We start from the raw sequence: 50,709 nt of genomic DNA on the forward strand, positions 1-50,709 counted from the left end.
TCTCGCTCCCATTCCACCTGAAACGGAAGTGGGCGCCTTGAGTTGCCTTCTCGACCAACACCTCGGATGTAAAGACGCAGACGAAGTCATGACCGGGGAGCTCGGTCATGTGGTGGACGATACCCTGCGCACCATTCTCGAATAACTCCTTCCCGAGCAGACGTCGGGCCTTTTGTGAGGTATCCGCCGGCAGGCCGCGCAGATCTACGAACTCGCCTTTGATGCGATGCGAGAGCATTCGCATATCGACACCGCATGCAAGCTCGTCCGTTTGCGAAAGAAATTGCTCGCGCCGCAGAACGGCGCGAGCGAGTGCCGCCCTTTCATCGACGGCGAGTTCCATGACCGAGTAGGGGGCCGGAAGAAAGTAGCTTCCTTCCGGCATCGGGTAAGAGAAGGGAGCATGGTTCCAATTCTGCAAGCGCGTTGATCCCGAGTCTGACGAAATGTCGCCACCTGTGATGCGCGACTTCGCCGTCAGTCTAGGATTTGTCACTGCCTCGAGTTCGGCCGCGAATGCTTGCATCTCGCGACCTCCGAACCGTTCGTAGATATCGATGGTAGGATATTTCGACGGGATCAATCGCCGATACAGTCCTTCAATCGGGATCTTGGGATGCACTGGAAGTTATCCTCCGCGCTGAGCGTCGACATATTGTCGGACTCTAATGATTTCACTCAATTTTCCGGTCATCATAACTTCAAGAACTGACGCCCCTTCGAAATGTCTATTGGGTTTTCTGATCCATCCTACAGCCTGCTCTTCCGAGTCTAAGAGTATCCGCAGTGCCTTATAGATAGATCCGAGATGGGAAATTCTTTCCTCAGTGTCTGCGGAAACATCGCCTCCATCCTTCCGCCAGCGGAAGTACGTAGATCGAGCGGGAGAGCCAAGAAGTTTCATTTGCTGTTCTGTTGTCAGGTTCCAGATTTCGGCCAGGATGAAGAAGAAGCTTAGCGGGGTGGGTGTCTGAGAGTTGGGTGCGGGAGCGTTGTCGGGTTTGGATTTTGCATGGGTTTCCATCGTCTCCTCAAAGTGTCAAATCGGACTTGATTTGTCAGATCGGTCCGATTAGGGTCAGTCTCAGAACGGACTGAGTCGTAAGTATCCGTCTCTAATGGGATGACGTCAAGTCTTGAGGCGCTGATTGGCGCACTCGGAAAGGAAACCTTATGGCTACCTCAGTGGAAGGCGGGTCGGTGCGGCAGGACAGCGACCTCTTTGAAATCGAAATCGGAGATCACGATTTTGAGTTTACGTCAGTGCAATTCGGGGACGCGGCTGTAACGGGGGCTCAGGTCTCCATGGCGGTGGGAAAGCACCCGGTCGAGGACTTCGTAGTCCTGCGGCATCTCAAGTCTGGCGAGCTTGAAACGTCGCGTCCCACGGAAACTTCCGCTCTCAGCAAGAACGGCTTCAACCGGTTCTTCGTCGTTCGCGGCGGTCAGACTAACCGCTTCTTCGTCGAAAGCCTGTCAATGGAATGGCCGCGCAACAAGCTTCTGGCGTGGCAGGTCAAGTTCCTGGCGGGTGCAGGTGAGGAAGAGTCTTTGGTGATGGAACGCGACGGCGCCGATCATGTATTCGACGACTCCGATGAGGTGGATGTCGGCGGGAGGGATGTGGAGCGATTTAAGCTCCGCAGGCGCAAAAAGACCGTCACCGTCATCTACGGCACCGACAGGGAATTCGAGCTCGAACGGCGCATCTACACCACCGAGGAGTTGATGGGGGTGTTCGGCGTGCCCGAGGGTTACCGGCTCGACCTTATCGGCTCGGACGGTACGTTCCACGAGATGGCTCCAGGTGAGCGCCTGAAGATTCGCGAGGGCATGGAGTTTGGTTCGCACCCGCCGGTCGGACAGTCGTCATGACACGGCAGTCGGGTATAGCCGCGCTTCGGCGGGTCAACCGGTTCGCGGAGCTCTGGGACGACGTTGGCGGCCCCCTGGTCTTTCTTCCGGCGATGAAAGTCGTCCACGGTGGCGAGGTGGCTACCGTGGACTGCCTGTTGGCTCCTCGGGCGCACACCAGCTACACCACAAGGCTTTTCCTGTCCCAGCCTTTCCCTGATCGCGGGCAAAACTGGACTGTCCATCAAATCATGGGACGCGCATGGCATACGATGTCGTATCAAAACGTGCCGGCGTCGCTGCCTTGGACCGAAATCCTTGCCAACCATCTGGCGGTGCTGCGATGAAAATCCTCGTAAAGATCTCCGGCGGTCTGCTGGATCGCGTTCGGGAGGACCTCCAAAGGCCCCACCATTTCGCGCATGAGCGTGTAGGCTTTTTGACGGCAGGTGTGGCCGCCTGTCGAGACGGCCTGCTGTTGCTGATCCGAGGCTATTTGCCGGTCGATGATGGGGACTACGAGCCTTCCCGGGCTGTCGGTGCACGTATAGGGTCAAACGCGATGCGGAAGGCCGTCCAGGCCGCGTATCGCCCTCAGTCGAGCCTCCTCCACGTGCACACCCACGGCGGGCGTGGCGTACCACGTTTCAGCGGCGTCGATCTAGAGAGTGCCAAGGACTTCGTTCCAGCCTTTTTCCAAACGGTGGCGAAAATGCCCCACGGGTTGCTCGTCTTGAGCGACGACGCCGCAGCCGGAAATCTGTGGCTGGATCACTCAAAATCCGTCCCGATCAACAGGTTTTTTCGTGTCGGGCGATCGCTCACTGATCAATGGAGGTCGGACTATGAGCTGGCTTGACCGTCAGTCGTTTCTCGGCGCCCAAAGCGAACGTCGGCTGGGCGAAACCACCATCGGTTTGGCGGGTTGCGGCGGTGGAAACTCGCACGTTGCTCAACAATTGGCTCACGCAGGTGTCGGCCGGTTCGTATTAGTCGATGACGATCTGATCACGCTGAGCAACCTGAACCGTTTGATCGGTGGCACCTGGATCGACATCCAGAGAGGCACGGCGAAGGTCGAGGTCATGAGGCGCATGATCCTGGCGATTAATCCTCGGGCCCGTGTTAAAGTCTACCGGTCGAAGTGGCAGTTGGCCGGCGAGGCGCTGAGCACCTGTGACGTTATTGTCGGCGGGCTCGACAGCGTCAGGTCGAAGGATGAGCTCGACGCTTTCTGTAGGCGACTGGTCATTCCGTACATTGACCAAGGGATGGATGTGCATCACCTCGGCGACACGGGTGGCTATCTGGTTGCGGGACAGGTCGTCCTGTCACAACCCGGAAGCCCCTGCCTTCGCTGTCTTGGGATCGTAACCGAGGGCGCATTGGCTGAGGAAGCTCGGAACTACGGTGCTGCCGGTGGGCGTCCGCAGGTCGTTTGGCCAAATGGTGTGCTCGCATCCCTGGCCGTAGGCTTGGCCGTTCAACTCGTTGCCCCTTGGCAGAGGCGGCAGCGGCTCGGAGCATATCTCTCACACGACGGGAATACCGGGAAGGTTGTCGAGGCGCCGCGGTTCATGCGCCAGTCAGAACTCGTATGCTCACATTATCCGCCGTCCGCCGTCGGCGACATGACTTTCGACATTCGAAAGTTCAGGGTAGCAGCGGCGGACGGGAAGCTGCGGGCTAAACACTGGGCGTCGAGGCTGTTCGGGTTGTTGAGATCCAGGCTGCTGCGTCGCAGGCAGCTGAGCGTTCGTCACAGACGCGCATCTGACAGGCGGTAGGCGCAACCTCGCTGGCAGCTTTGCGCCCAAACTTGCCGTTCCGAGAGTCTTACGCTTCTCCACGCGCACTCGGTGGCGTCTCCATCGAGGCTGTCGCACAGCAACTCCCACGGGCAGGCACCTGCCGCGCGACGAAATCGTCTCTTACCGCGACGATACGTGTCCCTCGCCGAGCGGCGCCGTTCAGCGTTCGTTGTTGTCATCCTCATATCCGGAATAGTCATCTTCCGGCGCATAATATTCGGAAGCGTCGTAGACTTGCGTTTTCTTGTAGCGATCGCTCAAGCCAACCACCGCGAGACGCGACAGGCCGTTTATCTTGAGCCCGCACGCAACGCATTCGAACCGGCCAGGCAGAAATTCCTGGGTTTCGGTGATCTCGCCGTCGCTCAGCCGTTGCTGAGGCTCGGAGACCGGTTCGCCCCAAACGAGTGCCTGGGAGGTGCAGGCGGGACAATCGACGCGATGGCCGGCATGGCGCGTGGCCCAGACCGCTGCCTGTGTGACCAGTGTGTCGCGCTCTTCGCTGGGCTTGGCGAGCCAGACCTTTTTGTGGGCATCGACTTCGCCCTTCACCGCCTTCGCGCTTTCGTCGACTGCGGCGGCGATCAATTTCGTCGCGACATTCGCCTCATTCTTCCCGAGGAAATCCTCAAGCGTCGCACCCATCGAGGCGAGGAGAATCTCACAGGTTTGGTAGAAGCGCGGCTGCCAGGACGATCCCTTTACGCCGTCGAAGGCAAGCTCGCCGGAATGAAGCTCGGCGTTACGGCGACCCGTGTGCTGGACGCCGAAGCTTTCATGCTCTTTGGCGAAGTCCCGGAGGATGGCAGTGAGCCGCTTGAAGACCTCGCTGACGGCGATCGATTTTGGCGCGAACCGCTCCTCCGTGGGCGTGAAACCCAGCGCGTGATACAAGCTTGACCAGCTCTTGTCGGTGTCCGCGATCAGGGCGGGACTGACATTGGCGAGCGCGGCGCGGGCGAGAAATTCCAGCGCAAGGCTGGACCACAGGGCATATTCCCAGTCGTCGCTGTCGAATCCGCTCATATGCTGGATGTAGCGCTCTGCCTTGAGATAGAGCGCGTCCGGATCGCATGAGGCCGGCGTCGCGCCGGGTGAAATCGACTTCTTCAATGCAGCGCCTCCAAATACACGCGCTCGATCGCCCGGCTTTCGCGTCCTGGAAGGATCGGGGAGCGGGCATGCAGCATCCGCCAATTGTCGATTAGGAGCGTGTCGTGAGTTTGGGCCAGCGACAGCGCGGTCGGTATGCGTGTCGAAAGCCACTCGCGAACACGGAGGTCGGCGACTTCGCCAATCCTGCTCGCCGGTTTCAGGAAGACCTCGTCCCAGCGAATCCGAACGACATCTTCGACAGGCTCGCAGAGGCGGAGGAGCGAAACGCTCCCGTTGCGCGGTCGGCGCGGTTTGAAGATGGCACGAGCCAGAATGTCGAGGGTGACGGCGTCGATGAGATCGTGCCCGTCGATCATGAGCGTCGGCACATCGGCATAGCCGGTGATGCAACGCAAAAGGAGGTAGCGCGGCGGCGTGCGCCAGTGGGCGAGATCCGAATGGAACGGGAAATGATCGAGGCCGTAAATGCCACTATAGCTGTTGGGCGCAGCCTCGGTCCGCGGCACGAGCGTCTGGACGAGTCCATTTTCCCACGGGACCAGAGGCTTGCCGAAATGCTCTGCGATCTCGACGATGCTGTGCTTCGCCCGGTAATTGGCAAAAAACTTGTAGCCAGTCTTGCTGATTTCATCATTTATTTTTTGTGGCATGCTTGGCTCGTGTCTGGCGCAACGCAACATCTTTAAGTCATCTGTACTCCCCATTCCCCGCTTCGATGGTGTAGGGGTCGGGGGATCAGACTTGCAATTTGCAGCACTTTTAATGCAGGTCGGTGCTTCACCTTCACCATAAGATTCATCATCCCCGCCAATCAACTGGTATCGGGACGAGTTCATGCCGTAGGGCTAAGGATGGGACTAAGTTGCATGCATGTGGCAATCGACGACACATACGGTCCAGAGGCGATCACCCCAACGAAATACGTCACAGGTGCCAGACGAACCTACGTCGCCGTCGAATTTCCCGACGCTCAAGTTGCTTACATACGGCAAAATATCCGGGATTGTGTAACGTGGCTGGAGGCAAAACTGGGCACCTCTCTCTTAGAGTTCCATTTTAGCGAAATCTATAATCGGCGTGGCGCTTGGAAATCGTGCCTGAACGGCGAGAATCTGCGTGTCGTCAGCTTTTTCGCGGAGCTATATCAGCTCCATCGATGGCGAGTGCATATCCAGACCGTAGATGAGCGCACATTTTCGGATCATAACGTCGATCCTGCAGGCATCGCCGACGGAATTGACCTGTGTGAACGAGACGGTCAAGCTTTGTTTCTTCTGCTTTTGAAGGTAAGAGACGTGTTACCGCCGCCCCCTGAGCGCATCGTGATGCGGATCGATGCTGGTAGATCCAAACCGGGTTCCTTGCTTGCACCGAGGATTTTCCGCCGCTGGGCAGGCCTGTACGATGGCAGATATGAATTCTCGCATGCCGACCCGCTGATACAGGTAGCAGACTTCCTTGCCTTCTCCATCAATCGCAGCACGCACTTAGCCACTAAGCCAACCATCACCAAAATTGACCAAGAGTTTCTGGATATGGTCGGTAATATGGGAATCCGATCCAGCGATATCATTCGGGTAGGGTCCACGATTGCCTCGATTAGGCAAGACCTCGACATGGCGCATTCTGAAGACCGGATCGCCAAAGGACTCGAGAATCCCGAGTAGGGGCGTTGCTGCGTTTCGAGTGGGGAGCGGACAGGCCGCTTTAGTTATATCGACATCAGCTTCGCGTCAGAAGCGGGCTAATCCCAGGATCATGTTGTCCCCTTGCACTGCTTCCACCACGACGAGTATCACCATGTCGGGCGGCACCAACGGCAAGTTAGTTTAGGGGTGAAGCGTGGACGAGCGATTTCGGCAAATGGCGGAAAGCCTTCACCCATCATTTGAACGTCTGATGGCGATGGGGCCGCTTCGGGGCTCAGCGCCCAGCCGGGCGACTACTCCCAAAAGCGGCATCTATCTTTTCAGCGAGGGTAGCAAGCATCTCTACGTAGGACGCTCAAACCGGATTGCCGAGCGGTACCGACTCCATTGTGGGCCATCGGCCAAAGAAAATCAGGCTTCCTTCGCGTGGAAGCTCACCGCTGAAGTTATGGAACACAAGGCCACTTATCGGAAGGGCGAAGGGCGCAAGGACAAAATCCTCATCCCGGAATTTGCGGATGCATTCCGGCTCGCCAAGGAGCGCATACGTGCAATGGAATACAGGTTTGTCGAGGAAGCCGACCAGACCAGACAAGCCTTGCTTGAAGCCTATGTCTGCATCGCACTGGGGACGCCGTATAATGACTTCGACACCCACTAGTGACGTGTCAATGGTTCGGTTGTACCGATTCCTCAATGCTGAATTTGGCCTCCGATCGCTCGTTGACAAGCGCCTGCGCGTCGGTCGGATCGAGGAGCTGAACGACGATTTCGAGTTCATCGGCGTGGCCACCGACGTTCGGCAGGAGCGAATAGCCCTGCGCCACACGCGAAGGCAATTGAGCGCGGGCAACGGCGTCCTATGCATGAGCAAAGGGTGGGAAAGTCCCCTGATGTGGGCGCACTATGGCGACAGTCACAAAGGGATGGCGTTGGGTTTCGACGTGCCCGCCAAGCTTTATCCGGCTGTGGAATACGTCGAGAAGCGTCCTTCCCGCGAGGAGATGGGCCTCGATGGTGTAGACAACATGTCTGAAGCCACCATGGAACGACTCATCAAGATGAAGGCCAAGGGCTGGGAATACGAGCAGGAACACCGCGCATTCGTGGGCCTGTCCGACGGTATCCTCCTGCACGGAACCGAGCACTTCTTTGTGGACTTTGGGCCTCAGCTCGTCCTGAAAGAAGTCATCGTGGGCTCCCGTTTCAAGACGCAGCGCTCCGAGGTGATGCGCCTGGTCGATCCCAGGGTAGACGTGTTCATGGCACGCGGGGATTTCGAAGACTTCAAGGTCGTGCGCCAGCAAATGGAGAGCATGTGGCCCTAAGGCCTCTGCTCTTAGCTTCGTCCAGCTCGGGCGTGAATGGCCGAGTGACCGCTCTGGGCCAGAAACGGCCATCGAGAGAGGGGAGCGCCAATGTCCGCAATGAGATCGGAACCGGACCCGGTCATAGAGCGCTGCCCGGCGGCTTACCGACCTCAATCCCGGAAACCGGACAGTCCATTCCGGGCCCCTTTAAACCATTCCGATGCTGTGACGTTGGCAGCGGCACGGTTGAAATTTCGGCCCAGGTTAGCCGGTCGATCGCTATCGATTGGTCTTGGCCAGGCATCGAAGAGTTTCTGACATGGCTCGGGTCGGTGAGACAACCTCGACGAAAAGCATAAGGATTGTGAAGTGGCCTTTCTGTCCCACTCCTAAGGTGGGCCCCTGAAATGGTTCAATTCTTACACCCCGGCTAGGGGCACCATCCTTCACTCTTCGAGCTTCGGGTGGGACAATTAGCCTGTGTTTGTTTTGGGATCCGCTTGTGCGCGGCAGCGCCGGCGTTGCGTTCCCGGTTGGCCTTTTCGTGTATCGTGGTCTGCTGTTTCCCATGCTAACGCTTGCCGGCCCTTGTTCGCCCGCAAGTGCCCCTTCAGGCTGATCGGCGCTTTTCGCTCAACAAAACTTGCAGATGCGGTAACGCCGCATGCGCCACCGCCTTGGGTGGTTGCGTGAACATGCAAGGCGGTTCCGCAGCGCCTAGAAGGCAGGTCTTTTGCCAATCCAATGTAAGCGACCAACAACCGCCGCAGACACGCGGGGCAATATTGATATTGTTCGGGTAGGCGTAATAGCCGATCGGCGTTGGACCGAAAACGACACAACACGGCGTCCCTACACAGCTTGCGATATGAACAAGCCCTCCCTCCATGTCGAAATGCATGGACGAGTTCGCAAGAACGGAGGTGATTTGCGGCTGTGTTGTCTTGGAAGAAAGGTTGTAGTCGGCCGAACTGAGGGTGCCTCCTACCACGCCGACTTGGACAACCGGAAGATCCGGCAACTGCGCCTTCACCTCTTTCACGACATCATCCAAGAACGGATAATCTCGCGTAGCTCGAGGGCGACCCGACTCCTCGCTGAAGGAATTATGGACGGTAATGTAGGGTTTATAGTCCAGTCCCAAGCTTTGAACCAAGGACGCATCCTCAGGTAACGGATATTGATGGCCGCCAAAGGGCACACCGCTGACATGGTTCAGAAAGGTGTCTCGCCTCACGTTCTGAAATTGGGCTACAAGTGCTGGATGGAAGTCCAAATGAGGATGCGCATCGGTCGCATGCGAAAACATCTTCCGATACGGTGCGATGCTTTGCAGCATTGCTGAAAGCGCCGGCCACCGTTCGGCAGCGGCAGAACTCATGTGCACAAGATCTACGGTGTGTGTGAGCTGCAGGGCAAGAAGATATCGATGCGTGACCCACGTAAATACGCGTTTCGGAGCTTCAATGAAAGTTACATCCGGTAGAGGCTCGTAAAGCCAGTCCACTCCGCCCGTTACGGAATAGACGTCGATTTTTGCGCGGCCAAAGTGGCTCAGCAGATCGCGAATAAACCGGACGGCCACGATATGGTCGCCCATGCCGCCTGTTACACGAATGGCAATGCTGTCTCGTCGTTCTACGTTGATCGCTAGATGAAGTGCTAACGCCGCATTCTTGAAGCCGTTGCGCGTCCTGCGTGAGAAGCGCGTAAGGCCTCGATCTTGCCTACTCATGGCGATTCCTAAGCTTTGACGTTGAACATTCTTCCAAACGGTATCTACGCCGCCGCCGCTCCAGATGCTATCCAAGGGCATGGAGCGCTCGGCGATGCAATGATCGAGCCGGGACTGATGGCGAGGAGACCTGCGGCAGCCATTTCATTTTTCATGGCTCGGAATCCTCGCTCTGGCAGGGATCAAGACGCTTGCTGAGGGCATCCACAGACACGACAACCGTTGGAATGCACTCGACGTTTCGACGGCCTCGAGTTCGGTGTGCCAGAAGGGCGGCGGCGTCATGCCGATCACCAACACGTCCGTCGGCTCGACGTGGCCACCTGCGTACCGATATGCCTCAGCAGGCGGTCAAGACGCTTTGCGCGTCCCGCCGGTGGGGCCGCCGTCATTGGCCGCGCCGATCTCGCCAGCCGCCAGCAATTCGTCGAATGTCCGCTCGAGATCGGCATTGTCATCGGCTGCCGGTCCGCTGGGGGGATCCTGGCGTGTCAGCGTTTCCAGCCTTTGGTGAAGCTGGCGGTTCTCATCGCGGCAACGGGCATGCGCGAGTTCGTCGGTCATGCCGCGCAAGCGGAGATCGGCGAGTTGAACCTTCACCGCGCCATAGTCTCGGCGCGCCGCGTCGCGCTCCTGGCGCAACGTCGCAATCTCGGTTTCCGAGGTTTGGCGCCGATGCTCGGCCACGTCCTCGGCGCGCTGCCCGACGCCCGGCGTTGCGCGGACCACGCTTTGATCGGCGGCGCCGCGCTGGAGCGAGCGCAACCTCTTTTCAAGTTCGACGGCCCGCTCCTGCGCGGCGGCGGCGCAATCGCCGAGAACGCCGCGCTGATGCTCGAGCGTGGACAGCCGCACCTGCAGGTCCTGCCGCACCAGCATCTGCGCAGACAGTTTGCCGGTCAGTCTTTCGTTGTGGAGCTGGTAATCCGCGACCTTGGAACGAAGCAGCATGGCGGCCTGTTGCAAGCTGGCGAGCCGCGATGCAACGTCCTCACGCGCCTGCTCTGCGGCTTGCCTGGCGATGATCTCGTCGCGAAATTGCCCCGACACGCGCGCCAGGTTCCGGCCCAGACGCTCGACCTCGACATTCGCTTCGAGGAACCGCGTTGCGCGCTGGCCGGCATGCCTGTCCGCTTGCGCAATGGTCTGCCGTGCCCTGTTGAGTTGGACCTCCAGGTCGGCGATGGTCTTGCTCGCGATCGATAGCTCGCGCGATTTTCGCCCAAGCTCTTTCGAGGTGCGATCCTGCAAGCGCTGCAGCTTCGCCACCTCTTCCTGCAATTCCCATTTGTCGGTATCGGGAGCGTCGGCATCGTGCGTTTGCGCATCAAGCCTGCCCACATCGTGGTCAACCAACGACCACGCCGAGTCGTCACCGGCACGTGGATCAAGCCTGTCGTCGGACAAGGGCGAGGAGCCGCGCATGGCGCGGGCCTGGATCGAGCCCGTCCGGGCCGAAGTCGAGCCGAGGGAGGCGGCCAGCGTGTCTGACTGGGCCAATCCGGGCTCCTCTTCGAAGTGAGGCAAAGCTTGATAGGTTGCGGCTCGAATGCTTCGAATCAGTTCGTCGAAGTCTTCGTCGGCCCTTCGGACAACGGCGCTATCCTCCGCACTGATGTGCCGGGCGCCGTTGGCCTCATGATTCAGCGACATTTCTCTCTCATCGCTACCGAATCACTAGATTATCGTGAATTAAGAACAAGAATGCGAGTAGGTTTTATCGGCCTTCACTGGAAATTTCTGCGAGAAATCTCGTTTTTTTAAAAGCAGAGATCAATATTCGCGTTTGCCTGCTGGCAACCGAAGTAAACTCCCGGTCACCCACCCGTCAAATATTGCAGCGAAGATGTGCCATTCTCCAGAACCGCACCCTGCCTTTTCTCAGCGCCGCCCCAACAGGCTCTTCATGCGGTTGCGCAGCAGGCGGGCCATGTTGCGGGTCTCGCGGTAGAGGTGCAGTTGCGAGGCGGCCTGGCGGGTGAGGCGGTCGGCGTCCGGCGCCAGGCCGATCACCAGCGTGCCCATCGGCTTGCGCTCCGCCCATAGCCGGCTCATCACCGGATGGTCGGGCACCGCGCAGGAATCGGTCATCATGATGTTGGGATCGTCGAGATGCTGCCTGGTCACCTCGATCATCAGCAGCGTGCCGGGCGAATAGCTGGCCAGCGTCTCGTCATAGGCGGTCTTCCAGGTATAGGCGATGCCGGCTTCGACGAAGACGATCAGGCAGGCGATGGTGCGGCCGTCGAGCGTCAGCGAATGGATGCGGCACATGTCCTGTTCGGCCAGCCGGTGCACGGCTTCGCGGGCGAAGGCGGCGCGGAAGCGGTCGATCGCCATGGCGGTGCGTTCGCGGCCTTTCCAGCCGGCGGCCTCCAGCGACAGGAAGCCTTCGATGGCATGGCGGATGTCTTCAGGGCCGCGCGCCACGACATGCTCAAGCTTGCCAAGGTCGCCAAGGCGCCGCTTCAGGCGGCGGAACTCGCGATAATGGTGCGCGCGCAGCGAGGCCTTCAGATAATCGTCTCCATCGAGCTCGCTCTCCAGCGCCGGGCGCTGGATCTGGCCGGTGGTGACCAGCGTCAGGCCGCGCGCCTCGGCCACGGTGGCAAGCAGGCTCGCCACCGGGCCATCGAGCCGGACATCGGCCAGGACGAAGACTTTCGGCAGCTTGAGGTGCGGGCGCGACAGCATCGAGAAGAAGTCCTCGACGACGCCGACCGGATCGTCGCGGTCGACCAGCGGCGTGCCGAGCGGACCGAACGGGCTCGACCATGTGCGCATGACCGGCACGCCGAGCGGCACCACCGGCCGTTCCACCGAGAACGGCACCAGAAGGCGCAGCCGGTTGCGGTATTCGTCGCCGTCGCGGATGACCGCCAGCCGCACCTCGCGGTCCTCCAGCCGCGGCATGGCGGGCGCCAGGAAACGCGGGTTGAAGAACACGTTGGGCTCGACCGTGCGGGCGCAGAGATAATCCAGCTCCTCGACCAGGTCGAAGCCGGCCGATGCCGGATAGATGGCAAGCTTGCGCTCGGGCCGGTTGTTGGCGAGGATTTCAATGTGAGCGGGGTCGGCGTCGCGGGTCAGTCCGGCAAGGCCAGACACCATCGCGCCGGCAGTGCCGCCGCTGGTTTCCTCAAGCAACGGGATGGCAGCCATCACGCGGCTCCTTTCGCAGGGACGAAGATGAGCATGGCGATGCCGAGCTTGCGCCACACCGTGAAGGAGAGCGCGCCGGCTTCGAAGATCATGGCAAAGGCGGTGGCCATTGCCGCGCCCCACAGGCCGAACATCGGGATCAGCACCACGTTGAGGGCGATGTTGAAGGCCAGCGTCATGGCATAGACGGCAGCACATATGTTCTGGTTGCCGCTCATCGTCAGCAGGCTTTCGCAGGGGCCGACGGCGGCGCGGGCCACGACGCCGAAGACGAGCAGGAACAACAAGGGATAGCCCGATGTGAATTCCGGGCCGAACAGCACCAGCATCGGCTCGCCGAGCGCCAGCACCAGCAGCGCCATCAAGAGCGAGGGCCAGAACGTCCACGACACCGTCTCGCGGGCGAAGGCGGCGAGCCTTTGCGGGTCGCCATGGGTGAACTGCGCGTAGCGCTGGGCTACGCCGGCCTTGACGGCGAAATAGACGAAATGCACCAGCGCCAGCGTCTTCACCGTGGCGAAATAGATTGCAACGTCGTTGGGGTCCATATAGGCGCCGACCATCAGCACGTCGGCATTGGTCAGCAGGAAGAAGAAGCTCTCGACCAGGAAGATCGGCAGCGAGACGATGAACCATTGCGCGAAATGGACCTTCATCGGCCCCGCCGGGATCTGCCGTTCCATGCGCTGGGTGACGCCGACGAGTTGTCCCAGCGTGGTGACGTAGGTGGCGGCGATCGAGGCGAAGATGGCGGTCCTGGCATCGGGTGCGTAGCCCGCAAACAGCATCAGCGCCATGAACAGCAGGATCAGCACGGGCCGCACCAGATAGGTCGGCGACAGGGCAAACAGCGCCCAGCTGTTGGCGCGTGCCAGGCCCGACAGAAGGTCGGACATGGCAATCATCGGCAGGCAGATGACGCCGAGGATGAACGGGATCACATAATAGTTCTCGATCCAGGGTGCCGCCAGCCAGACGCCGAGCGCGCCGAGCCCGGCAATCAGCGTCGAGGCGATCAGCACAAACAGACGGCTGGCCAGCACGATGCCGCGCAGTTCATCCATCAAGCCGCGCTCTCGGTATTCGGGAATGTAGCGGATGACCGAGGTGTGGAAGCCCAGGCAGGCGAGATTGCCGACGATGACCATCGTCACCCAGACGAGGACGAAGATGCCATATTCGAACGAGCCCATCCAGCGTGCCATCAGCACCTGGCTGACGAAGGCGATGACGGCGCTAACGATGCGGACCGAGAAGGCGATGACCGACATGCGGCTCGCCTCGCCGCGCTCGTCGGCGGTGAACAGCACGGCATCGATGCGGCCAAGCAACGGCCCCATGCGCAGCGCCCAACGCTGCGGCAAGAACCGCCCGGCAGTCGTGGCCGCGGAAAAGCGCACCCCGATTTCTCTCCGTTTTCCGCTTCTTTTTCAGGGTTCTGTGTAGCGGAGACACATTAAGAAAACGTGGGTGGGGAGCCCCCTTCGCCCCGTCACTATACGGGGAGAAGGTGCCGGCAGGCGGATGAGGGGCGGCGCTGGCGGTGGGAGGGTTTGCGCTGTGCGCGACAAGACGCGCTATGCGCGACTTCGCGCGGGCAAATGGTGGGTCGAGCCGACAAGGGCGTGTTTGCGGTCGCCGGCGAAGCGGCCTTCGCCGGATTTTAGCGGCCCGCAAACGCCGGCGCCGCCCCTCATCCGGCCCTGCGGGCCACCTTCTCCCCGTGAACGGGGAGAAGGGAAGGAAGAAGCGCCCTTACGCGAACGCCCCGTGGCAGTGCTTGTACTTCTTCCCCGAACCGCAGGGGCAGGCTTCGTTGCGGCCGACTTTGCCCCAGGTGGCCTGGTTGTTGGGGTCGCGGTCCTCGGGAGCGACGACGGCGGTTGTCTCCGGGCGGACCAGGAGGGCGGTCTCGCCGCCTTCGAAGTCGTTTTCGCCGGTGGTGCCGTCGATATGGGTGCCGAACATGTCGGGGGCTTCCGGAGGCGGCGCTTCGGCGGCCTGGCGGACCAGTTCGACGCGCATCAGCTGCGCGGTGACGGCCTGGCGCAGATTGCCCAGCATGGCCTGGAACAGCTCGAACGCCTCGCCCTTGTACTCCTGCAGCGGATCGCGCTGGGCGTAGCCGCGGAAGCCGACGACCGAACGCAGATGGTCGAGATTGACGATGTGCTCGCGCCACAGATGGTCGAGCGTCTGCAGCACAACCGAGCGCTCGACATAGTTCATCACCTCGGGGCCAAAACGCTCGGCGCGCTCCTTGGCGGCGGCTTCGGCGGCCTGCCCGATGCGCTCGCGGATGTCGTCCTCGGCGATGCCCTCTTCCTTGGCCCAGTCCTCGACCGGCAGGTCGAGGTTCAGGAACTCGGCGATCTCGGCCTTCAGCCCGGCAACGTTCCACTGCTCGGCATAGGCGTTTTCGGGAATGGCCTTGGCGACGATCTCGTCGATGACGCCTTCGCGCATCTCGGCGATCGTTTCGGACAGGCCTTCGCCGTCCATCAGCTCGATGCGCTGCTCGAACACCACCTTGCGCTGGTCGTTGGAGACGTCGTCATATTTCAAAAGGTTCTTGCGGATGTCGAAGTTGCGCGCCTCGACCTTCTTCTGCGCCTTTTCCAGTGCCTTGTTGATCCACGGATGGATGATCGCCTCATCTTCCTTGAGGCCGAGCTTCTGCAGCATGCCGTCCATGCGCTCGGAGCCGAAGATGCGCATCAGGTCATCCTGCAGCGACAGGAAAAATTTCGAGCGGCCGGGGTCGCCCTGACGGCCGGAACGGCCGCGCAACTGGTTGTCGATGCGGCGCGATTCGTGGCGTTCGGTGGCCAGCACATAGAGGCCGCCGGCGGCCAGCGCCTTTTCCTTCAGCCGCTCGATGTCGGCAATAATTTCCTTTTCCCGCGCCTCGCGCTCGGGTCCGGCCGGCATGTCGCCGAGTTCTTCCTCGATCCGCATCTCGGCATTGCCGCCGAGCTTGATGTCGGTGCCGCGGCCGGCCATGTTGGTGGCGATGGTGATGGCGCCGGGCTTGCCGGCCTGGGCGACGATCGCCGCCTCGCGCTCGTGATGGCGGGCGTTCAGCACTTCGAAATCGGTAAAACCTTCCTTGCGCAGGCGCTCGGCCAGCTGCTCGGACTTTTCGATGGACGTGGTGCCGACCAGCGTCGGCTGGCCCTTGGCGCTGGCTTCGCGGATCTCTCTCACGATCGCCTTGTATTTCTCCTCGACCGTCCGGTAGACCTCGTCGTCCTCGTCGATGCGCACGACGGGCAGATTGGTCGGGATCTCGGTGACTTCGAGACCGTAGATGTTGCCGAATTCCTCAGCCTCGGTCAGCGCCGTGCCGGTCATGCCGGAGAGCTTCTTGTAGAGGCGGAAATAATTCTGGAAGGTGACGGAGGCCAGCGTCTGGTTCTCCGGCTGGATCGCCACATGCTCCTTGGCTTCGAGCGCCTGGTGCAGGCCTTCCGAATAGCGGCGGCCCGGCATCATGCGGCCGGTGAACTCGTCGATGATGACGATCTCGCCGTTGCGGACGATGTAGTCCTTGTCCTTCTGGAACAGCCGGTGCGCCTTCAGCGCGTTGTTGACGTGATGGACGATGGCGACGTTCTCGACGTCGTAGAGCGACTCGCCCTTGAGCAGGCCGGCATCGCGCAAAAGGTTCTCGAGCTTCTCGGTGCCTTCCTCGGTGAAGATCGAGGTCTTCTGCTTCTCGTCGATCTCATAATCCTGCGGCTGCAGCTGGATGATGAAGGTGTCGATGGTGTTGTACATTTCCGAACGGTCCTCGAGCGGACCGGAAATGATCAGCGGCGTGCGCGCCTCGTCGACCAGGATAGAATCGACTTCGTCGACGATCGCGTAATTGTGACCGCGCTGCACCATCTGGGCGCGCTCGTATTTCATGTTGTCGCGCAGATAGTCGAAGCCGAGCTCGTTGTTGGTGGCGTAGGTGACATCGGCGGCGTAGGCGGCGCTGCGCTCCTCGTCAGACAGGCCATGGACGATGACGCCGACCGAGAGGCCGAGGAACTTGTAGACGCGGCCCATCCATTCGGAGTCGCGGGTGGCCAGGTAATCGTTGACGGTGACGACGTGGACGCCTTTGCCGGCGAGCGCATTGAGGTAGACCGGCAGCGTCGCGACCAGGGTCTTGCCCTCGCCGGTGCGCATCTCGGCAATACCGCCATTGTGCAGCACCATGCCGCCGATCAGCTGGACATCGAAGGGGCGCATGCCGAGCACGCGGCGCGCTGCCTCGCGGGCGGTGGCGAAGGCCGGCACCAACAGGTCGTCGAGTGTGGCGCCATTGGCGATGTCCTGGCGGAATTTCGCGGTGCGGCCGACCAACTCCTCGTCGGAGAGCGCCCGCATCTCGTTTTCCATGGCGTTGATCGCCTCGACACGGGGCCGGGTCGATTTGACCCGACGGTCGTTGGAGGAACCGAAAACCTTACGGGCGAGACCGCCGAGACTGACCATCCAATGGTCCTTTCGATAGAATTCTCAATCTTGAGATGAGCGCCGGCCGGCCCCATCAATTCCACGTGAACACTGGCGAACACATTAGTGAACACTGGCAAACACAAAAAGCGCCCGGAAAACGGTTCTGGACGCAAAGTCGTTGGACAGATAAGAGGGGGCTCAACTGATGTCAACGCCGCGCTGGCCCTGCTGGCTGCGCCAAATTCCGCCACAATCTGGCCGATCTGGAAGCACCCTCTTAACAATCCCCACCGGAGTCCACCCTATGTCCCTGTTGTTCCGCCGCGCGTCGCTCGCCAGCCTTGGCTTGGCCGTCGGCCTGTCGGCCCTTTCGCTCTCGCCGCTGATGGCGCAGCAAACCGCTCCCGCCCCGGCGGATGCAGCAGCGCCAGCCGCGGCACCGGTCGATCCGAATAAGGTTATCGCCACGGTCAACGGCCAGCCCCTGACCGAAGCCGATCTGGTGCTTGCCGAAGGGGAATTGTCACAGCAGTTCGCGCAATTGCCACCCGAGCAGCGCCGTGCCGCAGCGCTCTCGGCTGCCATCGAGATCCGTGTCATGGCCGCCCAGGCGGTCACGTCAGGGCTCGACAAGGATCCCGACTTCCAGCGCCGCATGGCCTTCCTGCAGCAGCGCGCGCTGCATGGCGAGATGGTCGAGAAGGGCGTCGTCGACAAGGTCACCGACGCCGAGGTCCGCGCCCGCTACGACCAGGAAATCGCCAACACGCCGCCCACCAACGAGTTGCATGCCCGTCACATCCTCGTGAAGACCAAGGAAGAGGCCGAGGCCATCATCAAGCAGCTCGACGGCGGCGCCGACTTCCAGAAGCTCGCCACCGAGCACACCAGCGATCCCTCGGGCAAGACCAGCGGCGGCGATCTCGGCTGGTTCGGACCTGGCCAGATGGTGCCGGAGTTCGACAAGGCGGCCTCCGCGCTCGAGGTCGGCAAGTACACCGAGCAGCCGGTGCAAACGCAGTTCGGCTGGCATGTCATCAAGCTCGAGGACAAGCGCACCAAGCAGCCGCCGGCCTTCGACGACGTCAAGGACCAGGCCAAGCAGGCGGTCATCCGCGACAAATATTTCGCGCTGGTCAAGTCGCTGCGCGCCGGCGCCAAGATCGAGATCCCCGACGCGAACCTGAAGAAGACGGTCGATACGCTGGAAAGCGCCAAGTAAGACTGATAGGTCTTTGAAAAAGGGCGCGGCAGCCAGGGTTGCCGCGCCCTTTTTCATTGCCGTTTTTTAAGGGGCGGGCGCCGCTATGCCTCGCATCACGTAGTTGACCGCCTTGCCGATGGTCGCTTCGTCCTCGTCGAGCCGGTTGGTCAACAGATGTCTCCAGGCGAAGGAGGCGATCAGGTCTGCGACAACGGCTGAATCGATTTCGGCCGGGATTTCGCCCCTTGCCTTGGCGCGTTCGATGATCTGGCCGGTATGGGAGCGTCGGCCCAGCGAGTAGTCGGCAAGGGCCGCAGCAGCGGTCTCGTCCGACTGCGCCTCGGCGATCAGCGACCGGAACACGCTTCCCGACGATGTCTCGCGCCAGTGAGCGAACAGGTTTTTCAGGAAGCCGACGAGATCCTCCTCCAGCCGCCCGGTATCGGGAACCTCGACGCGCTTCTGGCGCTGATAGACCTCAAGCAGCAATGCCGCCTTGCTCGGCCACCAGCGATAGATGGTGGGTTTGCCGGCGCGGGCCCGCCGCGCCACCGCCTCGATCGAGAAACCGGCATAACCGGCTTCGACCAGTACGGCCTCGGCGGCTTCGAGAATGGCATCGGCGCTGTCGGGGTTGCGCCGCGCACCGATCGATCTGCGCGCCGGATCGGCGTCCTCGGCCATCTCTGTCTCCTCGCCAACACTATCGCCGGCAATATAGGCGACCCGACGCTCAAACGAAACGGCGCGTTTTCAAGCTTCGGGAACGGATGGTAGCGGCAGGGGTTAAGTTTATTCTCTGAAAGTCTACCGGCGTGTCGGTTGGCGAAGCTCCAAACGCAAAAACCCGCCGGGCGGCGGGTCACTGGCGCAAATCAGCACCATGGGCAAAAATGTAGCATAGCTGCCCTCACCGAGTCAAGAAAAAATTCCTATCGCCATGAGGCACTGCCAGCTTGAATTGCCCGGCTGGCCGTGGGATCACGCCTACTGCATCGCCTGCGATGTCTCGGATTCGATACGCCAGCCGCCGCCGGCCTTGACCACCCCAAGCGTGACGCGCGCCTTGCCGGTCAGGCGTGCCGCCGACTTGTCCTTTGGAAGATAGTCGTAGCGCATCGCAAAGACTGCCTCGGCGCGATCTTCGCCCTGTGGAGTGACCTCCAAGCTGCCGGCCTCCATGCTTAGCGACCAGGAGGCCCACTGCGCGAACCAGTCGGCCTTGATCTTGACGATGGCGTCGGCGTCGTAGCGGGTTCCGAAGATGAAGGCGGATGGGCCGTAGAGCCGCTTGACGGTCTCGCTCATCGCCCCGGTGTCCGGCGTCAGATAGTCCTGGCGCAGGAATTTCTCGATCGATCCCTTGTCGTCGCCGACAGAGCGTTCAAGTGCGGCGACTTCCGTTGAAGGCGCCGGCGCCGCGGCCGGCCTTTGTGGCTCTGCGGGTTGTCCGTCCGAGACGAATTCGAAGCGTTCGAGCAACGATCCCTGCTCCCAGGGGCGCTGGGTCTCGCGAGTTTGCGAAACCACGTCGCGGCGCACCGCGATCATCATGTCGTTGATGCTCTGGCCGGGCTCGGCGATGTGGCGCAGCAGGGCGGCGGCGAAGGGCGAGTTGCGTCCGCTGCCGTCCATGGCGACAGCGCCAGGTGCCGTCGAGAAGGCGATGAACGAGCCGCGCGTCGAATCGAATTGCGCCAGCCCGGCCAGCGCCTTCGCCGAGCGCGTGGTGGCGGTGCGGCTGAGACTGCGGGCAAATGGATTGTTGCGGCAGGCATCGAGAAACACCAGGCTGACCTTGGTCTGCTGTTCCATGATGTCGAGGACTTCGTCGATCGGCACTGCTTCGAGCTGCAACTTGACCGGCACGTCCAGCCTGGCGTCGACCGGCACGATGTAGTTGCGCCCGTCGACCTGCAGGCCGTGGCCGGCATAGTAGAAAAGCCCGACGCCGGCGCCCTGGAGCGCATCGGAAAACGCGCCGATGCTGCGTTCGAGTTCACGCTTGCCGAGATCATTGCCCTCGATCACCTCGAAGCCGATCGAGCGCAGCTTGTCGGCGATGTCGAGGGCGTCGTTGACCGGGTTGGCCAGCGTGCCGGCTTCGGCGTAAGTGCCGTTGCCGATGACAAGCGCCACGCGCCGTTGCGGCTGCGCATCCGCGCTCAGCAGCAAAAGTCCCAGAAATGCCCATGCAAGGATCGCAAGCCTGCCCATGGGGCAGATCATAACGCCATCGGCCCCGGCGACGCCATCGGATTTGCAATGCAGGCCTAACCACGAGCGGGTTCGAACTCCCGGGCAAGAGCGACGAAAACGCCCTTGCGCCCGCGCGGTCTATCGGGCAAACCGGCCTTCCCTTGCGATTTTCCCGCCCGAGGCCTCCATGTCCACGACGATTTCGCCGCTCGCGCCGAAGAAATACCCCAAAATGCCGGAGATCGAAGGGGTGCGCATCGCCACCGCCGAGGCAGGGATAAAGTACAAGAGCCGCACCGATCTTTTGACCATGGTCTTCGATGAAGGCACCGCGGTCGCCGGCGTGTTCACGAAATCGAAATGCCCTTCGGCGCCGGTCGATTTCTGCCGGCAGAATCTCGGCGCAGGCAAGGCCCGGGTGCTGGTCGTCAATTCCGGCAACGCCAACGCCTTCACCGGCAAGAAAGGCCGCGAGTCGACCGCGCTGACCGGCGAGGCGGCGGCGAAGGCGGCCGGCTGCACGGCAGCGGAGGTTTTCCTGGCCTCGACGGGCGTCATCGGCGAGCCGCTCGACACCAGCAAATTCAGCCACCTGCTGGCCGGGCTGGTCAGCAACGGCAAGCCTGGGCTCTGGACCGAAGCGGCAAAGGCGATCATGACCACGGATACCTATCCGAAAGTGGCGACTGCGACCGTCAAGCTCGGCGATACCGATGTCACCATCAACGGCATTTCCAAGGGCGCCGGCATGATCGCGCCAGACATGGCGACGATGCTCTCCTTCATCGCCACCGACGCGCCGATCGCCGCCCCTGTCCTGCAGGACCTGTTGTCGCGCGGCACGGCCAAGACCTTCAACGCGGTCACCGTCGACAGCGACACGTCAACCAGCGACACGCTGCTGATCTTCGCCACCGGCAAGGCCGCCAAGCGCGGCGCGCCTGACATAACCGATCCCAAGGATGCCCGTCTCGGCGCGTTCCGCCGGGCGCTCGGCAAGGTGCTGAAATCGCTGGCGCTGCAAGTGGTGCGCGACGGCGAGGGCGCCCGCAAGCAGGTCGAAGTCACCGTCACCGGCGCCAAATCGGCGCGCTCGGCCAAGCGCATCGCGCTGTCCATCGCCAATTCGCCGCTGGTCAAGACGGCGGTCGCCGGCGAGGACGCCAATTGGGGCCGCGTCGTCATGGCCGTCGGCAAGGCCGGTGAACCCGCCGATCGCGACCGGCTGTCGATCTGGTTCGGCGACAACAGGCTGGCGCATGAAGGCGAGCGCGACCCCGGCTACTCCGAGGCCGCTACGTCGGCCTACATGAAGCGCGACGACATCCGCATCCGTGCCGATATCGGCATCGGTCGCGGCAAGGCGACGGTGTGGACCTGCGATCTCACCAAGGAATATGTCGCCATCAATGGCGATTATCGGAGCTGACGGTTTTGAGCTCCAGGCATCCGGCAAGCATGCTCGCGATCGTACGTCGCTACGAGGCGGCCGGCTTTCGCGCCTGGCCGGCAGCCGCCGTCCACTATGACGGCACCTGGGTGGTGCGGTTGACCGCTGGCCATCCGGCCAAGCGGCTGAACTCCGTCAATCCGCTCGATCCCGGCGATATCATGCACATGGCCGACCGTATCGGCCGGGCCAGCCGCCGTTTCGATGCCTATGGAAGGCCGCTGACGTTCCGCATGTCGCCGCTGTCGGGTCCCGATCTCGCCAGCCATCTCGACCGCGAGGGCTGGAGCCGGTTCGACGAGTCGCTGGTCATGCGGCTGCCGCTGGCCGGCGCGCAGCTCGATGCCGCCATGGACCAGATTCCGCTCAAGGACATCAGCCGCTTCATCGGCGCGTTGCTCAAGGTCAGCGGTTCGGATGTTTCGCTGCGGCCCGGCCTGTCGGAGATCATCGGCGCCATCCAGCCCGAAGCCGGGCTGTTCGCGCTCGAAGATGGAGCCGAGGCACTGGCAACGCTTATCTGCGTGCATGACGGCGATCTCGCCGGCCTGTTCGAGGTCGCCACCGACAGATCGGCGCGCAACAAGGGCCATGGCCGCAACCTGATCCTGTCGGCGCTCAAATGGGCGCGGCTGCGGGGCGCGCGGGAAGCCTGGCTGCAGGTCGAGGCCAACAACGTGCCGGCGCTGGCGCTCTACCATTCGCTCGGCTTCGAGGAAGTCTATCGCTACCACTACCGCCGGCCGCCGGGTCATGAATGATGTCGTGACCGCCGGCAAACGCCTGCTCCTGGTCGCCGCCTGCGCGCTGGTCGATGCCGACGGCCGGGTGCTTCTGGCGCAGCGGCCTCAGGGCAAGCAACTTGCCGGATTGTGGGAATTTCCCGGCGGCAAGGTCGAGCCCGGCGAGACGCCGGAACAATGCATCATTCGCGAACTGCATGAGGAAATCGGCATCGAAACCGACATCCCATGCCTGGCGCCGCTTACTTTCGCCAGTCATTCCTACGACGATTTCCACCTGCTGATGCCGCTGTTCATCTGCCGCCGCTTTCGCGGCATAGCCCAGCCCAGGGAAGGGCAGACGCTGAAATGGGTGCGGCCGAAGCAGATGCGCGACTATCCGATGCCGCCGGCCGATGCGCCGCTGATCCCGTTCCTCATCGATCTGCTCTGAGGTTCGCGTCCGGTCGCTTCCTGCCGAGGCGTGTATCAGCCAGCGTTAATGGAAGATTTATCTCGTCGTGAAAAATTGAAGCATGGCCGTTCGCGGCCGAGCCGTCGATTTGCCGGGGAGCGATAGCATGAGCCTAGACAGGGATTGGGACTCGATCCGGCCCGAGCGCGGTTTTCGCGCCGCCGATGCGGGCATGGGCATATTGCGCATCACGCTGCTGTTCGGTTCGGCCGCGGTGGCGCTGGCGCTGATCGCAACCCCCTTCCTCGACAGCCAGACACGCTCGCTGTCGGCCCGTGATGGTTTCGGCGGGCTTGACATGGCGGCGACAGGCTCGATCGGCCATCGCGAAACCTACACGCTGCGCCGCAGCGTGCTGCAGCCGCAACCGAGCTCGGTCTGCATCATCAGGTCCAATGGCAGGAGCAGCGGCGACTGCTGACATGGTTAAGAGATTTCGGAAAGGCGGCGGTTTCATCGCCTGTTAAGCCTTTGCCGTTAACCTTTCTTAACAGGTCGGCGGTAAGGTCCCGGACAGAGGGGTTGAGGCCATGAAAGCAGTGCTGCTGGGTTTTCTGAACGACGAGACCGGCGCCACGGCCGTCGAATATGGCGTCATCATCGCCGTGCTGTCGCTGGCCATCGTCGGCGGTATCGGTGAGGTCCGCGACGGGATCATCTGGCTGTTCAGCGACAACAACAGCAAGCTTGCGAACGCTTTCGCACCCACGCCCTGATCCGGCTTTCCGCGCCTGCGGGCAGGATCATTGCCCGCCGGGCGCCTCCAGGATTGTTTTCAGCGAGACCTTGGCCGACCCTGGCTTAAGCGGTTTTTGCTGCGATGCGTCGGGCGCCCAGCCGGACATCCAGACAATCGAGAAACTTGCCCTCACGCGGCCGTCGGGGTCGGAAAACCGCTCGGCGTAGATTTCCGCCGCGCGGGCAAACAGCTTGCGCGAGCCCGGCCGCCGGCTGCGATCGGTGAGCGCAGAGGTTTCGCCCATGGCCCGCAGATCCGCCATCAGGTTGAACAGGCTGGCATAGCGCACCGTCACCGTCTCTACGTCGGCGACCGGCAGAGCGAGACCGGCGCGCTGCAGCAGCGCACCGGCATCGCGCACGTCGGTGAACGGGGCGACACGCGGACTGGCGCCGCCGTAAAGCTCGGTCTCGGCCGAAAGCAGGCTTTCGCGCAACTCGAAAAGCGTACCGGCGCCGGCAAAGGCGCCGAGGAAAAGACCATCCGGCCGCAACGCACGGCGGATCTGGATCAGCATGCCGGGGATGTCGTTCATGGCCTGCAGCGACAGAAGCGACACCGCCAGATCGAGGCTTTCCGCTTCGAACGGCACGGTTTCGAGCGGTGCGATCAAGCCGGCGCCGCCACCGCTCAGGAAGGCCGTGTCCGCCTCGACGCGGACAATGTCGGCGACCTTGCCGCTTTCGGCGAGCGTTTCAGCCGCCGCCGGCGTCTGGCAAAACAGCACAGCCGCCTTGCCGAACCTGCGCTCAACGGCGCCCAGCCGGTCGGCAAGGTCCTCGGCCGTGCGGCGCATGAGGAAGTCCGCACCGTCGACCGGATGGGCAAGCGCGCGCCGCTTGTGCGCCAGCCATAGAGAGGTATCCATTATCGGCTGCAACGGGCAGATCCTTTGTTTGTCCACGCTCCGGGATCGTTGATATAGTGGCGCGCAGGAGCAACCACGTGGCCGATCCGATGCCCAAGATCAAGTCCATCGCGATCACGAACCTGGCCCGGTCGGTTGTCGGCTGGCCGGCGCGTATGCTGTTTCCGCCGGTCTGCGCCGGTTGCCGCCGGCATGTCTCGCAGCCAGGCGTGCTGTGCGGCGCCTGCTGGCCGAAGCTCAGGCTGCTGGAGCGGCCATGGTGCCCGGTCATGGGCACGCCGTTCACCCACCATATGGGCGAAGGCTTTCTGTCGGCCGAGGCGATTGCCGATCCGCCGCCTTTCGAGCGGGCGCGGGCGGCGGTCGCCTATTCCGGCGTTGCCCGCCAGATGGTGCAGGGGCTGAAATACCAGGATCGCACGGATCTGGCACCCTGGATGGCGCGCTGGATGGTTCGCGCCGGTGCCGATCTCATCGCCGAGGCGGATGTGGTGGTGCCGGTGCCGCTGCACTGGCGGCGCTTTTTCAGGCGGCGCTTCAACCAATCGGCGGAACTGGCGAGGGCGGTCTCGACGCTTAGTCAACTGCCCTTCGCCCCCTCGGCGGTGCGGCGCGTGAAACTCACCCGCCAGCAGGTCGGGCTGGAGCGCGGGGAACGCGAGGAAAATGTGCGGGCTGCCTTTCGGGTACCCGCCGAGGCGGAAATCGAGATCGCCGGCCGCAGGGTGCTTTTGATCGACGATGTCTACACCACCGGCGCCACGGTGCGTTCCGCCACCAAGGCGCTGAAAAGGGGAGGTGCGGCCGCCGTCGACGTGCTGACCTTTGCCCGTGTGTTGCCGGGGGACTTCCGGGCGGACGAGTCCGCGACTATATAAGTCGGCAACGAACAGCGGAAATTCGTCATGGCCGATGTCACGATCTACACCCGCATGATGTGCGGCTATTGCACGGCAGCCAAGCGGCTGCTCGAGCGCAAGGGCGTCGCCTTTACCGAGCATGATGCCTCCTTCTCGCCGGAACTGCGCCAGGAGATGATCTCCCGGGCGCATGGCCGCACGACCTTTCCGCAGATTTTCATCGGCGATACGCATGTCGGCGGCTGTGACGACCTCCACGAGCTAGAGGCCGAAGGCCGGCTGGACAAACTGCTCGCCAACGGCGCGACGAATTGAGGGAATGACGATGGGTGTTTTCAAAGCCGCTGCGATCCAGATGCGCTCAGGTGAGAGTCCCGAGCGCAACGCCGTGGATCTCGAACGGCTGGTGCGCGAAGCAGCCAGCCTAGGTGCCACCTATATCCAGACGCCGGAAATGACCGGCGCGCTGATCCGCGACAAGGAAGCTCGCGCCGCCTCGTTTACGTCCGAAGACAAGGACATCGTCGTTTCGACCGCGCGCAGATTGGCCAGGGAACTCGGCGTCTTCCTGCATATCGGCTCGACCGCCATCCTGCGGGCCGACGGCAAGCTCGCCAACCGGGCGCTGCTGTTTGGCCCGGATGGTGCTGCGCTCGCCACCTACGACAAGATCCACATGTTCGATGTCGACCTCGACAATGGTGAGAGCTGGCGTGAATCCGCTGCCTACGAACCGGGCACCGAGGCCGTCGTCACCGAGATCGAGGGTGCAAAGCTCGGCTTCGCCGTTTGCTACGATTTGCGCTTTCCGCAATTGTTCCGCGCCGAGGCACTGGCCGGCGCCGATCTGCTTTCCGTACCTGCCGCCTTCACCCGTCAGACCGGCGAGGCGCACTGGCACGTGCTGCTCAGGGCCCGCGCCATCGAGAATGGCGCCTATGTCATCGCCGCCGCGCAGGGCGGCCTGCATGAGGATGGCCGCGAGACCTACGGTCATTCGCTGATCGTCGATCCGTGGGGCCGTATCATCGCGGAAGCCGCGCATGACGAGCCTGATGTGATCGTCGCCGAGATCGACCCGGCGCAGTCGCTTGCCGCGCGCAAGAAGATCCCCAACCTCAGGAATGCACGGGATTTCGCCGTCAATGCCGGTTCGGGCGAGGCGCCGCGGCTCAGGGGTGCAGCCTCTTGATCCGCTTTGCCCTGATCTGCGAGCACGAGCACGAATTCGAAGGCTGGTTCCGCAGCAACGACGATTTCGACACCCAGAAGAAGCGCGGCTTTGTCGATTGCCCCACCTGCGGATCGCACAAGGTGCAGAAGGCGCTGATGGCGCCGGCCGTCTCCACGGCGCGCAAACAGGAAACAATAGCGCTGGCCATGGGCGAGGCGCAGAAGCAGGCTTTGGCACAGCTCAAGGCAATGGCCGAGAAGGTGCGCGAGAACGCCGACTATGTCGGCGACAAGTTCGCCGAGGAAGCGCGAAAGATCCATTTCGGCGAGAGCGACCCGCGCGGCATCTATGGCGAGGCGACGCTGGACGAGGCCAAGAGCCTGGCCGAGGACGGCGTCGAGTTCATGCCGATCCCGGTGTTCCCGGACGATCGCAACTGAGTCTTTCGACGCCAGCGGGACAGCGCCCCCCTTTGTCCTGCCGGACATCTCCCCCACGGGGGAGATCGGACGTCACCTAGGCCTTCGCCAATCTCTGACGTGGCAGGCGCAGTGTCGAAGCTGCCAATCTCCCCCCTCGTGGGGGAGGTGTCCGGCAGGACAGAGGGGGGCGCGAAGGATCGCAACAGAAATTAGCCCACACTCCCGATCAATTTCTCAAGCAGCCGAGAGAGCGTCTCCTGTTCCGCCGGCGTCAAGCCCGAGAGAACCTCGTGTTCGTTGGCCACGTGGGCGGTAACGGCTTCATCGATCAAGGCCAGGCCCTTTTCGGTCAGCCTCACGACAATGCCGCGCCTATCGTTGGGATGCGGCCCGCGCAGGATCAATCCGGACGTTTCGAGCCGGTCTAGCCTGTTGGTCATGGCGCCGGACGTCACCATCGTCGCCTCGTAGAGAGCGGTCGGCGTCAGCGCGTAGGGAGAGCCTGAACGGCGCAGCGTTGCCAGCACGTCAAATTCCCCGGACTGCAATCCATAACGGGCAAACAACGGCGCCAGGCGCTCGCGGGCGATGAGCGAGGAGGCCTCGTTCAGCCGCCCGAGCACACCCATTGGCGAGACATCCAGATCCGGCCGCTCCCGCTTCCATTGCTCGATCGCTCTTGCTGCCCTGTCCAATTGTCTCACCATTATATATCTTGACGTTAAGAATCTCTGCATTATCTTACCGCAGCGTGCAATGCCGGCCAAGGGCCGCGCTACAGGATTCGGTCAATGAAACTTCTCTGGGATTCGGCGCTCGGCCTGCTGGTCGTCACCGGCGGCCTGCTCGGCCTGACGCTGCCGTTCGGCAAGCTCGCCACAGCTGCCGACGTGCCGGCCATGGTCTGGGCCTTCGTCATCTCGCTCGGCGCCGGCGGGGTCTTGCTGTGCGTGCTCCTGGCTCGCGGCAAGCGGGTCCGGCTCACCGCACACAAATTGCGCTATTTCTTCGTAACCGCCGCGGTGTCCTATGCTGTCCCCAACCTCCTGATGTTCTCGGCCATCCCGCATCTGGGCGCCGGCTACACCGGCATCATGTTCACCCTGTCGCCTGTCATCACACTGGTGTTCTCGATCCTGTTGCGTGTCCGGCGCCCCAACATGCTGGGCATTGTCGGCATCGCCGTCGGCTTCGTCGGCGCCGTCATGGTCGCGGTGACGCGCGGCGAGGCCGGCCAGCCGGCCGATTTGTTCTGGGTGGTGATGGGGCTGCTCATCCCGGTCAGTCTTGCCGCCGGCAACATCTACCGCACGGTCGACTGGCCGCAAGGCACCGGCCCGATCGAGCTTGCCGTCGGCAGCCATCTGGCGTCGGCGGCGATGCTGCTTGCCGGCATTCTCCTCCTGTTCGGCGGCGAGGCTTTCGCGCCACTCGGCGGCGTGCCGCTGGTGGTCATCGCGCAGGTTGCGTCGGCATCGGCGATGTTCGCCTTCTTCTTCCGGCTGCAGGCGGTTGGCGGTCCGGTCTATCTCAGCCAGATCGGTTATGTGGCGGCGGCCGTCGGCCTGTTTGCCGGAACCATCTTCCTCGGCGAGCACTATCAGCTGCTGACCTGGGCGGGCGCGGTCATCATCACCGCGGGCGTGTTCATCACCACCAGGGCACAAAGCCAGACCGGCACGAAGCTGCAAAGGCAGGCGGCGTAAGCGCTTTCGCGCCTCAGCCGGCGTCGGTTTCGTTCTCTTCGCCACCGGGTTCCGGCCTTGGGTGCCGGCGGCGATGAGTGGCCGCGGCGCGGGCCGCCTGTTCGTAGATGCCGGTCATCAGCTCCAGTGTGCGCGCCGCTTCCTCGAGCTTGGCCGCCATCTCCGGGACGCGTGTCACCGCTTCGATGAGCAGGACGGACCGGATGTCGGCATAGCGTTCGGTGACTCGAAACCCAAGCGGCGTGACCTCGTAGGTGACGCCGGCCCTGCCGCTGCCGGTTCGCTTGACCAGGCCGCCCTTGAGCAATTTGCGCAGGCTGTACTGGATGTTGGGGATGTCGTCTCTGTTGGTCATCTGCGCCAGGTCGCGGACGCTCTTTGGCCGGTCGTTCATCCTGATGATGTGAAGCAGCGCATTTTCCGGCCCGCTGGCGGAAAACTCGATCACCGTCGCCAGGCATTCCGCCTGCCAGTGGCCGAACGCCTCGTAGGAGCGCATCAGCGCATATTCGATTTCGGCGACGTCGATTTCGAGCGGCGTCCGCGCCAGATGCCAGCCGCGATCCAGCAGCTTGGCTTGTGTTTCCAATGGTTTGCGCCGGTCGTTCATCATGTCTCCCCGCCCGGCAGCATGCGCCGATCCGGCCGATTGCGTCCATATGATTTTATGATAGACTTTCTATTATAAAATATAACCTAAAAATGAGGAGAACGCGACCGATGAGCATGCTCGACAAGACCGCAGCCAACGCACAGCCCTTCTTTCTAGGGACCTTCGCTTCCAATTGTTCCGGCGGCATGACCGTCACCAAGGTTCCCGAACGATGGGTCAGTTCCTGGGACAACAATCTGCGGCTGGCGCATCTGCTCGACGACGCCGGTATCGATTTCATGCTGCCGATCGCCCGCTGGATCGGCTATGGGGGCGAGACCAATTTCCACGGCAACGTGCTGGAGACGATCACCTGGGCCGCAGGGCTCCTGGCGCTCACCCGCAACATCACGGTTTTCGCCACCACCCACACGGCGGCCAATCACCCTGTCGTCGTCGCCAAGCAATTGGCGACGATCGACCAGATCAGCCGCGGCCGTATCGGCCTCAACATCGTCGCCGGCTGGAACAAGCCGGAATATGAAGCGCTCGGGCTGACGCTGCCCGACGATCACATCACACGCTACGGCTACGCACAGGAATGGTTCGACATCGTCAGGGCGCTTTGGGATCGCACCGAGGCGTTCGACTGGGACGGCACCTATTTCAAGCTGAAGAACGTGCTTGGCGATCCGCGGCCGTCGGCGCGCCTGCCGATCCTCAACGCCGCCGGCTCGGAAGAAGGGCGCAAATTCGCTGTCCGCAATGCGGACTTCCTGTTCACGCCGGCAATCGATCTGTCACGCTCCAGGGACGAGATCGCCGCGCTGAAGCAACAGGCGGTCGCCGCCGGCAGCACTGTCGACGTGCTGACCTTTGCCCATGTCGTCTGCCGGCCGACCGAGAAGGAAGCGAAGGATTATCTCGAGCATTTCGCCCGCGCCAATGCCGACTGGGCAGCCGTCGACAATCTGGTGAAGCTGCAATTTGCGCATGCGCAGTCGTTCCCGCATGACCTCCTGGCGCTCATCCGCGATCGGATGGCGGCGGGCCATGGCGGCTTCCCGCTCACCGGCACGGCCGAACAGGTCGCTGATGGGATCACCGCCTTGCACGAGGCCGGATTTCGCGGCTCGACGCTGTCCTTCGTCGACTATGTCGAGGAATTCCCGTATTTTCGCGACACCGTCCTGCCTATCCTCGAACAGCGGGGCATCCGTATCGCAGCGGCCGCCATGCAGTCGGCGGCCTAGGAGCAACCCCCATGACCGAACCAACGACTTCGGAGGCAAATCCTGTCGGTGTCGCGGATTTTCGGGCCGCGATGCGGCTGATCGTCGGCAATGTCAGCGTCATCACCGCTGGCACCGGCGAGGATCGCTCCGGCCTGGTGGTCATTTCGGTCGTCTCGCTGTCGGCCGAGCCGCCCAAGGTGATCGCCTGCATCAACAGGTCGTCGTCGACCTGGCCGGTGATCGAACGCTACCGGCATTTCGGCGTCAATTCGCTTGGGCCCCAGCATCAGCGCGTGGCCGAGCGGTTCTCCGGCTTTGGCGGCATCAAGGGCAAGGACCGCTATGAGGGCGCCGAATGGACGACGCTCAAGACCGGAGCTTTACTGCTTTCGGACGCGGTGGCCGCGTTCGACTGCAGCCTCGACGAGATGATCGATCGCGGCACGCATTCCATCGTCATCGGCTCGGTCGAGACCGTGCGCACCCACGATGCCGGCCAGGCGCTGATCTACTGGCGCGGCGGCTACAGGCCGCTGAAATCTGAATAAGGCCAGAATTCAGAATAAGATCAGACCGAGCCTTTTTCCGCCAGGACCATGTAGTTGACGTCCATGTCCTTCGACCGCGCCCAGCGGTCGGCCAGCGGGTTGTAGGTGACGCCGGTGCGGTCGATGATGGTCAGGCCGGCGCCGCCCAGCGCCTTTTCGAGCTCTTCCGGGCGCACCAGCTTGCCGAACTGATGGGTGCCGCGCGGTAGCCAGCGCAGCACATATTCGGCGCCGATGATGGCTAAGCCCAGCGCCTTCAGCGTGCGGTTGATGGTGGCCACGAACATGATGCCGCCGGGCCGCACCATCTCGCCGCATTTGGCGACGAACAGGTCGATGTCGGCGACATGCTCGACCACTTCCATGTTGAGGATGACGTCGAATTTCTCGCCGGCGTCGGCAAGGTCCTCGGCCGTCGTGGCGCGATAGTCGACGCTGACATTGCCCTCGGCGGCGTGCAGCTTGGCCACTTCGATGTTGGTTTCGGAGGCATCCGCGCCCACGACTTCGGCGCCAAGCCGCGCCATCGGCTCGCACAGAAGTCCGCCGCCGCAGCCGATGTCGAGGATGCGCAGGCCCTCGAAAGGCCTTGCAGCGCGTGGGTCACGGCCGAAGCGCGTCGCTATCTGGTCGCGGATATAGGCCAGCCGGACCGGATTGAATTTGTGCAGGGGACGGAACTTGCCGTTCGGGTTCCACCATTCGGCGGCAAGGGCGGAAAAGCGTTCCACTTCTCCGGCATCGATCGTCGATCGTCGGGGCTCTGGCATGGGTTGGTCTCCTCGACACTACAGCGCCGCACGTCCTCTTGGACGCGCAAAGGACGCTGTAGCACTTTAGATTCTGCGCATGATCCTTTCCGAAATCGACTTCGATTTCGGGGTCATGCGTTAGGAAGTCGGGCGTGAGGCCGCGAATGTCAAGGCAGCAATTTTCGATGCTGCCAAGGGGCTGACAGAGTGGCCGACCTACTTCGTGCCGAGCACGTCACGCAGTTTCGCCGCCAGTTGCTCGATGGTGAAGGGCTTGGCGAGGAAATGCACGTCGTGGTCGAGCACGCCGTTGTGGACCACGGCGTTCCTGGTGAAGCCGGTGGTGAAGATCACCTTCAGTTGGGGCATGCGGGCAACGGCCTCTTCCGCCAGCTTGCGGCCGTTCATGACGGGCATGACGATGTCGGTGAACAGCAGGGCGACGTTCGGGTTCTCCGCCAGTTTCTGCAACGCTTCCTCGCCGCTCGCTGCATGAATGACGGTGTATCCGAGTTCGCGTATGGCCTCGGTCGTGGAGACCCGCACGCGGGCATCATCCTCGACGACAAGGATCGTTTCGGTGACCGGTGCGGCGGTGTTGTCGCCTCGCCCCGTGGTCATGGCCGGCTCTTCGGCGCCGAAATACCGCGGCAAGTAGATCTTGATCGTCGTGCCTTCGCCGGGTTCGGAATAGATGTTGACATGCCCACCCGACTGTTTGACGAAGCCGAACACCTGGCTCAACCCCAGGCCGGTGCCCTTGTTGACCGCCTTGGTGGTGAAGAAGGGCTCGAAGGCCTTGGCGATGACATCGGGGGTCATGCCCGAACCGGTATCGCTGACGGCGATCATCACATACTGGCCGGCCGCGACTTCGGCATGGGCGGCGGCGTAGCTGTCGTCGAGATGGCTGTTGGCGGTCTCGATGGTCAGCTTGCCATCGTCGCCCATGGCGTCGCGGGCGTTGACGGCCAGGTTGAGAACGGCGTTCTCGATCTGGCTCGGGTCGGCATGGGTTTTCCACAAGCCTCCCGCCAGCACCGTTTCGATGCGGATGGTTTCGCCGAGTGCCCGCCGGATCAGGTCGGACATCCCGGTCAGCAGACGGTTGGCGTCGACGATCTGCGGCGCCAGCGGCTGCTGACGCGAGAAGGCGAGCAGCCGGGCCGTCAGATTGGCGGCACGGGTCGCGGCATCGATCGCCGCATCGATGAATTGTGCGATGTCGTGCTCGCCGCGCGCCAGCTTGCGCTGGGCGAGGTTCATGGCGCTGATGATCACCGCCAGCATGTTGTTGAAGTCGTGGGCGATGCCACCTGTAAGCTGGCCGACAGCCTCCATCTTGTGCATCTGGCGGATCTGGGATTCGGCCTTTTCACGTGTCTCGATCTCATTGCCCAGCGCCACGTTCTTGCGCACCAACTCATCCTGGGCAACGGCAACCTCGCGGAAGCGGCGGCGCGATTCCCTGATCGCGTAGCCGGCAAGCAGGAAGATCGCCAGCAGCGCCGCCAGCGAACCGATGCGTAGCCAGGCCTCGACCTGGTCGGTATGCGCGTCGCGCGCGGCGATGGCTGCGGCACTGATGCGTCGGACCGTATCCATGCTGGTCCGGATTTCGTCCATGACGGCCTTGCCCTGGCCGCTGCGAACCAGATCCAGGGCATTCGTCGCATTGCCCTGGTCGTACAGGGCAATCGTCTCGGCCAGTTCAGCCTGCTTTTGCGAAAGCGCGTCCTTGATATGGTTGATCGGCTGGACGAGCTGGTCGTCGGGGGCGGTCAAGCTGTCGATGCGGGCAAGTTGGCCCGGAATGGCGCGGATAGCGCTCCGATAGGGTTCGAGATAGGATTTCTCGCCGGTCAGCAGGTAGCCACGCTGGCCGTTCTCGGCTTCCTGCGCCAGAGAAAGCAGACCCGAAAGCAATTGCTGATATTCGATTGCCTCGCGCGCGGCGGCGCGGTTGGCCCGTTGTTCCTCGACCAGCATGGCGCGGCTGCCGACAATCAGCACCAGCACGGCGAAGCCGGCGACAAGCGGGAGCGATTGCCATCGCATGGCACGTCGAAGACGAGCAATCATCATCTGTTATGCCGAACCAAAAGAATTCCCCGCAGGCTGCATTTCGTAGGCGGCGGCGGCGCGGAAGGCAATATGCCGGGTTCTGGAGCCGGCAATCGGCCGCCAGCCTTGCGAAACCTTCATCATTTGGCTAAGGAGGCCGCGCATTCAGCGGCCGGCGTCAGCCGGCCTTCCGCTTTTCGGGATTCCGGCTTTTGGCCGGGATCCGGCTTCAGGCAAAGGCATTTCGCTCCCATGGCGCGCATCGTGATGAAATTCGGCGGAACCTCGGTCGCCGACATCGCCCGCATCCGCAACGTGGCGCGTCACGTCAAACGCGAGGTCGACGCCGGCCATGAGGTGGCGGTGGTCGTTTCGGCGATGGCCGGGAAAACCAATGAACTGGTCGGGTGGACGCGTGAGGCCTCGCCGATGCATGACGCACGCGAATATGACGCGGTCGTCGCTTCCGGCGAGCAGGTCACGGCCGGCCTTCTGGCCATCACCTTGCAGAACATGGGCGTGCATGCCCGCTCCTGGCAGGGCTGGCAGATCCCGATCAAGACCGACAATGCGCATGGAGCGGCGCGCATCCTCGACATCGACGGCGCGTTCCTGATCAAGCGCTTCGGCGAGGGCCAGGTGGCGGTGATCGCCGGGTTCCAGGGCATCGGCCCGGACAATCGTATCGCCACGCTCGGCCGCGGCGGCTCCGACACCAGTGCCGTCGCCATCGCCGCGGCGGTCAAGGCTGATCGCTGCGACATCTACACCGACGTCGACGGGGTCTACACCACCGATCCGCGCATCGAGCCCAAGGCGCGGCGGCTGGCCAAGATATCGTTCGAGGAAATGCTTGAAATGGCTTCGCTCGGCGCCAAGGTTCTGCAGGTGCGTTCGGTCGAGCTTGCCATGGTGCACAGGGTGCGTACCTTCGTGCGGTCGTCCTTCGACGATCCCGACGCGCCCGGAATGGGGGATTTGCTCAATCCGCCCGGAACGCTCATTTGCGACGAGGAAGAGATCGTGGAACAGCAGGTCGTCACCGGAATTGCCTACGCCAAGGATGAAGCGCAGATTTCGCTGCGCCGGGTCGGCGACCGGCCGGGCGTTGCCGCCGGCATCTTCGGGCCGCTGGCCGAGGCCAACATCAATGTCGACATGATCGTCCAGAACATTTCCGAGGACGGCAAGTTCACCGACATGACCTTCACCGTGCCGTCGGGCGATGTCGACAAGGCGCTGGCCGTGCTTGAACGCCTCAAGGCTTCGATCGGCTACGATGTCGTGCAGTCGGAAGCCGGCATGTCGAAGGTTTCGGTCATCGGCATCGGCATGAGGAGCCATGCCGGCGTCGCCGCCACCGCTTTCAAGGCGCTGGCCGACAAATCGATCAACATCCGCGCCATCACGACCTCCGAGATCAAGATTTCGATCCTGATCGACGGTCCGTATACGGAACTTGCGGTTCGTACTTTGCATTCCGTCTACGGTCTGGATAAGCAGTAGCGAGAACGATTTGAGTTGTTGCGTGTGCGCCGGTCGCGGTGGAAACTGCGGCGGGCAGAATGCCCATTGGAGAAGAAGCCGCGATGCGTGATCAGGCCAGTGGCCCGCGCGTTTTGCTCAAACGGCTCCGCGAGCTCATGCAGGAGCCGCTGGAGCCGCAGGAGCGGCTTGACCGGATTGTGCGCGACATCGCCTCCAACATGGTCGCGGAAGTCTGCTCGCTCTATGTGCTGCGCGCCGATTCGGTGCTCGAACTCTACGCCACCGAAGGTTTGAACCCGAACGCCGTCCATTTGGCGCAGTTGCGGCTGGGCCAAGGCCTGGTCGGCACGATCGCAGCCAGCGCGCGGCCGCTCAACCTGTCCAATGCGCAGGAACACCCTGCCTTCGCCTATCTGCCTGAGACCGGGGAAGAGATCTACAACTCGTTTCTCGGCGTGCCGGTGCTGCGGGCAGGGCGCACGCTGGGCGTGCTTGTGGTGCAGAACAAGACCATGCGCCATTACCGCGACGACGAGGTCGAGGCGCTGGAAACCACGGCAATGGTAATCGCCGAGATGATCGCCACCGGCGATCTGGCGCGGCTGACCCGGCCCGGCCTCGAACTCGATCTGCGCCGCCCTGTCAGCTTCACCGGCCTGTCCTTCAATGAAGGCGTCGGGCTCGGCCACGTCGTGCTGCACGAGCCGCGCATCGTCGTCACCAATCTGTTCAACGAAGACAGCGAGGAAGAGGTCCGCCGGCTCGAAACCTCACTCAGCTCGCTCAGGCTGTCCATCGACGACATGCTGGAACGCCGCGACGTCGCCTTCGAAGGCGAGCATCGCCAGGTGCTGGAAGCCTATCGCATGTTCGCCAACGATCGCGGCTGGGTGCGGCGGCTGGAAGAGGCCATCCGCAACGGCCTGACGGCCGAAGCGGCGGTGGAAAAGGTGCAGAGCGACATGCGCGCCCGCATGCTGCACATGACCGATCCCTATCTGCGCGAGCGGATGAGCGATTTCGACGACCTCGCCAACCGCCTGCTGCGTCAGCTGATGGGGCGCGGGCCGGAAGATGTCGCCGCATCGCTGCCGAAGGATGCCATCATCGTTGCCCGTTCGATGGGGGCTGCCGAGCTGCTCGATTACCCCCGCGACAAGATGCGCGGGCTGGTGCTCGAGGATGGTGCCGCCACCAGCCACGTCGTCATCGTCGCACGCGCCATGGGCATCCCCGTCGCCGGCCAGATGAAGGGCGCCGTTTCCATGGCGGAAAACGGCGATGCCATCATTGTCGACGGCGAAGAGGGCGTGATCCATTTGCGGCCGCAGCCTGACCTCGAAGCCGCTTATGCCGAAAAAGTGCGCTTCAGGGCGCGCCGGCAGGAGGTCTACCGCGAACTGCGCAAGAAGCCGTCGACGACCAGGGACGGTGTCCAGGTCGACCTGTTGATGAATGCCGGTCTCGCCGTCGACCTGCCGCAGCTTGCCGAAGCGGGTGCGGCCGGTATCGGCCTGTTCCGCACCGAACTTCAATTCATGGTCGCCTCGACATTTCCCCGGGCCGAAGCCCAGGAAAAGCTGTACCGCGACGTGCTCGAAGCGGCGCGCGGCAAGCCGGTCACCTTCCGCACCATCGACATTGGCGGCGACAAGGTGCTGCCCTATTTCAAGGGTGCGATCCAGGAAGAGAACCCGGCGCTTGGCTGGCGGGCGATTCGCCTGACGCTTGACCGGCCGGGGTTGTTGCGCACCCAGATCCGCGCTTTGCTCAAGGCCAGCGGCGGCCGCGAATTGAAGCTGATGCTGCCGATGGTGACCGAGCTGGGCGAGATCGCCCAGGCACGCGAGATCATCGACCGCGAGGTGCGGCATTTGTCGCGCTTTGCCCATCATTTGCCGACCAGCCTGAAGCTGGGCGCGATGTTGGAAGTTCCGTCGCTATTGTTCCAGCTCGATGAATTGATGAAGGCGGTCGATTTCGTCTCGGTCGGTTCGAACGACCTGTTCCAGTTCGTCATGGCCGTCGACCGTGGCAACACGCAATTGGCAAACCGCTTCGACACGCTGTCGGCGCCGTTCCTGCGTGTGCTCAAGCAGATCGCCGATGCCGGCGTCCGCAACAATACGCCGGTGACGCTGTGCGGCGAACTCGCCGGCAAGCCGATCTCGGCGATGGCGCTGATCGGCCTCGGTTTCCGTTCGATCTCGATGTCGCCGGCCTCGATCGGTCCGGTCAAGGCGATGCTGACGGAACTGCCGCTGGACGAGTTGAAGGCGTTTTTCGACGACAATCTGATGGCTCCGGCACAGGGCTTGCCGATGCGGGCGCTGCTGCAGGCCTTTGCCGACGACCGTTCGATCCCATTGTAGCAGCCTCATCATGGTCAATTTGCCCCGCGATCGTATGGATCAAGTCGTCAAGCGTTTCGAGATGCTCGAAGCGCAGATGTCGGCTGGTCCGGCGCCGGATGCCTATGTGCGCATGGCGTCCGAATATGCCGAAATCCAGGATATGGTGGCCAAGGTCAGGGCATTGCGCCTGGCCGAGCGTGAACAGGCCGATCTGGAAGCCATGCTTGCCGACAAGGGCACCGATGCCGAGATGCGGGCGCTCGCCGAGGCCGAGTTGCCGGAGATCGAGGAGCGCATCGAGGCATTGCAGAAGGATATCCAGATCCTGCTGTTGCCCAGGGATGCCGCCGACGACAAGAACGCCATTCTCGAAATCCGCGCCGGCACCGGCGGTGACGAGGCCGCGCTGTTCGCCGGCGACCTGTTTCGCATGTATGAGCGCTACGCCGCCGAACGCGGCTGGCGTTTCGAAACCGCCTCGGCCAGCGATGGCGACGCCGGCGGCTTCAAGGAAATCATCGCCACCGTGTCGGGCAAGGGCGTCTTTGCGCATCTGAAATTCGAATCGGGCGTTCATCGGGTGCAGCGCGTGCCGGCGACCGAGGCGAGCGGGCGCATCCACACCTCGGCCGCAACCGTCGCGGTGCTGCCCGAAGCCGAAGAGGTCGACATCGACATCAGGGCCGAAGACATCCGCATCGACACGATGCGCGCCTCGGGTTCGGGCGGCCAGCATGTCAACACCACCGATTCGGCCGTCCGCATCACCCATCTGCCGACCGGCATCATGGTCGTGCAGGCGGAGAAATCGCAGCATCAGAATCGCGCCAAAGCCATGCAGATCCTGCGTGCCCGGCTCTATGATCTGGAGCGCGGCAAGGCCGACGAGGAGCGTTCCGAATCGCGCAAGTCGCAGGTCGGCTCCGGCGATCGCTCCGAGCGCATCCGCACCTATAATTTCCCGCAAGGCCGCGTCACCGACCATCGCATCAATTTGACGCTCTACAAGCTCGACCGGGTGATGATGGGCGAACTCGACGAGATCATCAACGCGCTGATTGCCGATCACCAGTCGAAATTGCTCGCCGACATCGGCATCGATGACTGACCTGCCCGACGCACTCGGCCCGCTGCTCCGGGAAGCGCGGGCCCGGCTTGGCACCACTGTCGACGACCCGGCGCTCGATGCGCGGCTGATCGTCGAGCATTTTTCGGGCACGACGCGCACGCAAGCCATTGCGGACCCTGAACGCAGGCTCGGCGCCGGCATTGTTGCCGAAATCGATGCCGCCCTGAGACGCCGCGCTGGCGGCGAACCGGTGCATCGCATCCTCGGCTATCGTGAATTCTACGGTTTGCGCCTGTCGCTGTCGCCGGAAACGCTGGAGCCGCGGCCGGATACCGAAACGCTGGTCGAGGCGATATTGCCCTTCGTCAAGGCAGTTGCGGCGCGGGAAGGCGGGTGCCGCATCCTCGATCTTGGCACTGGCACCGGCGCCATTGCGCTGGCGCTGCTCAGCGTCGTACCGACGGCTAGCGCAACCGGCGTCGATCTGTCCGCAGGTGCGCTGGCGACGGCGGCCAGTAATGCCGGGAAACTGGGTCTTGCAGACCGGTTCACGGCGCTGCAGTCGGACTGGTTCGAAAAAGTTTTCGGCCGGTACCATGTAATCGCCGCAAACCCTCCCTATATAACCACCGAAGACATTGGAAATCTGCAGGACGAAGTCCGCAATTTCGACCCGCGCCTGGCCCTGGATGGCGGCGCGGACGGTCTGAACCCCTACAGAACCATCGCTGCGGAAGCGGCAAGGTTTTTGGAAACTGAAGGCAGGATTGCGGTCGAGATCGGCCATACGCAACGCAACGAGGTCTGCGAGATATTCGCTGCAGCCGGCTACGTGTCGGGCGGTGCTTTTCGTGACCTCGGCGGAAACGACAGGGTTATTGTCTTTGAAAGGATAAAGCCTTGACGCAGTGCAAAAAAGCGCTTGGCAATGCCGGGGAATGCGGCTAGGGTCGCCTTAACCGGATGAGACGAAGCAGGCAGTGCTCTTAGCGATTCGGTTTTCCTTGGAAATAGCTGCCTTCTTGCGCAAACGATGCCCAAGCTTCGTGCGGGAATCGTCCGGCAAGTGATGTAACCGGAACAGGATGGCACGTGGCGCCAACGCAATCGATGCGGGCGAACGCCGGTGAAGAGACGAAACGGCTGGCTGCATGAGCGCCTCCGTTCGTGAAGAGTTTTTCGAAAATTTCAAAATGAAGAGAGTTTGATGAGGCCACAACAGCAGAACAGGCGCATGCGCGGTCGCAATAATAATGGCGGCGGCGGTGGTAACAATAACAACAACAATAACAACAACAACCGCAAGGGGCCTAATCCCCTGACGCGCAACTACGAGAGCAATGGCCCGGATGTGAAGATCCGCGGTTCGGCTCAGCAGATCGCCGAAAAGTACGCCACCCTTGCCCGCGATTCTCACAGCTCCGGCGACCGGGTCATGGCGGAGAACTATCTCCAGCACGCCGAGCATTACAATCGCATCATCGCGGCCGCACAGGCGCAGATGCCGATCCAGAACGCGCAGCAGAATCGCGATGATTTCGACGATGACGGCGACGAGGACCGCGACGATTTCGACAATGGCGGCAACAACAGCAACACTGTTTCCGATGCCCAGATCCCGGTGATCAACCATGGCGCCGGCCCGCAGCCGGTCATCGAAGGGACGCCGGCCGAGGTTGCGCTCAACCGGGAAGGTGGCCGCGAGGCCCGTGATAATAATGGCGGGCGCAACAATGGTGGCCGCGACAACAATGGCGGGCGCCATCGCGATCGTCGCCCCAATGGCGGTTATGGCCAGAACGGCCAGCGCGACTTTGGTTCGTCTGTGGAGCAAGGTGGTCAGCCGCAGGGCAACGAGACCCCGGTTCAGGGCGAAGCCGTTTCGCCGACTGAATCCGTTGCTGCGGCCGAACCGGCTCCGTCGTTCGAGAATCTTTCGCCGGCAGGCCTTGCGGCCCAGGCCGAACTCAACGAGGCGGCCGCCGAAAGCGGTGCTGCCCGTCGTCCGAGGCGGCCGCGCCGCCCGCGCGTCAACGCCGATCAGGTTGATGGCGGTAGTGACAATGCCAATTCCGTGGCCAACGCCGGCGAGGCGGCTGCGGCCCCGGTCGACAGCGGCAACGCCCAACCGGTCAATGTCGATATCGACAACTGATCGAACGGCATTTCAAGGCATTGAACGGCGGAGAGAGATCTCCGCCGTTTTCGTTTGCGCGGCCGTGCAATATTATGAAGTTGCCGATATCGAGACGTCTTGAGGGTTCAGGGCACGTGCACCATATCAGCCTCAACTGGACCCGGCTCGAATGGGCGGGTCCGTCACCGCAATCGGATCCGGTGCCGCAAAGCGGGCCGGTGATGGAAGGAGACAGATATGAACCTTGAGAAATACTCAGAACGCGTGCGCGGCTTTATCCAGTCCGCGCAGACTATGGCGCTTTCCCGCAACCACCAGCAATTCACCCCTGAACATATCCTGAAAGTGCTCGTCGACGACGATGAGGGCCTGGCCGCGTCGCTGATCGAACGCGCCGGCGGCAACGTTCGCGACGTCAAGCTTGGCGTCGAGACGGCGCTCGAAGCGATGCCCAAGGTCGAGGGCGGCAATGGCCAGCTCTATCTGGCCCAGCCGCTGGCAAAAGTGTTTTCGACCGCCGAGGAACTGGCCAAGAAAGCCGGCGACAGCTTTGTCACGGTGGAGCGGCTCTTGCAGGCGCTGGCCATGGAGAAGTCGGCCAAGACCGCCGACATACTGGCCAAGGCCGGCGTCACCGCACAGGCGCTCAACCAGGTCATCAATGACGTCCGCAAGGGCCGCACCGCCGATTCGGCGAGTGCCGAACAGGGCTACGACGCGCTGAAGAAATACGCGCGCGACCTGACCGCGGATGCTCGTGCCGGCAAGCTGGACCCCGTTATCGGCCGTGACGACGAGATCCGCCGCACCATTCAGGTGCTGTCGCGCCGCACCAAGAACAATCCGGTGCTGATCGGCGAACCGGGCGTCGGCAAGACGGCGATCGCCGAAGGCCTGGCGCTGCGCATCGTCAATGGCGACGTGCCGGAATCGCTGAAGGACAAGCAATTGATGGCGCTCGACATGGGCGCGCTGATTGCCGGCGCCAAATATCGCGGCGAGTTCGAGGAGCGGCTGAAGGCCGTGCTCTCCGAAGTCACCTCGGCCAGCGGCAACATCATCCTGTTCATCGATGAGATGCACACGCTGGTCGGCGCCGGCAAGGCGGATGGCGCCATGGATGCGTCGAACCTGTTGAAGCCGGCTTTGGCGCGCGGCGAGCTGCACTGCGTCGGCGCCACCACGCTCGATGAGTATCGCAAGCATGTCGAGAAGGATGCAGCCCTTGCCCGCCGCTTCCAGCCGGTGTTCGTCGACGAGCCGACGGTGGAAGACACCGTCTCGATCCTGCGCGGCCTGAAGGAGAAGTACGAGCAGCACCACAAGGTGCGCATTTCGGATTCGGCGCTGGTGGCGGCGGCGACGCTGTCCAACCGCTACATCGCCGACCGCTTCCTGCCGGACAAGGCGATCGACCTGGTCGACGAAGCCGCATCGCGGCTGCGCATGCAGGTCGATTCCAAGCCCGAGGCGCTGGACGAGATCGATCGCCGCATCATGCAGCTCAAGATCGAACGCGAGGCGCTGAAGGTCGAGACGGACGATGCTTCGAAGGACCGGCTCGCCCGCCTGGAAAAGGAACTCGTCGGCCTCGAGGAGGAATCGACCGAGATCACCGCCAAATGGCAGGCCGAGAAGCAGAAGCTCGGGCTGGCCGCCGATCTGAAGAAGCAGCTTGACGAGGCGCGCAACGACCTTGCCATTGCCCAGCGCAAGGGTGAATTCCAGCGCGCTGGCGAGCTTGCCTATGGTAAGATCCCGGAACTGGAAAAGAAGCTGAAGGAGGCCGAAACCCAGGACGGCAAGGCCGGCATGGTCGAAGAGGTGGTCACGCCGGATCATGTCGCCCATATCGTCTCGCGCTGGACCGGCATTCCGGTCGACAAGATGCTGCAGGGCGAGCGCGACAAGCTGCTGCGCATGGAAGATGAGATCGGCAAGCGCGTCGTTGGCCAGGGCGAGGCGGTGCAAGCTGTTTCCAAAGCGGTGCGGCGCGCCCGTGCGGGCCTGCAGGATCCGAACCGGCCGATCGGCTCGTTCATGTTCCTCGGGCCGACGGGCGTCGGCAAGACCGAGTTGACCAAGGCGCTGGCGAGCTTCCTGTTCGACGACGACAGCGCGATGGTGCGCATCGACATGTCGGAGTTCATGGAAAAGCACTCGGTCGCCCGGCTGATCGGTGCGCCTCCCGGCTATGTCGGCTATGAGGAAGGCGGCGCGTTGACCGAAGCGGTGCGGCGCCGGCCCTATCAGGTCGTGCTGTTCGACGAAATCGAGAAGGCGCATCCCGATGTGTTCAACGTGCTGTTGCAGGTGCTCGATGACGGCCGCCTGACCGACGGGCAGGGCCGCACAGTCGACTTCCGCAACACGCTGATCATCATGACGTCGAATCTCGGCGCCGAATATCTCGTCAATCTCACCGAGGATCAGGATGTCGATCTGGTTCGCGACGAGGTGATGGGTGTCGTCAGGGCGTCGTTCCGGCCGGAGTTCCTCAATCGCGTCGACGAGGTGATCCTGTTCCACCGGCTGCGCCGGCAGGATATGGGCCGCATCGTCGAGATCCAGCTCAAGCGGCTGGAGAGCCTGCTTGTCGACCGCAAGATCACGCTGTCGCTGGACCAGGAGGCGATCGACTGGCTGGCGGCCAAGGGCTACGATCCGGCCTATGGCGCGCGGCCGCTGAAGCGGGTGATGCAGAAGGAATTGCAGGACCCGCTGGCGGAGAAGATCCTGCTCGGCGACATCCTCGACGGCTCGACCGTCAAGGTGACAGCCGGTTCCGACCGGCTGAACTTCCGCTCGAAGCCGGCGATCGTCGCGGCGGAAGTGGCAGCCTGATCCTACGCCGCGCGTCCTTCCCGGACGCGCGGCGTTTTAGGTCTTTGTCATATGCATGTCGTTTTCCCAAAACCGGGGCCACTTTTGGGCGACGTGCGCAAAAAAAGGGGGCGGGATGACGCTGGACGACTACAACGGCTTCTGCGCCTCGCTGCCCGCGACGAGTCACGTTGTCCAATGGGGCGGCGCCCATGTCTGGAAGGTCGGAAACAAGGTCTTCGCGGTTGGCGGCTGGGATCAGGGCCAGCAGCTCTTCGTCACCTTCAAATGTTCCGATATCGCCTATGATGTGCTCAGGGAGCAGCCGGGCCTGCGGCCCGCGCCCTATCTTGCCTCGCGCGGTATGACATGGATCCAGCGTCGGACAAGCCAGAGCATGGATGATGCCGCGCTGAAGGATTATCTGCGCGAGAGCCATCGCCTTGTAGCCCTGAAACTGACCAGACAAGCGCGCAAGGAATTGGGACTTGCCGCAAGCTAGTCTATATTCATCGAGGCGCTGGAAAACCGCCATCTTCATGCCCGGTTCATGTTGGAACCATATGGTGGGTAACTGGTTTGCTGACGAGGGGCTTCGCCAGAGAACAATGCCGGGCGGCGGCAATTACGGACCGGAGAGTTTCGCCACTATGCTGCGTACGATCTTCACCCTTTCGGTACTTGCCGGCGGGCTTTTGTCTGCCAATGCAATCGCAGCCCCGACGCAGGACAGCGCACCACCGATTGTCCGTGCCGCCGATACCGGTGGCATCCTTGTCGCCCAGGACGGCAATCTCGACATCTACTACGACGCCAGGGGCAACCGCGTGATCGTCGATGCCGATACCGGCAAGGTCATCGCCATCCAGCCGCCGCAGACCCGGCTGGACCGCCGCGCCTTGCGCCGTGAGACACGACTGCGCGAACTGGGCCGCGCCCCAGAGGGCGACGACCGTTACTATCTCGACGATCCGGAAGACATGGCGCGGTTCCGCCGCCAGCAGTTGGAAGAGGAAGGCCGCGTTATCCCGCCGCCGGCGGACGAGTACGATCCCTATGGGGACAATGCCGTCGAAGCCTATCCGCCGGCACCGCAGGACGATGGCAGCTACGATGACAATTATCCCGACGCGCCGCAGCCGGCGAAGCCGGGCACCATCAAGCGCCAGCCGCTGAACGAAGCCTCGATAGACCCTGCCCCGCCGGCGACGTCAGCCGATCAGGCGGCACTGCCGCCAAAGGCTGGGGGCAAGACCACTGTTGCCCCGGCACTTTCGCTGGGAGCGCGCCAGGATGTCGCCGCCCTTCAGGTGCTGCTAGACCGGGGTGGCGCTTCGCCTGGCGTCATCGACGGGCGTTTCGGTTCGAATGTCGACAAGGCGCTCGCTGCCTACAACCAGATCACCGGCGCCAATCTGCGATCGACCGACGCGGTCGCCATCCAGGCGGCACTTGCGCAATCCGGCGGCGATGCCTTCGCCAACTACACGATCACAGCGGAGGATGCGGCCGGTCCCTATGTCGCGTCGATCCCGGAAGACTATAGCCAGAAGGCGCAACTCGATCGCATGGGCTATACGTCGGTGACTGAGGCGCTCGCAGAGCGCTTCCACATGGATGAGAATTATCTCAAAGCGCTCAACCCGGACCTCGATTTCAATCGTCCCGGCACGACCATCAAGGTCGCCAATTTCGGCAAACTGGTTTCGACGCCGGTGGCCCGCATCGTCGCCGACAAGGACAAGAAAGAGGTTTTCGCCTATGATGCCGGCGGCAGGCTGGTCGCGGCCTATCCCGCAACCATCGGCTCATCGGACACGCCGTCACCGTCCGGCATTCACACGGTGTCGCGCGTCGCGCTCGATCCGAACTACACCTACAATCCCAGCATCAATTTCAAGCAGGGCCAGAACGACAAAGTCCTGACCATTCCGCCGGGCCCGAACGGTCCCGTCGGCTCGGTCTGGATCGCCCTGGACAAGCCGACCTATGGCATCCACGGCACGCCGGATCCGTCGAAGATCGGCAAGACCGAAAGCCATGGCTGCGTACGCCTGACCAACTGGGATGCGCGGGAGTTGGCCAAGCTGGTTTCGCCGGGTGTCACGGTGGAGTTTGTCGGCGGACCTTCAGCCGATAACCTTGCGCAGCAGTGAACTGTGACGTGCGGCGGCATAGACCAGCTGCATGATCAGGATGAAGCCGAGCTCTCAAGTGGTCGCCTCATCGAGATCCCCGCCGGCTGCACGTAACCGGGCTGGCATGACTGTGCCATTTGCACCCTGACAGGGTGCAACCCTGGCCAAACGGCTGGTTTCAATGACTGCAAGCCACTGGCCGGTTGTTGCCGATGCGCTAGGGGTTTAAGCAAGGTTTCATGCATTCACCGAGCAAAGCTGCCGCGGTCCCGCTGACCAGCCCGGTCACGCATGGAACGTTTTGTCCGCAGCCGCAGCGGCGATTTGTGCTGATCGCGGCAATTCTGGCCTCGGCGCTTGGCTTCATAGACGGCTCGATCCTGGCCATCGCCACACCGGCGATTCGCGTCAACCTCGGCGCCAGCCTTGCCGAGGCGCAGTGGATTTCCAATGCCTATGCATTGACGCTGTCGGCGCTGATCCTGGCCGGGGGTGCCGCCGGCGACCGATTCGGTCTGCGCCGCGCCTTCGTGTCCGGCATTGCGCTGTTCATCGTCGCTTCGCTGGCCTGTGCGCTGGCGCCGAATGCCATTGTGCTGATCGCATTTCGCGCGTTGCAGGGCATCGGTGCGGCAATCATGGTGCCCGGCAGCCTCGCCATCATCGCCAAGGCCTACCCGAAGAAAGAACGCGGCCGCGCGATTGGGATCTGGGCGGCGGCTTCAGCGCTGACCACGGCACTTGGCCCGGTGTTCGGCGGTTTCGTGCTGTCGGCCTTCGGCGACGGCATCTGGCGGGCGATCTTCGCCATCAACCTGCCGCTGGGCTTGATCTCGATCTGGCTTCTGCTGGCCAAGGTTCCTGCCGATACGCCGACGGAGAAACGCAGCCTGGATCTCGGTGGTGCAGCGCTCGCGACATTGGCCTTCGGCGCGCTTGCCTATGGGCTGACCTCGATGAGCGCCAGCGGCGAGGGCCTCATGGCAGGGCCGAGCATTGCCGCAGGCGTCGTACTGCTGGCTGTCTTCATCGTTTTCGAGCTTCGGCAGCGCGAGCCGATGATCGACCTCAACCTGTTTCGCGTCGGTGCTTTCGCCGGCGCCAATGTGGCGACATTCTTCCTCTATTTTGCGCTATCGGCCAACCTTTTCTATCTGCCGATGCTGCTGATCGCCGGCTGGGATCTGAGCACGGCCGAAGTCGGCTTCATCTTCCTGCCCTTGTCGGCATTGATCGCGCTTTTGTCGGGACCGGTCGGCAAGCTGTCGGACCGGATCGGACCCCGTTTTCCGATCGCCTGCGGCAGCTTGGTCGTGGCTTTCGCGTTTGCCGGGCTGGCCTTGCTCACCTACGCCGGTATCCACAATTTCTGGATCGGAATATTCCCGCTGATGGGGCTGATGGGGCTCGGCATGGCTCTGGTCGTGTCGCCTTTGTCGACCGCGATCATGACGGCGGTGGAAGACAAGGACACGGGGGCCGCCTCCGGCATCAACAATGCCGTCTCACGCATCGGCGGTCTGATCGCGGTGGCGGCGATGGGCTCGCTTGCCGCATGGGTTTACGCGAATGCGCTGGACGCGAGCGCAACGTCCGCCATCCCAGGATTTGGTGAACCGGCGCCAGCCGGGCTTGCGCCGGCCATCGATGCGGCGAGGCTCGCCGCCAGCGATGCCGCTTTTGCCGCGGTTTCTTCGGTGACCGCGCTGCTTTGCCTGACTGCGGCTGTCATCGCCTGGACGACCATTCCCGGTGAGCGATTGCCATGGCCGCGACAGGCCGAAGATCGGCAAGGCTGAAGCGGGTCAACCGTCGATCTTGGCGCTCGCAACCTTCAGCGAATCGCTGTCTTCCTGCTTCAGCAGTTCGTCGATGCGCTCGCGCTCGCGCTTGAAGGCGACGAGGTCATCGCCCTTCAGCACCTTGCCGACCGGCAGGCGGACACGCATCGGATCAACCTTGGTGCCGTTGACGATCAGCTCGTAGTGAAGATGCGGGCCGGTGGCGAGGCCGGTCTGGCCGAGGAAGCCGATGGTCTGGCCTTGGCGGACGTGCACGCCCGGTTCGATGCCTTTGGCAAAGGCGCTCTGGTGATTGTATGATGTCTCATAGCCATTGGCATGGCGGATGATGATCTGCTTGCCGTAGCCGCCGGCCCAGCCGACCTTCTCGACCGTGCCGTTGCCGGCGGCGATGATCGGCGTGCCGATCGGCGCGGACCAATCGACGCCGGTGTGCATGCGGACATAGCCGAGGATCGGATGCCTGCGGGCGCCGAAACCGGAGCGGAATTTCCCGGCGGGCAGGGGATTGCGCAACAGGAACTGCTCGGCGCTCGAGCCGTCCTCATCAAAATAATCGGTGCCGCCGTCCTGCATCTGGAAGCGGTAGAAGTTGCGGGTCTGGCCGCCGAACGTCGCCGAGACGTAAAGAAGCTCGGAGCTGTCCGAGGTCTGGTCGTCACCGTCGGGCTGCGAGAACAGGACTTCGATGCGGTCGGCGGGGCTGAGGCGGGATTGGAAGTCGACGTCGGACGCCAGCAACTTGATCAACCGCTGCGTCATCGCCTTGGACATGCCGTAGGAATAGGCGGCGCGGTAGATGCCGTCATAGACGTTGGGCAGGTTGCCGCGCACCACCACGGGCGCCGACGAATCATCGAAGGCCGTCAGCAATTCGGGGTTCGGATCCGGTTCCTGCGCCGGCACATACTGGCCGCGATCGTTGAGCGCGATGGTGACGATGTGCTGGGTCCGGTCATAGACGCTGGTGCGCACGACCTTGGCGGCATCGCCGTGAACCTCGAGGCCGACACGCAGCACGGTTCCAGCTTTGAGCGCTGTTGCGTTGAGCAACTTGGCGATAGCTTCGGCCATTCCGGTGGCATCTTCACCCGTGTAGCCCGAATTGGCAAAAGCCTCGGTGACGTCGAGATCCTTGGTGAAGGGGATGATTTCCTCGGCGAAAGCCGGCGCCTGGTCGTCAACAGTGGCACGGGGCGCCACCGAGACATTTTCCGGCACGATCTTGACGTCGTAGGAGCCCGCCATGCTCTCGGCAAAAGCTTCGCCGAATCGCTGCGGGTCGACATAGTGAAGTGAAGCGACCTGCACGGCGCCGTCGCTGAGGTCGGTGCCGGCTTCGCGCACCACTTTTTCCACCTCGTCGGCGGAGAGGTCGCTCTTTTCGTCGAAGGAAGCTGTTTCGATCGGAAAATCGACGGTCTTCAGGCTCATCTCGCTTTCGACCTTGGCGCCGTAGATCTGGCCGGAAGCGGCAGAGGCCGTCGCCGGCTGGGCATTGTCGTCGCTGTCGTCGCCGAACACCTGCATCGGGTCGAAGGGTGGGTAGGCGCGGCTGGTGGTGTGGCCGGCGGCAAGGGCCATCTTGATCTGGACGAAAGGCATGGTGTGGATGACGTCGCGGTCGCCGACCTTGGTGACCATCGACACTTCCATGCGGCGACGGTCCTTGGCCTTTGCGATCTGACGCGGCGCCACCAGCCTGGTGGTCTTGGCGACTTCGCCGGAATCCCCGTTGCCGGCAAGGCTGATCAACTCGGCGATCTCGGGTGGGGTGGCCAGTTGCTGGCGGCCGTCAAGGGCGGCGAACAGCGCCACGCCCATCAGCACGCTTGAGGTGACGCCAGTGAGAAATGTTCCCGACAGCCAGCGTGCAGAAACCTCGCGCCGGTCGGGCGGGCCGCTGCGGCCATCCGCGATAAGCGGCGGCTCGTTGCCGAGTTCGGCTATGACATCTTCCGTGTCTGGCATCCAGAAAGGCTGCTTCTTCCCCGGGCGGAACGGCTTGTCGCTTTTGTTGTGGCCGTGACATTTGCCTGTCATGGCAGGTGAAGTCAACGAAGCGCCAGGCTCCGAACGAATTGCCCCCAAGCACTTCTCTTATAGAGCGCTCTACCAGGCGGGGCGGTGTACCTTCTCTGCAAGGCCCATCGCACACTCCTATATAGAGGGCTCGTAAGACAGGCGCTGCTCCGTCGGCGGAGCCCACTTTCGTTGGCTTTGGTGTCGAACGGCAATGCGGCGGCAATAGGGCTCCTTCCCTGCCGTCCAATCGGTATTGCCAGCGTTCCCCCAGGGCAGTCGGCTATCGGCAGATCGGGTCCGAAATTTCTGTCGCAAAAACTTCAAAAACATTGTCGATGTGTGTTGACAGTTGTCGTTGGTGGCGACTATATACGCCTCACGAACGAGGGCGGCTCGCCGCTGGCGACGAAGAAGTTTGCTTCTAAGCCTGCCCTTAGCGAAATTCAAGAGAGCCGCGTAAGCGACACTCGGACGGCCCCGGAGCCAAAAGCGAAGCGGGCCACGACATTGCGTTTGCGGTGTCTGTTCTTTGAAAATTGAATAATGAAGAAAGAGAAACGTGGGCGGCAGAGTCCTGCTGAACCTCTTATCCCGCCAGGGGTATGAGGTTCGAACGAGACTTTGGCGGACACGTTTTGAGAGAATAAAGTCTACCAAGACACGCGAGTGTCTAGGTGTGAATGTTCTCGTCAATTCAAAGCGTGACCAGATAAAAGCCAATCAAAGTTTCAAAACTTGAGAGTTTGATCCTGGCTCAGAACGAACGCTGGCGGC

The 50,709-nt window shown here is 62.6% G+C and carries 46 protein-coding genes and 1 rRNA gene (2 of these 47 only partly in view); 30 read left to right on the top strand and 17 right to left on the bottom strand.

Annotated features, from left to right (window positions below):
• Positions 1-622, bottom strand: partial view of an RES family NAD+ phosphorylase gene (locus tag NP945_RS00785; protein ID WP_135899092.1) — the 5' portion only. It extends 80 nt beyond the left edge of the window; only the first 622 of its 702 coding nucleotides appear in the window; its start codon is at positions 620-622; its stop codon lies off the left edge, out of view.
• A 6-nt stretch (positions 623-628) separates the two neighbouring features.
• A complete protein-coding gene (locus NP945_RS00790) occupies positions 629-1,024 on the bottom strand; it encodes an MbcA/ParS/Xre antitoxin family protein (protein ID WP_135899090.1) in 396 nt (131 codons plus the stop codon).
• Positions 1,025-1,173: 149 nt separating this feature from the next.
• Between NP945_RS00790 and NP945_RS00795 the strand changes: the two genes are divergently transcribed.
• The 4 genes from NP945_RS00795 to NP945_RS00810 are packed head-to-tail and all read left to right on the top strand — an operon-like array spanning position 1,174 to position 3,641.
• The gene (locus NP945_RS00795) at positions 1,174-1,875 is read left to right on the top strand and encodes a multiubiquitin domain-containing protein (RefSeq protein WP_256745323.1); all 702 of its coding nucleotides are present in this window, start codon (positions 1,174-1,176) and stop codon (positions 1,873-1,875) included.
• Positions 1,872-2,201 (top strand): hypothetical protein, encoded by a 330-nt coding sequence (locus NP945_RS00800; RefSeq protein ID WP_256745324.1) that lies wholly within the window; start codon positions 1,872-1,874, stop codon positions 2,199-2,201. Before NP945_RS00795 ends, NP945_RS00800 begins: the two co-directional genes overlap by 4 nt.
• Positions 2,198-2,713, top strand: coding sequence for a hypothetical protein (locus tag NP945_RS00805; protein ID WP_256745325.1), 516 nt, complete (start codon positions 2,198-2,200; stop codon positions 2,711-2,713). The genes NP945_RS00800 and NP945_RS00805 overlap by 4 nt, the downstream gene beginning before the upstream one ends.
• On the top strand, positions 2,700-3,641 hold the full coding sequence (locus NP945_RS00810; protein ID WP_256745326.1) for a ThiF family adenylyltransferase: 942 nt from the start codon (positions 2,700-2,702) through the stop codon (positions 3,639-3,641). The genes NP945_RS00805 and NP945_RS00810 overlap by 14 nt, the downstream gene beginning before the upstream one ends.
• Positions 3,642-3,824: 183 nt before the next feature.
• On the opposite strand, the gene NP945_RS00815 is transcribed toward NP945_RS00810, so the two are convergent.
• Both NP945_RS00815 and NP945_RS00820 read right to left on the bottom strand, forming a co-directional pair.
• A complete protein-coding gene (locus NP945_RS00815; protein WP_256745327.1) occupies positions 3,825-4,778 on the bottom strand; it encodes a hypothetical protein in 954 nt (317 codons plus the stop codon).
• Entirely contained in the window at positions 4,775-5,431 is a 657-nt protein-coding gene (locus NP945_RS00820) for a hypothetical protein (protein WP_256745328.1), read from the bottom strand. Before NP945_RS00820 ends, NP945_RS00815 begins: the two co-directional genes overlap by 4 nt.
• Positions 5,432-5,647: 216 nt before the next feature.
• On the opposite strand from NP945_RS00820, the gene NP945_RS00825 reads away from it, so the two are divergent.
• From NP945_RS00825 to NP945_RS00835, 3 genes are all read left to right on the top strand, one after another.
• Positions 5,648-6,448 carry a DUF3800 domain-containing protein gene (locus tag NP945_RS00825; RefSeq protein WP_256745329.1) on the top strand — a complete coding sequence of 267 codons (801 nt, stop codon included), beginning with the start codon at positions 5,648-5,650 and terminating at the stop codon, positions 6,446-6,448.
• Positions 6,449-6,623: 175 nt separating this feature from the next.
• Positions 6,624-7,091 (top strand): hypothetical protein, encoded by a 468-nt coding sequence (locus tag NP945_RS00830; protein ID WP_256745330.1) that lies wholly within the window; start codon positions 6,624-6,626, stop codon positions 7,089-7,091.
• A 10-nt stretch (positions 7,092-7,101) separates the two neighbouring features.
• Entirely contained in the window at positions 7,102-7,758 is a 657-nt protein-coding gene (locus NP945_RS00835) for a DUF2971 domain-containing protein (protein ID WP_167508318.1), read from the top strand.
• 592 nt (positions 7,759-8,350) lie between these two features.
• On the opposite strand, the gene NP945_RS00840 is transcribed toward NP945_RS00835, so the two are convergent.
• The 5 genes from NP945_RS00840 to secA form a co-directional block, all read right to left on the bottom strand.
• Positions 8,351-9,556 (bottom strand): glycosyltransferase family 9 protein, encoded by a 1,206-nt coding sequence (locus NP945_RS00840; RefSeq protein ID WP_256745331.1) that lies wholly within the window; start codon positions 9,554-9,556, stop codon positions 8,351-8,353.
• A 270-nt stretch (positions 9,557-9,826) separates the two neighbouring features.
• A complete protein-coding gene (locus NP945_RS00845; protein ID WP_256745332.1) occupies positions 9,827-11,128 on the bottom strand; it encodes a hypothetical protein in 1,302 nt (433 codons plus the stop codon).
• Between the two features lie 228 nt (positions 11,129-11,356).
• Positions 11,357-12,637: a GNAT family N-acetyltransferase gene (locus tag NP945_RS00850; protein WP_127272362.1), complete on the bottom strand. Its 1,281-nt coding sequence runs from the start codon at positions 12,635-12,637 to the stop codon at positions 11,357-11,359.
• Positions 12,637-14,037, bottom strand: coding sequence for a lipopolysaccharide biosynthesis protein (locus NP945_RS00855; RefSeq protein WP_256745333.1), 1,401 nt, complete (start codon positions 14,035-14,037; stop codon positions 12,637-12,639). Before NP945_RS00855 ends, NP945_RS00850 begins: the two co-directional genes overlap by 1 nt.
• A 355-nt stretch (positions 14,038-14,392) precedes the next feature.
• Complete coding sequence (gene secA / locus NP945_RS00860; RefSeq protein WP_127269308.1) at positions 14,393-17,125, bottom strand: preprotein translocase subunit SecA; 2,733 nt, start codon at positions 17,123-17,125, stop codon at positions 14,393-14,395.
• Positions 17,126-17,393: 268 nt separating this feature from the next.
• On the opposite strand from secA, the gene NP945_RS00865 reads away from it, so the two are divergent.
• On the top strand, positions 17,394-18,311 hold the full coding sequence (locus NP945_RS00865; protein WP_127321229.1) for a peptidylprolyl isomerase: 918 nt from the start codon (positions 17,394-17,396) through the stop codon (positions 18,309-18,311).
• Positions 18,312-18,377: 66 nt separating this feature from the next.
• Here the strand turns inward: NP945_RS00865 and NP945_RS00870 are convergent, their stop codons facing one another.
• The gene (locus tag NP945_RS00870; protein ID WP_256745334.1) at positions 18,378-18,977 is read right to left on the bottom strand and encodes a TetR/AcrR family transcriptional regulator; all 600 of its coding nucleotides are present in this window, start codon (positions 18,975-18,977) and stop codon (positions 18,378-18,380) included.
• A 303-nt stretch (positions 18,978-19,280) separates the two neighbouring features.
• Positions 19,281-20,510 (bottom strand): caspase domain-containing protein, encoded by a 1,230-nt coding sequence (locus NP945_RS00875; RefSeq protein ID WP_256745335.1) that lies wholly within the window; start codon positions 20,508-20,510, stop codon positions 19,281-19,283.
• A gap of 169 nt (positions 20,511-20,679) precedes the next feature.
• Here NP945_RS00875 and argJ point away from each other — a divergent pair, with 169 nt between their 5' ends.
• From argJ to NP945_RS00900, 5 genes are all read left to right on the top strand, one after another.
• Positions 20,680-21,921: a bifunctional glutamate N-acetyltransferase/amino-acid acetyltransferase ArgJ gene (argJ, locus tag NP945_RS00880; RefSeq protein WP_256745336.1), complete on the top strand. Its 1,242-nt coding sequence runs from the start codon at positions 20,680-20,682 to the stop codon at positions 21,919-21,921.
• A gap of 29 nt (positions 21,922-21,950) precedes the next feature.
• Positions 21,951-22,703 (top strand): N-acetyltransferase, encoded by a 753-nt coding sequence (locus NP945_RS00885; RefSeq protein ID WP_127269617.1) that lies wholly within the window; start codon positions 21,951-21,953, stop codon positions 22,701-22,703.
• Positions 22,696-23,118 carry an 8-oxo-dGTP diphosphatase MutT gene (gene mutT / locus NP945_RS00890; protein WP_127322229.1) on the top strand — a complete coding sequence of 141 codons (423 nt, stop codon included), beginning with the start codon at positions 22,696-22,698 and terminating at the stop codon, positions 23,116-23,118. Before NP945_RS00885 ends, mutT begins: the two co-directional genes overlap by 8 nt.
• A 127-nt stretch (positions 23,119-23,245) precedes the next feature.
• Entirely contained in the window at positions 23,246-23,560 is a 315-nt protein-coding gene (locus NP945_RS00895) for a hypothetical protein (RefSeq protein ID WP_013529445.1), read from the top strand.
• Positions 23,561-23,669: 109 nt separating this feature from the next.
• Positions 23,670-23,855 (top strand): Flp family type IVb pilin, encoded by a 186-nt coding sequence (locus NP945_RS00900; RefSeq protein ID WP_013529446.1) that lies wholly within the window; start codon positions 23,670-23,672, stop codon positions 23,853-23,855.
• Between the two features lie 27 nt (positions 23,856-23,882).
• Here the strand turns inward: NP945_RS00900 and NP945_RS00905 are convergent, their stop codons facing one another.
• Positions 23,883-24,758 (bottom strand): class I SAM-dependent methyltransferase, encoded by an 876-nt coding sequence (locus tag NP945_RS00905; RefSeq protein ID WP_127322227.1) that lies wholly within the window; start codon positions 24,756-24,758, stop codon positions 23,883-23,885.
• Positions 24,759-24,823: 65 nt separating this feature from the next.
• Between NP945_RS00905 and NP945_RS00910 the strand changes: the two genes are divergently transcribed.
• Genes NP945_RS00910 through NP945_RS00925 form a run of 4 tightly spaced genes read left to right on the top strand, consistent with a single transcriptional unit; the run spans position 24,824 to position 27,220 of the window.
• Positions 24,824-25,624 (top strand): ComF family protein, encoded by an 801-nt coding sequence (locus NP945_RS00910; protein ID WP_127271367.1) that lies wholly within the window; start codon positions 24,824-24,826, stop codon positions 25,622-25,624.
• Positions 25,625-25,651: 27 nt separating this feature from the next.
• On the top strand, positions 25,652-25,921 hold the full coding sequence (grxC, locus tag NP945_RS00915; RefSeq protein ID WP_127271365.1) for a glutaredoxin 3: 270 nt from the start codon (positions 25,652-25,654) through the stop codon (positions 25,919-25,921).
• Between the two features lie 10 nt (positions 25,922-25,931).
• Positions 25,932-26,798, top strand: a complete 867-nt coding sequence (locus tag NP945_RS00920; protein WP_127271363.1) for a carbon-nitrogen hydrolase family protein — start codon at positions 25,932-25,934, stop codon at positions 26,796-26,798.
• Positions 26,795-27,220, top strand: coding sequence for a DUF1178 family protein (locus NP945_RS00925; protein ID WP_023811158.1), 426 nt, complete (start codon positions 26,795-26,797; stop codon positions 27,218-27,220). Before NP945_RS00920 ends, NP945_RS00925 begins: the two co-directional genes overlap by 4 nt.
• 191 nt (positions 27,221-27,411) lie before the next feature.
• Here NP945_RS00925 and NP945_RS00930 read toward each other — a convergent pair whose 3' ends face one another.
• Positions 27,412-27,897: a MarR family winged helix-turn-helix transcriptional regulator gene (locus NP945_RS00930; RefSeq protein ID WP_127411935.1), complete on the bottom strand. Its 486-nt coding sequence runs from the start codon at positions 27,895-27,897 to the stop codon at positions 27,412-27,414.
• Positions 27,898-27,993: 96 nt separating this feature from the next.
• Here NP945_RS00930 and NP945_RS00935 point away from each other — a divergent pair, with 96 nt between their 5' ends.
• Positions 27,994-28,908: a DMT family transporter gene (locus NP945_RS00935; RefSeq protein WP_256745337.1), complete on the top strand. Its 915-nt coding sequence runs from the start codon at positions 27,994-27,996 to the stop codon at positions 28,906-28,908.
• 13 nt (positions 28,909-28,921) lie between these two features.
• On the opposite strand, the gene NP945_RS00940 is transcribed toward NP945_RS00935, so the two are convergent.
• On the bottom strand, positions 28,922-29,518 hold the full coding sequence (locus NP945_RS00940; protein WP_127271360.1) for a winged helix DNA-binding protein: 597 nt from the start codon (positions 29,516-29,518) through the stop codon (positions 28,922-28,924).
• 110 nt (positions 29,519-29,628) lie between these two features.
• Between NP945_RS00940 and NP945_RS00945 the strand changes: the two genes are divergently transcribed.
• Both NP945_RS00945 and NP945_RS00950 read left to right on the top strand, forming a co-directional pair.
• Complete coding sequence (locus NP945_RS00945; RefSeq protein ID WP_127271358.1) at positions 29,629-30,753, top strand: LLM class flavin-dependent oxidoreductase; 1,125 nt, start codon at positions 29,629-29,631, stop codon at positions 30,751-30,753.
• A gap of 11 nt (positions 30,754-30,764) precedes the next feature.
• Positions 30,765-31,283, top strand: a complete 519-nt coding sequence (locus NP945_RS00950; RefSeq protein ID WP_256745338.1) for a flavin reductase family protein — start codon at positions 30,765-30,767, stop codon at positions 31,281-31,283.
• A gap of 20 nt (positions 31,284-31,303) precedes the next feature.
• On the opposite strand, the gene ubiG is transcribed toward NP945_RS00950, so the two are convergent.
• Together ubiG and NP945_RS00960 are read right to left on the bottom strand one after the other, a co-directional pair.
• Positions 31,304-32,053 carry a bifunctional 2-polyprenyl-6-hydroxyphenol methylase/3-demethylubiquinol 3-O-methyltransferase UbiG gene (gene ubiG / locus NP945_RS00955; RefSeq protein WP_023811162.1) on the bottom strand — a complete coding sequence of 250 codons (750 nt, stop codon included), beginning with the start codon at positions 32,051-32,053 and terminating at the stop codon, positions 31,304-31,306.
• A gap of 198 nt (positions 32,054-32,251) precedes the next feature.
• Positions 32,252-34,093 carry a CHASE3 domain-containing protein gene (locus tag NP945_RS00960; RefSeq protein WP_256745339.1) on the bottom strand — a complete coding sequence of 614 codons (1,842 nt, stop codon included), beginning with the start codon at positions 34,091-34,093 and terminating at the stop codon, positions 32,252-32,254.
• Between the two features lie 258 nt (positions 34,094-34,351).
• Between NP945_RS00960 and NP945_RS00965 the strand changes: the two genes are divergently transcribed.
• The 9 genes from NP945_RS00965 to NP945_RS01005 all read left to right on the top strand — a co-directional run bounded on the left by NP945_RS00965 (position 34,352) and on the right by NP945_RS01005 (position 47,907).
• Positions 34,352-35,605 carry an aspartate kinase gene (locus NP945_RS00965; RefSeq protein ID WP_013529459.1) on the top strand — a complete coding sequence of 418 codons (1,254 nt, stop codon included), beginning with the start codon at positions 34,352-34,354 and terminating at the stop codon, positions 35,603-35,605.
• An 83-nt stretch (positions 35,606-35,688) separates the two neighbouring features.
• Complete coding sequence (gene ptsP / locus NP945_RS00970; RefSeq protein ID WP_027038177.1) at positions 35,689-37,959, top strand: phosphoenolpyruvate--protein phosphotransferase; 2,271 nt, start codon at positions 35,689-35,691, stop codon at positions 37,957-37,959.
• Between the two features lie 10 nt (positions 37,960-37,969).
• Entirely contained in the window at positions 37,970-39,049 is a 1,080-nt protein-coding gene (prfA, locus tag NP945_RS00975; protein WP_127266723.1) for a peptide chain release factor 1, read from the top strand.
• Positions 39,042-39,914, top strand: coding sequence for a peptide chain release factor N(5)-glutamine methyltransferase (prmC, locus tag NP945_RS00980; protein WP_256745340.1), 873 nt, complete (start codon positions 39,042-39,044; stop codon positions 39,912-39,914). The genes prfA and prmC overlap by 8 nt, the downstream gene beginning before the upstream one ends.
• A gap of 303 nt (positions 39,915-40,217) precedes the next feature.
• On the top strand, positions 40,218-41,165 hold the full coding sequence (locus tag NP945_RS00985; RefSeq protein ID WP_256745341.1) for a DUF4167 domain-containing protein: 948 nt from the start codon (positions 40,218-40,220) through the stop codon (positions 41,163-41,165).
• 219 nt (positions 41,166-41,384) lie between these two features.
• On the top strand, positions 41,385-43,991 hold the full coding sequence (clpB, locus tag NP945_RS00990) for an ATP-dependent chaperone ClpB (protein ID WP_256745342.1): 2,607 nt from the start codon (positions 41,385-41,387) through the stop codon (positions 43,989-43,991).
• A 115-nt stretch (positions 43,992-44,106) separates the two neighbouring features.
• A complete protein-coding gene (locus NP945_RS00995) occupies positions 44,107-44,472 on the top strand; it encodes an MmcQ/YjbR family DNA-binding protein (RefSeq protein ID WP_256745343.1) in 366 nt (121 codons plus the stop codon).
• Positions 44,473-44,620: 148 nt separating this feature from the next.
• The gene (locus NP945_RS01000; RefSeq protein WP_256745344.1) at positions 44,621-46,126 is read left to right on the top strand and encodes a L,D-transpeptidase family protein; all 1,506 of its coding nucleotides are present in this window, start codon (positions 44,621-44,623) and stop codon (positions 46,124-46,126) included.
• 221 nt (positions 46,127-46,347) lie between these two features.
• Entirely contained in the window at positions 46,348-47,907 is a 1,560-nt protein-coding gene (locus NP945_RS01005) for an MFS transporter (protein ID WP_256745345.1), read from the top strand.
• A gap of 6 nt (positions 47,908-47,913) precedes the next feature.
• Here the strand turns inward: NP945_RS01005 and NP945_RS01010 are convergent, their stop codons facing one another.
• A complete protein-coding gene (locus NP945_RS01010; RefSeq protein WP_164748944.1) occupies positions 47,914-49,881 on the bottom strand; it encodes a M23 family metallopeptidase in 1,968 nt (655 codons plus the stop codon).
• A 785-nt stretch (positions 49,882-50,666) separates the two neighbouring features.
• Between NP945_RS01010 and NP945_RS01015 the strand changes: the two genes are divergently transcribed.
• Positions 50,667-50,709: ribosomal RNA gene (locus NP945_RS01015) — 16S ribosomal RNA — on the top strand (it continues 1,442 nt past the right edge of the window).

Origin of the sequence: Mesorhizobium sp. LMG17149 (assembly GCF_024518695.1) — a bacterium.
Taxonomy (GTDB): domain Bacteria; phylum Pseudomonadota; class Alphaproteobacteria; order Rhizobiales; family Rhizobiaceae; genus Mesorhizobium.

Bases quoted from the DNA above. Each gene is read 5' to 3' on its own strand.
- NP945_RS00825 (WP_256745329.1), top strand. From the start codon at position 5,648: ATGCATGTGGCAATCGACGACACATACGGTCCAGAGGCGATCACCCCA.
- ptsP (WP_027038177.1), top strand. From the start codon at position 35,689: ATGCGTGATCAGGCCAGTGGCCCGCGCGTTTTGCTCAAACGGCTCCGC.
- mutT (WP_127322229.1), top strand. From the start codon at position 22,696: ATGAATGATGTCGTGACCGCCGGCAAACGCCTGCTCCTGGTCGCCGCC.
- NP945_RS00790 (WP_135899090.1), bottom strand. From the start codon at position 1,024: ATGGAAACCCATGCAAAATCCAAACCCGACAACGCTCCCGCACCCAAC.
- NP945_RS00940 (WP_127271360.1), bottom strand. From the start codon at position 29,518: ATGAACGACCGGCGCAAACCATTGGAAACACAAGCCAAGCTGCTGGAT.
- NP945_RS00900 (WP_013529446.1), top strand. From the start codon at position 23,670: ATGAAAGCAGTGCTGCTGGGTTTTCTGAACGACGAGACCGGCGCCACG.
- secA (WP_127269308.1), bottom strand. From the start codon at position 17,125: ATGGTCAGTCTCGGCGGTCTCGCCCGTAAGGTTTTCGGTTCCTCCAAC.
- NP945_RS00800 (WP_256745324.1), top strand. From the start codon at position 1,872: ATGACACGGCAGTCGGGTATAGCCGCGCTTCGGCGGGTCAACCGGTTC.
- NP945_RS00965 (WP_013529459.1), top strand. From the start codon at position 34,352: ATGGCGCGCATCGTGATGAAATTCGGCGGAACCTCGGTCGCCGACATC.
- NP945_RS01000 (WP_256745344.1), top strand. From the start codon at position 44,621: ATGCTGCGTACGATCTTCACCCTTTCGGTACTTGCCGGCGGGCTTTTG.
- NP945_RS00820 (WP_256745328.1), bottom strand. From the start codon at position 5,431: ATGCCACAAAAAATAAATGATGAAATCAGCAAGACTGGCTACAAGTTT.
- NP945_RS00985 (WP_256745341.1), top strand. From the start codon at position 40,218: ATGAGGCCACAACAGCAGAACAGGCGCATGCGCGGTCGCAATAATAAT.
- NP945_RS00840 (WP_256745331.1), bottom strand. From the start codon at position 9,556: ATGCCCTTGGATAGCATCTGGAGCGGCGGCGGCGTAGATACCGTTTGG.
- grxC (WP_127271365.1), top strand. From the start codon at position 25,652: ATGGCCGATGTCACGATCTACACCCGCATGATGTGCGGCTATTGCACG.
- NP945_RS00895 (WP_013529445.1), top strand. From the start codon at position 23,246: ATGAGCCTAGACAGGGATTGGGACTCGATCCGGCCCGAGCGCGGTTTT.
- NP945_RS00805 (WP_256745325.1), top strand. From the start codon at position 2,198: ATGAAAATCCTCGTAAAGATCTCCGGCGGTCTGCTGGATCGCGTTCGG.
- NP945_RS00920 (WP_127271363.1), top strand. From the start codon at position 25,932: ATGGGTGTTTTCAAAGCCGCTGCGATCCAGATGCGCTCAGGTGAGAGT.
- prfA (WP_127266723.1), top strand. From the start codon at position 37,970: ATGGTCAATTTGCCCCGCGATCGTATGGATCAAGTCGTCAAGCGTTTC.
- NP945_RS01010 (WP_164748944.1), bottom strand. From the start codon at position 49,881: ATGCCAGACACGGAAGATGTCATAGCCGAACTCGGCAACGAGCCGCCG.
- NP945_RS00960 (WP_256745339.1), bottom strand. From the start codon at position 34,093: ATGCGATGGCAATCGCTCCCGCTTGTCGCCGGCTTCGCCGTGCTGGTG.
- NP945_RS00810 (WP_256745326.1), top strand. From the start codon at position 2,700: ATGAGCTGGCTTGACCGTCAGTCGTTTCTCGGCGCCCAAAGCGAACGT.
- argJ (WP_256745336.1), top strand. From the start codon at position 20,680: ATGTCCACGACGATTTCGCCGCTCGCGCCGAAGAAATACCCCAAAATG.
- NP945_RS00870 (WP_256745334.1), bottom strand. From the start codon at position 18,977: ATGGCCGAGGACGCCGATCCGGCGCGCAGATCGATCGGTGCGCGGCGC.
- NP945_RS00795 (WP_256745323.1), top strand. From the start codon at position 1,174: ATGGCTACCTCAGTGGAAGGCGGGTCGGTGCGGCAGGACAGCGACCTC.
- NP945_RS00950 (WP_256745338.1), top strand. From the start codon at position 30,765: ATGACCGAACCAACGACTTCGGAGGCAAATCCTGTCGGTGTCGCGGAT.
- NP945_RS00865 (WP_127321229.1), top strand. From the start codon at position 17,394: ATGTCCCTGTTGTTCCGCCGCGCGTCGCTCGCCAGCCTTGGCTTGGCC.
- NP945_RS00885 (WP_127269617.1), top strand. From the start codon at position 21,951: ATGCTCGCGATCGTACGTCGCTACGAGGCGGCCGGCTTTCGCGCCTGG.
- prmC (WP_256745340.1), top strand. From the start codon at position 39,042: ATGACTGACCTGCCCGACGCACTCGGCCCGCTGCTCCGGGAAGCGCGG.
- NP945_RS00995 (WP_256745343.1), top strand. From the start codon at position 44,107: ATGACGCTGGACGACTACAACGGCTTCTGCGCCTCGCTGCCCGCGACG.
- NP945_RS00945 (WP_127271358.1), top strand. From the start codon at position 29,629: ATGAGCATGCTCGACAAGACCGCAGCCAACGCACAGCCCTTCTTTCTA.
- NP945_RS00845 (WP_256745332.1), bottom strand. From the start codon at position 11,128: ATGTCGCTGAATCATGAGGCCAACGGCGCCCGGCACATCAGTGCGGAG.
- NP945_RS00875 (WP_256745335.1), bottom strand. From the start codon at position 20,510: ATGGGCAGGCTTGCGATCCTTGCATGGGCATTTCTGGGACTTTTGCTG.
- NP945_RS00935 (WP_256745337.1), top strand. From the start codon at position 27,994: ATGAAACTTCTCTGGGATTCGGCGCTCGGCCTGCTGGTCGTCACCGGC.
- clpB (WP_256745342.1), top strand. From the start codon at position 41,385: ATGAACCTTGAGAAATACTCAGAACGCGTGCGCGGCTTTATCCAGTCC.
- NP945_RS00835 (WP_167508318.1), top strand. From the start codon at position 7,102: ATGGTTCGGTTGTACCGATTCCTCAATGCTGAATTTGGCCTCCGATCG.
- NP945_RS00850 (WP_127272362.1), bottom strand. From the start codon at position 12,637: ATGGCTGCCATCCCGTTGCTTGAGGAAACCAGCGGCGGCACTGCCGGC.
- NP945_RS01005 (WP_256745345.1), top strand. From the start codon at position 46,348: ATGCATTCACCGAGCAAAGCTGCCGCGGTCCCGCTGACCAGCCCGGTC.
- ubiG (WP_023811162.1), bottom strand. From the start codon at position 32,053: ATGCCAGAGCCCCGACGATCGACGATCGATGCCGGAGAAGTGGAACGC.